At 46.4% G+C, this 57671-nt stretch carries 44 protein-coding genes and 3 pseudogenes; 28 read left to right on the forward strand and 19 right to left on the reverse strand.

Annotated elements, in window-relative coordinates; translation table 11 throughout:
- Positions 1-225 precede the first annotated feature (225 nt).
- From glgP to QUA97_RS09730, 3 genes are all read right to left on the reverse strand, one after another.
- On the reverse strand, positions 226-2784 hold the full coding sequence (glgP, locus tag QUA97_RS09720; RefSeq protein ID WP_194069310.1) for an alpha-glucan family phosphorylase: 2559 nt from the start codon (positions 2782-2784) through the stop codon (positions 226-228).
- 75 nt (positions 2785-2859) lie between these two features.
- Complete coding sequence (locus tag QUA97_RS09725; RefSeq protein ID WP_333116626.1) at positions 2860-3102, reverse strand: hypothetical protein; 243 nt, start codon at positions 3100-3102, stop codon at positions 2860-2862.
- Between the two features lie 189 nt (positions 3103-3291).
- Positions 3292-6636: an EAL domain-containing protein gene (locus tag QUA97_RS09730; RefSeq protein WP_228050183.1), complete on the reverse strand. Its 3345-nt coding sequence runs from the start codon at positions 6634-6636 to the stop codon at positions 3292-3294.
- A 507-nt stretch (positions 6637-7143) separates the two neighbouring features.
- Here QUA97_RS09730 and QUA97_RS09735 point away from each other — a divergent pair.
- From QUA97_RS09735 to QUA97_RS09745, 3 genes are all read left to right on the forward strand, one after another.
- Positions 7144-7722, forward strand: a complete 579-nt coding sequence (locus tag QUA97_RS09735; protein WP_194069281.1) for a hypothetical protein — start codon at positions 7144-7146, stop codon at positions 7720-7722.
- Positions 7723-8120: 398 nt separating this feature from the next.
- Positions 8121-9158 carry a M28 family peptidase gene (locus QUA97_RS09740; RefSeq protein WP_333194506.1) on the forward strand — a complete coding sequence of 346 codons (1038 nt, stop codon included), beginning with the start codon at positions 8121-8123 and terminating at the stop codon, positions 9156-9158.
- A gap of 247 nt (positions 9159-9405) precedes the next feature.
- Positions 9406-11145: an ABC-ATPase domain-containing protein gene (locus QUA97_RS09745; RefSeq protein WP_333194507.1), complete on the forward strand. Its 1740-nt coding sequence runs from the start codon at positions 9406-9408 to the stop codon at positions 11143-11145.
- A gap of 169 nt (positions 11146-11314) precedes the next feature.
- On the opposite strand, the pseudogene QUA97_RS09750 reads toward QUA97_RS09745, so the two are convergent.
- A pseudogene (locus QUA97_RS09750) lies at positions 11315-11497 on the reverse strand (IS1 family transposase); the annotation flags it as partial.
- Between the two features lie 82 nt (positions 11498-11579).
- On the opposite strand from QUA97_RS09750, the pseudogene QUA97_RS09755 reads away from it, so the two are divergent.
- Positions 11580-12506, forward strand: a pseudogene (locus QUA97_RS09755) (IS630 family transposase).
- Between the two features lie 486 nt (positions 12507-12992).
- Here the strand turns inward: QUA97_RS09755 and QUA97_RS09760 are convergent.
- The 3 genes from QUA97_RS09760 to QUA97_RS09770 form a co-directional block, all read right to left on the reverse strand.
- Positions 12993-13295: a hypothetical protein gene (locus tag QUA97_RS09760; RefSeq protein WP_228050184.1), complete on the reverse strand. Its 303-nt coding sequence runs from the start codon at positions 13293-13295 to the stop codon at positions 12993-12995.
- A 518-nt stretch (positions 13296-13813) separates the two neighbouring features.
- Positions 13814-14179, reverse strand: a complete 366-nt coding sequence (locus QUA97_RS09765) for a hypothetical protein (RefSeq protein ID WP_194069292.1) — start codon at positions 14177-14179, stop codon at positions 13814-13816.
- Between the two features lie 249 nt (positions 14180-14428).
- Entirely contained in the window at positions 14429-21115 is a 6687-nt protein-coding gene (locus tag QUA97_RS09770; protein ID WP_333194508.1) for a translocation/assembly module TamB domain-containing protein, read from the reverse strand.
- 457 nt (positions 21116-21572) lie between these two features.
- On the opposite strand from QUA97_RS09770, the gene QUA97_RS09775 reads away from it, so the two are divergent.
- Positions 21573-21959: a DUF3110 domain-containing protein gene (locus tag QUA97_RS09775; RefSeq protein WP_194012547.1), complete on the forward strand. Its 387-nt coding sequence runs from the start codon at positions 21573-21575 to the stop codon at positions 21957-21959.
- Positions 21960-22427: 468 nt separating this feature from the next.
- Positions 22428-23342: an N-acetylmuramic acid 6-phosphate etherase gene (gene murQ, locus QUA97_RS09780; RefSeq protein ID WP_333194534.1), complete on the forward strand. Its 915-nt coding sequence runs from the start codon at positions 22428-22430 to the stop codon at positions 23340-23342.
- Positions 23343-23737: 395 nt separating this feature from the next.
- Here murQ and QUA97_RS09785 read toward each other — a convergent pair whose 3' ends face one another.
- Positions 23738-24187: an EVE domain-containing protein gene (locus tag QUA97_RS09785; RefSeq protein ID WP_333194509.1), complete on the reverse strand. Its 450-nt coding sequence runs from the start codon at positions 24185-24187 to the stop codon at positions 23738-23740.
- A gap of 193 nt (positions 24188-24380) precedes the next feature.
- Between QUA97_RS09785 and QUA97_RS09790 the strand changes: the two genes are divergently transcribed.
- The 3 genes and pseudogenes from QUA97_RS09790 to QUA97_RS09800 all read left to right on the forward strand — a co-directional run bounded on the left by QUA97_RS09790 (position 24381) and on the right by QUA97_RS09800 (position 28190).
- Positions 24381-24668, forward strand: coding sequence for a hypothetical protein (locus QUA97_RS09790; RefSeq protein ID WP_333194510.1), 288 nt, complete (start codon positions 24381-24383; stop codon positions 24666-24668).
- Positions 24669-24817: 149 nt separating this feature from the next.
- Positions 24818-25897: pseudogene (locus tag QUA97_RS09795) on the forward strand (ISAs1 family transposase).
- A gap of 490 nt (positions 25898-26387) precedes the next feature.
- Entirely contained in the window at positions 26388-28190 is a 1803-nt protein-coding gene (locus QUA97_RS09800; protein ID WP_333194511.1) for an Rqc2 family fibronectin-binding protein, read from the forward strand.
- A 560-nt stretch (positions 28191-28750) separates the two neighbouring features.
- Here QUA97_RS09800 and QUA97_RS09805 read toward each other — a convergent pair.
- Positions 28751-30814: an iron uptake porin gene (locus QUA97_RS09805; RefSeq protein ID WP_194069319.1), complete on the reverse strand. Its 2064-nt coding sequence runs from the start codon at positions 30812-30814 to the stop codon at positions 28751-28753.
- A gap of 416 nt (positions 30815-31230) precedes the next feature.
- Between QUA97_RS09805 and QUA97_RS09810 the strand changes: the two genes are divergently transcribed.
- Entirely contained in the window at positions 31231-32394 is a 1164-nt protein-coding gene (locus QUA97_RS09810; RefSeq protein WP_194069308.1) for a glycosyltransferase, read from the forward strand.
- 82 nt (positions 32395-32476) lie between these two features.
- On the opposite strand, the gene QUA97_RS09815 is transcribed toward QUA97_RS09810, so the two are convergent.
- Positions 32477-32737, reverse strand: a complete 261-nt coding sequence (locus QUA97_RS09815) for a hypothetical protein (protein WP_194067647.1) — start codon at positions 32735-32737, stop codon at positions 32477-32479.
- 69 nt (positions 32738-32806) lie between these two features.
- Between QUA97_RS09815 and QUA97_RS09820 the strand changes: the two genes are divergently transcribed.
- The 6 genes from QUA97_RS09820 (at position 32807) to QUA97_RS09845 (ending at position 38121) form a co-directional block, all read left to right on the forward strand.
- Positions 32807-33538 (forward strand): sugar transferase, encoded by a 732-nt coding sequence (locus QUA97_RS09820; protein WP_194009115.1) that lies wholly within the window; start codon positions 32807-32809, stop codon positions 33536-33538.
- 227 nt (positions 33539-33765) lie between these two features.
- Positions 33766-34797, forward strand: coding sequence for a GDP-mannose 4,6-dehydratase (gene gmd, locus QUA97_RS09825; RefSeq protein ID WP_194067648.1), 1032 nt, complete (start codon positions 33766-33768; stop codon positions 34795-34797).
- Between the two features lie 233 nt (positions 34798-35030).
- On the forward strand, positions 35031-35975 hold the full coding sequence (locus QUA97_RS09830) for a GDP-L-fucose synthase family protein (protein ID WP_194067649.1): 945 nt from the start codon (positions 35031-35033) through the stop codon (positions 35973-35975).
- Between the two features lie 214 nt (positions 35976-36189).
- The gene (locus tag QUA97_RS09835) at positions 36190-36684 is read left to right on the forward strand and encodes a DUF4365 domain-containing protein (RefSeq protein ID WP_194067650.1); all 495 of its coding nucleotides are present in this window, start codon (positions 36190-36192) and stop codon (positions 36682-36684) included.
- On the forward strand, positions 36681-37223 hold the full coding sequence (locus QUA97_RS09840; protein WP_194067651.1) for a hypothetical protein: 543 nt from the start codon (positions 36681-36683) through the stop codon (positions 37221-37223). The genes QUA97_RS09835 and QUA97_RS09840 overlap by 4 nt, the downstream gene beginning before the upstream one ends.
- A 73-nt stretch (positions 37224-37296) precedes the next feature.
- Positions 37297-38121, forward strand: coding sequence for a peptidoglycan-binding protein (locus tag QUA97_RS09845; protein ID WP_333194512.1), 825 nt, complete (start codon positions 37297-37299; stop codon positions 38119-38121).
- Positions 38122-38375: 254 nt separating this feature from the next.
- On the opposite strand, the gene QUA97_RS09850 is transcribed toward QUA97_RS09845, so the two are convergent.
- A complete protein-coding gene (locus tag QUA97_RS09850; protein WP_194067653.1) occupies positions 38376-39236 on the reverse strand; it encodes an acyl-CoA desaturase in 861 nt (286 codons plus the stop codon).
- Positions 39237-39423: 187 nt separating this feature from the next.
- Here QUA97_RS09850 and QUA97_RS09855 point away from each other — a divergent pair, with 187 nt between their 5' ends.
- The 3 genes from QUA97_RS09855 (at position 39424) to QUA97_RS09865 (ending at position 42683) form a co-directional block, all read left to right on the forward strand.
- Entirely contained in the window at positions 39424-40773 is a 1350-nt protein-coding gene (locus tag QUA97_RS09855) for a TetR family transcriptional regulator (protein WP_194067654.1), read from the forward strand.
- Between the two features lie 313 nt (positions 40774-41086).
- Positions 41087-41683, forward strand: coding sequence for a 5-formyltetrahydrofolate cyclo-ligase (locus QUA97_RS09860; protein WP_194067655.1), 597 nt, complete (start codon positions 41087-41089; stop codon positions 41681-41683).
- A 223-nt stretch (positions 41684-41906) separates the two neighbouring features.
- On the forward strand, positions 41907-42683 hold the full coding sequence (locus QUA97_RS09865) for a fumarylacetoacetate hydrolase family protein (protein WP_333116663.1): 777 nt from the start codon (positions 41907-41909) through the stop codon (positions 42681-42683).
- Positions 42684-42894: 211 nt separating this feature from the next.
- Here QUA97_RS09865 and QUA97_RS09870 read toward each other — a convergent pair whose 3' ends face one another.
- Positions 42895-43368, reverse strand: a complete 474-nt coding sequence (locus QUA97_RS09870; RefSeq protein ID WP_194067657.1) for a Tic20 family protein — start codon at positions 43366-43368, stop codon at positions 42895-42897.
- Positions 43369-43598: 230 nt separating this feature from the next.
- A complete protein-coding gene (locus QUA97_RS09875) occupies positions 43599-43796 on the reverse strand; it encodes a hypothetical protein (RefSeq protein ID WP_106149203.1) in 198 nt (65 codons plus the stop codon).
- A gap of 167 nt (positions 43797-43963) precedes the next feature.
- Between QUA97_RS09875 and glyA the strand changes: the two genes are divergently transcribed.
- The gene (gene glyA / locus QUA97_RS09880) at positions 43964-45247 is read left to right on the forward strand and encodes a serine hydroxymethyltransferase (RefSeq protein ID WP_333194513.1); all 1284 of its coding nucleotides are present in this window, start codon (positions 43964-43966) and stop codon (positions 45245-45247) included.
- Here the strand turns inward: glyA and QUA97_RS09885 are convergent.
- Positions 45244-45528, reverse strand: coding sequence for a hypothetical protein (locus tag QUA97_RS09885; protein WP_333194514.1), 285 nt, complete (start codon positions 45526-45528; stop codon positions 45244-45246). The two genes, glyA and QUA97_RS09885, sit on opposite strands and share 4 nt — an antisense overlap.
- Before the next feature lie 450 nt (positions 45529-45978).
- On the opposite strand from QUA97_RS09885, the gene QUA97_RS09890 reads away from it, so the two are divergent.
- The 5 genes from QUA97_RS09890 (at position 45979) to QUA97_RS09910 (ending at position 51165) form a co-directional block, all read left to right on the forward strand.
- Positions 45979-47034 carry a glycosyltransferase family 4 protein gene (locus tag QUA97_RS09890; protein WP_333087431.1) on the forward strand — a complete coding sequence of 352 codons (1056 nt, stop codon included), beginning with the start codon at positions 45979-45981 and terminating at the stop codon, positions 47032-47034.
- Between the two features lie 159 nt (positions 47035-47193).
- Complete coding sequence (locus QUA97_RS09895) at positions 47194-48450, forward strand: competence/damage-inducible protein A (RefSeq protein ID WP_194067660.1); 1257 nt, start codon at positions 47194-47196, stop codon at positions 48448-48450.
- Positions 48451-48751: 301 nt separating this feature from the next.
- A complete protein-coding gene (locus QUA97_RS09900) occupies positions 48752-48889 on the forward strand; it encodes a hypothetical protein (protein WP_194009100.1) in 138 nt (45 codons plus the stop codon).
- Between the two features lie 81 nt (positions 48890-48970).
- Positions 48971-49411, forward strand: coding sequence for a type II 3-dehydroquinate dehydratase (gene aroQ / locus QUA97_RS09905; RefSeq protein WP_228049995.1), 441 nt, complete (start codon positions 48971-48973; stop codon positions 49409-49411).
- Positions 49412-50019: 608 nt separating this feature from the next.
- Positions 50020-51165: an ADP-ribosylglycohydrolase family protein gene (locus QUA97_RS09910; RefSeq protein ID WP_333194515.1), complete on the forward strand. Its 1146-nt coding sequence runs from the start codon at positions 50020-50022 to the stop codon at positions 51163-51165.
- 197 nt (positions 51166-51362) lie between these two features.
- Here QUA97_RS09910 and QUA97_RS09915 read toward each other — a convergent pair whose 3' ends face one another.
- Positions 51363-51542 carry a hypothetical protein gene (locus QUA97_RS09915; RefSeq protein ID WP_194067662.1) on the reverse strand — a complete coding sequence of 60 codons (180 nt, stop codon included), beginning with the start codon at positions 51540-51542 and terminating at the stop codon, positions 51363-51365.
- 62 nt (positions 51543-51604) lie between these two features.
- Between QUA97_RS09915 and QUA97_RS09920 the strand changes: the two genes are divergently transcribed.
- Positions 51605-54157, forward strand: a complete 2553-nt coding sequence (locus QUA97_RS09920) for an HD family phosphohydrolase (RefSeq protein ID WP_194067663.1) — start codon at positions 51605-51607, stop codon at positions 54155-54157.
- A gap of 54 nt (positions 54158-54211) precedes the next feature.
- Here QUA97_RS09920 and QUA97_RS09925 read toward each other — a convergent pair whose 3' ends face one another.
- The 3 genes from QUA97_RS09925 to QUA97_RS09935 form a co-directional block, all read right to left on the reverse strand.
- Positions 54212-54475: a hypothetical protein gene (locus QUA97_RS09925; protein WP_194067664.1), complete on the reverse strand. Its 264-nt coding sequence runs from the start codon at positions 54473-54475 to the stop codon at positions 54212-54214.
- A gap of 129 nt (positions 54476-54604) precedes the next feature.
- Complete coding sequence (locus QUA97_RS09930) at positions 54605-54766, reverse strand: hypothetical protein (protein ID WP_333194516.1); 162 nt, start codon at positions 54764-54766, stop codon at positions 54605-54607.
- A gap of 276 nt (positions 54767-55042) precedes the next feature.
- Entirely contained in the window at positions 55043-55909 is an 867-nt protein-coding gene (locus tag QUA97_RS09935; RefSeq protein WP_194067666.1) for a carbohydrate ABC transporter permease, read from the reverse strand.
- Positions 55910-55975: 66 nt separating this feature from the next.
- Between QUA97_RS09935 and rpsF the strand changes: the two genes are divergently transcribed.
- Complete coding sequence (rpsF, locus tag QUA97_RS09940; protein WP_194067667.1) at positions 55976-56311, forward strand: 30S ribosomal protein S6; 336 nt, start codon at positions 55976-55978, stop codon at positions 56309-56311.
- A gap of 195 nt (positions 56312-56506) precedes the next feature.
- On the opposite strand, the gene QUA97_RS09945 is transcribed toward rpsF, so the two are convergent.
- Positions 56507-57253 carry a creatininase family protein gene (locus QUA97_RS09945; protein WP_194067668.1) on the reverse strand — a complete coding sequence of 249 codons (747 nt, stop codon included), beginning with the start codon at positions 57251-57253 and terminating at the stop codon, positions 56507-56509.
- Positions 57254-57515: 262 nt separating this feature from the next.
- On the opposite strand from QUA97_RS09945, the gene QUA97_RS09950 reads away from it, so the two are divergent.
- On the forward strand, positions 57516-57665 hold the full coding sequence (locus QUA97_RS09950; protein WP_194009093.1) for a hypothetical protein: 150 nt from the start codon (positions 57516-57518) through the stop codon (positions 57663-57665).
- Positions 57666-57671: the final 6 nt, after the last annotated feature.

Here is a 57671-nt window from a genome sequence, read left to right on the forward strand (position 1 = left end):
GGGAGAGGGGGAGAGGGGGAGAGGGGGAGATTGGGAGAGGGGGAGATTGGGAGAGGGGGAGAATTAGGAAAATCTTCCTTTATTCTCCCGACTCCCAACTACTGACTACTGACTACTGACTACTGACCACTGACTCCCAACTACTGACTATTGACTACTGACTACTGACTACTGACTACTGACTACTGACTACTGACTACTGACTACTGACTACTGACTTCCTTCTTAATGTGCCCAGAGAATCACACCAGCTTCATAGGGGCTGCTGAGATTGTCGTGCTTCGGCAAAACGCGCAAGGACAAACCTTGTAAACCGCTAGAAGTATAAGTAATGTCAGCCGTATAAAGGCTAGCATTGTGAGAATCTTCTCCCAAATACTCCATTACCACCGGCACGCCGCCGACAATATCGCCGTTAGCATCAACCGAACCTTGATAAAGTTCCACTTGCACATCCGCAGGCGTCAATCCCATCAGGTTGATGCGAGATTTAACCGCGATCGACTGATTGACCTTAACTTCCTTATCCTGGGAAATATCAACAGCCTCAATCTTAATGTCGTTCCACTTCGCGAGAACGTGCTTCTTCCAGTGAGACAATTCCTTCGCCGGAGCACAATTATCCGAAGTCATGGTGTGGAAGCGATCGCTCACGGGGAAATAAGCCCGCCGCGCGTAATCCTTCACCATCCGAGCTGTATTGAAGAAAGGACAGTTCAAGCGAATTGAATCCTTCATTTTCTCCGTCCAACCGCGAGGAATTCCATCAGCATCTCGGTTGTAAAACAGCGGTACAACTTCCTTTTCCATCAAGTCGTACAAAGCATTGGCCTCAACCTCATCCTGATACTCAGTATCTTCGTAAAACTCCCCATGTCCGATCGGCCAACCGGTGCGAACATAATCCGCCTCATCCCACCAACCGTCAAGAATGCTCAGATTCGGCAAACCATTCATCGCAGCTTTCATCCCGGAAGTACCCGAAGCCTCGCGGGGGCGGCGGGGCGTATTCAGCCACACATCGCAGCCAGATACCATCATCCGAGCGACGTTAATGTCGTAATTCGGCAGAAACACCATCGAATTGATAGTTTCGTGTTCGCGGATGAAGTGAACGATATCCCGAATCAATTCCTTACCCGGAATATCCATCGGGTGAGCCTTCCCAGCAATCACAAACTGCACGGGGCGGTTTTGATCCCGCATGATCCGCATAATTCGATCGACATCGCGCAAAAACAGCGTCGCCCGCTTGTAAGTAGCAAAACGGCGCGCAAACCCGATCGTCAGCACCTTCGGATTGAGAGCCTCGCGCGCGTATTCGATTTCGGTTTGAGCCGCACCGCGCTCGCGCAAGGTCTTTTGCAGCCACTCCCGCGCGAATACCACCAACTCCGATCGACAGCGTTCGTGATTCCGCCACAATTCCTCGTCAGGAATCGACGAAATTCTGTCCCACAGGCGATCGTCCTTGCGAGTCATTTCCCACTCCGGGCCAAGGTATCGATCGTACAATTCCTGAGTAGACTTCGCCACACAACTGCGAGCGTGTACCCCATTCGTAATCGAAGTAATCGGCACTTCTTCTTGAGGTAAACCCGGCCATAACCCCTGGAACATCGGGCGCGACACCACACCGTGCAAAGCCGCCACCCCGTTGACAAAACTCGACATCTTTATTGCCAAAATTGCCATATTCAGAGGTGCGGACAAATCGCCAACATTCTCTCGGCCCAACGCCAGAAACTCATCTTGCGACAAGCCAAACATCTTGGCATATTGACCCAGATAGTGCATCACCATATCCGGCTCGAACAAGTCAAACCCAGCAGGCACCGGCGTGTGAGTCGTAAACATACTGCTCGAAATCACCACCTGTTCTGCTTCCACGAAACTCAGGTGATATTCCTCCATCAGCATCCGAATCCGTTCCAAAGCCATGAAAGCCGCGTGGCCTTCGTTCATGTGATAAGCCGTGACTGTCAAGCCCAGGGCCTTGAGCATTTTCACGCCACCGATGCCCAGCATGATTTCTTGGTGCATCCGCAGAGTTTTGTCTCCGCCGTACAGTTGGTCGGAAATATCTTGGTCGTAGCGGCTGTTAGGTTCAATATTTGTATCCATCAAGTACAAAGGAACAGTTCCCACTTGTACTCGCCAAATCCGCGCGTACACCTTGCGGCCTGGATAGTCTACCTCAATCCGCAATTCCGAACCGTCGGGATTGCGTTCTAGGTGGAGCGGCATATTGTAGAAATCGTTCAGCGGATAGCGTTCTTGCTGCCAGCCGTCGGCGTTGAGATACTGCGAAAAATAGCCTTCTTGGTAGAGCAAGCCCACGCCGGCTAAGGGCAAGCCCAAATCGCTAGCTGATTTGAGGTGGTCGCCTGCGAGCACGCCCAAACCGCCGGAATAGATTGGTAGGGCTTTTACTAAGCCGAATTCCATCGAAAAGTAAGCGTAGCATTCCTGGCGCTCTGTACCGCGCTCTTTGCGATACCAGGCGCGGTTTTTGAGATAATCGTCCAACTGCTGGGCGGCTCGTTTCATTTGGGCAATGAAGCCGTCGTCTTCCGCCATTTCTTGCAGTCGCTCTTGGGATATGGTTCCCAGCATCAGTACCGGGTTTTGGTTGCTGGAGTCCCACAGGTCTCGATCGAGGCGGCGGAATAAGTCTTTGGTGTCAACGTTCCAATCCCAGTGCAAGTTGTAGGCAAGTTTGCGTAGGGGTTCGAGAATTGTCGGTAACGAGGGCGAAACGTTAAATGTGCGAATTGGCTGCATAGACTAGGCTTTTATGTTGGAGTAGCGATATTTTCCTCTGTCTTTAGCCGCAAGTCCGTGATTCTGCACACTATTTTAAGTTTTTAAGTGGCGCGGGCGATCGATCGCACTCTTCCGGGCGCAGTTGCAACCGCGTCGATACCAACAAAACCCACCTCCGTGGGTTGAAGAAGACCCGCCGTCTTTTTCAACCGTCTCAACCGCTATTGACCAATGCTCTGATTTGCGATCGAGGACGATCGTCACAAAAGAGGATCGCGCGCGCGTGCGGAATGCGAGTCCGCTCCATAAAAGCGGACTCGCATTCCGCACTAGCAAGCAATTTTAGATAGGTAAATTGACCAGACACTATACGACTACTGACTACTGACCACTGACTACTGACTACTGACTACTGACTACTGACCACTGACTACTGACTACTGACCACTGACTACTGACCACTGACTACTGACCACTGACCACTGACTACTGACTACTGACTACTGACCACTGACTACTGGCAAATTATGCAATTTTGACTTTCCGCAACAGAGAATTTACCAAAAGTTTACTAGCATCGCCGGCCGAGAGCGCCTTGCTAAAATAGTGACCCTGAATTTCTTGACAGTGGAGCGATCGCAAACAATCCAACTGCTCTTTAGTTTCTACTCCCTCTGCTACCACGCTCAAATTCAAATCTCGACCCAGCGTCGCTACAGCATTGGCGATCGCCCGTTCGGACGGATCTGTCGTCAGCCCGTTGATAAAAGATTTGTCGATTTTTAAGATATTCAACGGAAACTTTGTGAGATAACTTAGAGAACAATAACCCGTGCCAAAATCGTCCAGCACAATCTGCACTCCCATATTCTGCAACTCCCTCAGAACTTTTGTCGTATAATCCACATCTTGCATCGCTGTACTTTCGGTAATTTCTAACTCTAAATACTTCGGTTCTAAACCAGTTTTTTTCAAGCAGTTCGTCACCATTTCCACTAAATTAAATTGCTGAAACTGCCTGGCCGAAAAGTTGACTGCTACCCGCAAATCAGGTTGCAAAGCATCCTGCCAAGCTTTATTCTGAGTGCAGGCAGTTTGCAGCACCCATTCCCCAATAGCTACAATTAATCCGTTGTCTTCTGCCATCGGAATAAATGTAGCGGGCGAAACTAAACCTAATTCTGGATGGTGCCAGCGCAGCAGGGCTTCCATACCCTGAATTTTCCAAGTAGTGATATTGACTTTTGGCTGGTAGAAAACCTCAAATTCTCCCTGTGCTAATGCTTCGTGGAGCCTGTTTTCCAGAGTCAGCAATTGGCTGCCTTGCGGATTGATTGTTGAAGTATATAACTGATAGTTATTTCTTCCCATGTCTTTAGCGCGGTACAAGGCCGCATCGGCATTTTTGACTAAAGTTTCGGCATCTTCGCCGTCGTTGGGATAAACGGCAATACCGATGCTGCTGCTGACGTGAAACGGCTGTTCTTCTAGTTTAAAAGGGGGCTTTAAATAGTCAATAATTCTTTGAGCTGTTTTAACTGCATCTTCTAAGCAATTGAGATCGGGAAGCAGTACGGTAAATTCGTCGCCTCCCCACCGGGCTACCGTATCAGTCGATCGCAAAGTGTCGCTGATCCGTCCGGCAAAACTTTCTAAAAGGCGATCGCCCGCAGCGTGACCTAGTGTATCATTAATTTTTTTGAACCTATCCAAATCTAAAAACATCACAGCCAGCATTTTTTTATTTTTTTTAGCTTGTCTTAATGCTGCCGTCAGTCGCTCGTTAAAAAGTATCCGATTCGGTAAACCCGTGAGTTGATCGTAAACCGCTTGATAGCGAATAATTTCTTCAGCTTGCTTGCGCTGAGTGATGTCCATCATCGTACCGATCGCCCTTACTGCTTTGCCACTTTCATTGCGGATGATGTACCCGCGATCTAACACAAAAACATATCCCCCATCTGCACGATGAAAGCTATATTCCTCCGACCAAAATTCAGCATCAGATTTCATTGTTTCGTTGAAGCTTGACATCACTCTTTCCCGTTCTTCGGGATGAATGTTTTGCCACCACAAGTCAAAGTCTATCGTCTGAGTATCGTTGAGTTTGTATCCAAATACTTTTTCAAACTCTTCGCTCAACCAATACTCATTTTTTGACAAATTGAAATCCCATACTGCATCATTTGTGGCCCTAGTCAGCAGGTGAAAGCGTTCTTCACTTTTGCGGAGTTTTTCTTCAGATTGCAAGCGTTCCGTGACATCTCGAAAGCTGAATACTCGACCAGTAATTTTGCCTCCGGTGTGCTGGGGTAACGAGTAACGCTCGAAGATTCTGCCATCTTTAAACTCAATAATATCGTAAGTTTCAGCCGCCGGACGATCTGACCATTCTTTAGCGCGGTTGACAAAGATTTCCGGGTATTTTAACTGGTTGATTCCAAACTCCAAAATTTGGTTGTGATCTCTCGAATTTAGTAGAACATCTGGCACCTGCCACATTTTGGCAAACTTGCGGTTAAAGCTGACAACTTTTCCCTCGCCGTCAACCGCCAGAATACCGTCAGCAGTAGATTCAATGGTTGCTTGAAGCAACGAAAGAGATGTTTCTAATTCTAACTCTGCTAATTTGCGATCGCTGATATCAAAGACTGTGACTAATATTGACGGTTTTCTCTCAAATTTAATAATATTTACAGTTGCTTCTATCCAGCGTGATTCTCCGGTTTTTGTGATAAATTTTACTTCATATTTTGAGCCTGCCGTTTCTCGCGGATGGCGGGATTTACCCCATTTTTTAACTATTTCATGAAAATCTGGATCGATCAAGTCATATAAATCCAACGCTAGCAATTCTTCCCGACTATATCCAGTGAAAGCTTCTGTCTGAGAATTGACATAACGCAACTGTCTGCGCTGATAGATCAATGCAGCAGCATTAACAGTTTCTATCAGTTGCCGAAACTTTTTTTCACTGCGCCGCAAATCTCTTTCAGCCTGCTTGCGATAGGTAATATCTTGTGCTACATATAACTTGCCGCTAACCTTACCTTTGCCATTCCGAATAATTGAAATAGAAAGCAGCACAATTATTTTTTTTCCATGTTTGGAAATATAAATTTTTTCGACATTGCGAACAGAATCTTCGGTCGTTAAATTTTCTAATTCTAACCCCGTTGGCGGCGCTTCATTTTTATGAAAAAGTCCGGCTATTGGTGCGCCTAACAACTCTTTTTTTGAGTATCCTAAAAGTTGACAAGTAGCTTGATTTAACGATAGGATACGACCGCCAGGGGTAGTCGCAATTATCGAGACGCTCATTTCCTCGCAAATATCGAAGGCGTATTCGGCAGTTTGCTGCAAATCTTGGGTCATTTTAGCAATAGTATCTCGGATATCCTGTTCTTTTGGTAGATGCAACAATTGATATGCTGCTGTTAGCTTGTTCTTGTCTGTTTCAGGCTTCGATTTAATTAACCCGATCGCCTGAGATAACATACCTACCCCATTCATCCTGATTAATAAAAAAATTGACCCCAAAATAAAAGCCAGATAATAATCAATAATTTTAAAACTTAAAATAGGCTCTTTTTGAGGATTTTCCTGAGACTGTATAAAATTGTCGCTTGGTTGAGCGATCGGTGCTATTGGGGATGATTGAGCCCCAAATAAGTCAGCCATTGCAGAATTAGCGCCAGATGCCGATCGCAAATAGCTAATTTTGTCAGGCGCTACCACACTTGCTTCTACAGTACGATTTCCACCTCCATCCCCTACACTTAGCGGCAATATTTTTGCATTAATGCAACATTCCACACCAAACACAGCAGCAGTTAAGTATCCTAACATTAATTTACCAGTAATTTTCATGGGTTCCAATTGCTAACTTTAAAAAAATGCTTGACCGCCGTAAAAAATGTGAACAACTTGAACGTAACTGTAGATGCGACCCAAAAATATATCCGACCTTAATTTATTGTAATTGTGTCAAATAAATTTACGCAAGCAGTAATTTATTTGCATAACTAATTATAATTTGAATCATAATTAAAAAGCTGTCATCGGCCATTGTGCTACAAATTATCCGCCATTATGCCTAGACACTGACTGGAGCGCGCTAAAATTAGATAATTGTGGTGAGGAAGCGACAGAGATTTGTTATAAAAATAAACAACAGGACTGACGCACGGATGCCTATAAACCGGATTTCGGCGGCGCGGTAACTGAGCGGAGTCGAAGCTCAACCAGCAATTTTTTCACGAAAATATTTTAGTTGCAGCCCCCAGCCCCGATCTAAAACCAAGCGATCGGACTTCCTGTGCGTCCAGAAATCAACAATTAGCTTAAAATCGATGCAGAAATCCACTAATTGAACCAATGAGTCAGACAATCCCAGAACTCCAAACAGAAGTCCGCCGGCTGCAAGCAGAAATTGCCACCCTGCAAGAGTCGCGGGACAAACTTTCTTCCCAGCGCTCAGAGTGCCGAGTGACAGTCAGCTTTCCCAAAAATAATACTCCTGAAGCCATTGCCGAGTTCCATCAGCAAAATGCTGTCTTTGGGGAGCAATGGTTGCAGCAAATTCAGGAGATTGACCGAGAAACTCAAATTATTGAAAAGCAACTGCAACAAAAACAGGCGGTACTCGATTACAAACAAGGCGAACTAGACAAATTGCTAGCCGGACAGCACTGGCAAGAAGTAGAAAACAACGTTCACACCGGAGAAAAGCGCTTGCAAGCACAAGCTCGCAGAATTAATCAAGCAGCAGCGCAACTAGAGGCAGAAATTCAAGCTTTAAAAGCACTGTACGACCAACTAAATCCCAGTTATTCCGAGTGGTTTCAACAACCAACTGAAATTGTAGAATTTTCCGCAAAAACTATTCCCTACGCTTGGTCTAGCAGTCATAGCTTGATATTGGGAAACAAGGAGATTGAATTGGATAAAAAATAGTTAAATATGGTAATATTTTAACGTAAATTAGTATCGTTGAATATCGCCATTGTCGAATTACTCAATAAGTGTGAAACTTCCGATGTCGATATTTAAATGGTTGGGAACATCTCAGTTTTTACTCGTTACCAGGCTCTGCCTGGTAATGCAGGTTCGGAGGCTCTGCCTCCCTAATCGTTTGCTCGTTACTCGTTACCAGTTCGAGCGAAAGTAACGCAGATCCAGAGGCTCTGCCGACCTTTTTGGGTGCGGAGGTATAGCCTGGAAGTTAATTCAGCAACGCCGGATTGCTATACAGTTCGCGCGTGCGAAACAATATTATCGTTGTCAATCTACCAGACATGATATTAATGTAAAATATAAAATAAAACAGCCTAAAATTTTAAATAAACTTACTGATGAAACAATTGATTTGGATAGCCCTATTTATTTTGGTTGCGCTGGCGGCTGTGGGTTGGGGTTCTGGTTCGTGGCAGCGGTTATCGGCAGTACCGGAAGTGTCGGTAGTGCGAGCAACCGACACTTTCCAAAACCCCTCTCCACCGCCGCTGACTGTTGAAAAAAATGCTGTACTCGCGCCCCAAATTGACAGATCTCGGTTATGGAAACACGTCGAAAATCTAGTAGGAGAACGCGATAGAGAAGAATCTCGCTCTTTTAGTAGAGACTACATTTCCCAACAATTGCAAACATCAGGATTTTTGCCAGAGTTGCAGCCGTTCGATGGCGGAATTAACGTCTTTGCTGAGAGAAAAGGTACTGACTCAAATGCAGGTAAAATTTTAGTTGCGGCACACTACGATACTGTACCGAAATCGCCAGGGGCTGACGACAATGCGACGGGAGTTGCAGTAGTTTTAGAAGTAGCAAGATTGCTTGGTTCTCGTCCCACTCCTCGGACATTACAAGTAGCATTTTTTGACAGGGAAGAACTCGGACTTTTAGGCAGTTTATCATTCACCGGTAGCGCGGCGCGGTTAAAAAATTTGCAGGCAGTGGTAGTTTTAGATATGGTTGGTTATGCCTGTCGCACGTCTGGGTGTCAGCAATATCCCGAAGGGTTGACGGCGCAACCTTTTCTAGAAGCATCGGGGGTAACTTCTCCCGACAAAGGCGAGTTTATTGCTGTAGTTGGGGATGCGGAACATCCGCTGCTGTTGAAAACTTTTGCTGAGTCGGGAAACGCCGATTTGCCGCCAGTGGTGGCGCTGCCGGTTCCTCTGAAAGGGTTGCTGACTCCTGATGTTTTGAGAAGCGACCACGCTCCTTTCTGGTATAAAGGAATTGGTGCTGTGTTGGTGACGGATACTGCAAATTTGCGATCGCCCCACTACCACCAGCCTACTGATACACTAGCAACTATCGATCGACCTTTTTTCACCGGTTCTGCTCAAATTGTGGTTAATGCCACAGCTAAATTATTAGAAATTCAATAATTGGTAATTGGTAATTGGCAATTGGTAATTGGTAATTAGGTTATTTCCTTCTTCCTTCTTCCTTCTTACTTCTTACTTCTTCCTAATTGAGTGATGAATGATAACCTTCGCGAGCTTGGACAGCACTGATGACTAATAACCAATAACCAATAACCAATAACCAATAACCAATAACCAATAACCAATAACCAATAACCAATAACCAATAACTAATAACTAATAACCAATAACCAATAACTTTTTCTTAATGACTAACAAAGAAAGCTTAAAACGGCATTTACTGCAACTAGACAATCGAAGCTACAAAGCTTACAAAGAGATTCAAGGTAGCTATAACTTTGATGAATTTACATTGATTATTGATTACGTACAGGGAGATCCCTTTGCCTCTCCCAGTAAATTTAGAGTCATAGTTCCGCCAGAAATTGCTCGAATTCCCCACGAACTTTTTAAATCCCGCAGTCGAGAAATAGCCCTGCGAGATTACCTAACTCGCCAGTTTGACAAAGCCACATACAGCAATAGCAGCAAGCGCGGCACTGGCAAAAGCGGTTTGATTGCAGTGACTCGCTTCGGACAAGAAGTTTTAGAACGAACTGCCGCATTTATTATTTCCTCAACAGCATCAGATATCGCAGATTTAGGAGGAGTTGAACTGCGATTTGTTGTGGGACTTCCCGCAGGCGGACGCAGTATTTTAGGGCAACAAGCTGCTGAAATGCTGTGCGAAGATATCCCGCGAATTGTCAGCCAATCTCTGAAATATTCTAGCTTAAATGCAGCGGAATGTCGCCGTCACGTTGAAACCGTAGAAGATGCTGACTGGCTGCGGCAGCAGTTAGCTGAAAAACAATTAGTTGGGTTTGTTGCTGATGGTTCTATTTTGCCCCGCCGCAGCGGTGTTGACAATCGCCCTTTGTTAAATGATGCTGTGGCTTTTGTGTCGCCGCCTTCGTTAAAAGTTGAGTTTAATTGTCCGAATCGCGGTGAGATTTCCGGTATGGGTATTCCGGCTGGCATTACTTTGATTGTTGGCGGCGGCTATCACGGCAAATCAACTTTACTCAGGGCGATTGAGTTGGGAGTTTACAACCAAATTCCGGGAGATGGTAGGGAATTTGTTGTGGCAAATTCGGCGGCGGTTAAAATTAGGGCGGAAGATGGCAGAAGTGTTGCCGGAGTGGATATTTCTCCTTTTATTGCTGGCTTGCCGCAAGGTAGAGATACGGCACAATTTTATACGGAAAATGCGAGCGGCAGTACCTCGCAAGCTGCTAATATTATTGAGGCTTTGGAAGTGGGGAGAATGCCTGTTTTATTGGTGGATGAGGATAGGGCGGCGACTAATTTTATGATTCGCGATCGCAGAATGCAAGAACTCGTCGCTAAGGATAAGGAACCGATTACGCCGTTTATCGATAAAGTTAAACAGTTGTATACAGATTGTGGTGTATCGACTATTTTAGTCATGGGGGGAAGCGGCGATTATTTTGATGTGGCGGATACTGTGATTTCAATGGATAATTTTCAAGCATATAACGTGACGGAAAAAGCTAAAGAAATTGCTAAGAAATACTCTATTAGTCGCGCTGCTGAAGGGGGGGGAAGTTTTGGTGAGATTACTCAAAGAGTGCCGATTCCAGCTAGTTTAGACCCTAGTCGGGGACGGCGAGATGTGCGGGTGAAGGTGCGGAATGTTGATGAATTGGCTTTTGGAACTGAGGATGTTGATTTGGGTGCGATCGAGCAAATTGTGGACAGCGGACAGTTAAGGGCGATCGCTGCGACTATGGTTTATGCTAAGCAGCAATACATGGACGGGAAACGCACTTTGTCGGAAATCATTGATTTGGTGATGGCAGATATTGATGGGCGCGGGATGGATATTTTATCTTCTTTTCCTGAAGGGGATTTTGCGATGTTTCGACGCTTTGAATTAGCGGCGGCAATTAATCGGCTTCGCAGTTTGTCTGTTGTTGCTAAGTAGACTTGCTTAATATAAGTATTGTTGTCCTACTTTTGATATGCTTACAAAGGTGATTGCAAAAAATGCTACTTAAATATGATAGGTAATATAGGACAAGCCACTGCGGTAGTGCCCTGAAGGAAAGGATCGAGATGATCGAACAAAACCGACTTCAAAGAAAAGTAGATATCTAGAGTGGTAAACTAGCATTATAATGATGCACAAAACGCCAAATAGAAGCAATATAATTTTCCAATTTCTTAGAGAAGAATAAGCTTTTTCTCACCAAGCTAGATACTCGTTGTCGAATGGTGCAATTGAAGCGCTCGATATAGCTCGTGGAACCACTATCTTTGTCTACACTATGATGACGTTTAAGTAGGTCGGCGCAAAAAAACTGAACTATGTTCAAATAAGTAAAGAAAGAGAATACATCTACCTACTTAACTCAATATATGGCCGCTAGATTAAGGGTATTCCTGACTCAACAACAAGACAACACTCTATTAGAACTGAGAATTGCGGAGGTTCCACAAAAAGTCAAAGATAGAGCAGAAGTAATTAGATTAAATGCACATGGCTGGTACGTTGAAAAAATAGCTGCTCATTTTAAGTGGACTCCACAAATAGTGAGAGAAGTTTTACATAAATGGTCGCATCTAGGCAGGGAAGGGCTTTGGGAATCGCCTGGTCGAGGGGCAAAACCCAAGTGGAAAGAGTCAGATATAGAGTTTTGAAAAGAATGCCTCAAAAACGAACCACGTACATATAACAGTCTTCAGTTAGTCCCGAAATTAGAAAAAGAACGTTCTGTTCAACTAAGTACCGACCGATTAAGACGGATACTAAAAAAAGGTTGATTTGGAAACGTTAGAGAAAAAGTCAGAACGGAAAACAAGACCCCATAGTACAAGAAACTAAGCAATCCGACTTAGATATGTTGTAATTAGAGGCAGGGACGGGAGGAATTGACTTAAAGTATTTAGATGAATCAGGGTACGAGTGCGTGGAGTGAACCTGGTTATACTTATTACCCAATCGGTGAGCAAAAACGGTTGGAACAAACTTTCGCGGCGTGGTCGCAGACTAAGTATTGTCGGACTTATTCAACCCTTAATCAGTTTTGTTTACGGTAAGCGTAATTGGGGGTGTTGATCGAAAGCTTATATCAAAATGATGGAACGAGAAGCCCAGGAAGCTGCGGAGATTGGACGACTGAGAGTAATCGTACAAGACAACGGCCTTGGGCACCGATGCAAAGAAGTCCAAGAGTTATGGCCGCCTTGGGAAAATCAAGCCCTATATATCTTTTTTTGCCCAAGTACTGTTCAGAAATGAACCCCATTGAATTGGAGTGCAACACATTAAAAAATATGAATTAGCTGCGACATTTGTTTGATAATGAGTTAGAGCTTGCCTAGGCCGTAATTCATGGAGTAGAAGTTAGACGACAAAGGGGAAACTACACTACACCAAGTCTTAAGTTTAACTCCAATTAGGTAACTTAATGTTTTATTATATAGATAGGTTTTTTCCAGACTACCTACTTACATTCTAAAATTTTCTCATCGATTGTGACACTGTTATCGCGCCCAAAAGTATTTAATTCCTCATTTTTTTTGATATTTGAGGTATATTTTACTTCATAAAAGACAGGCATAGTGGCCCAACAGCGGTTACAAAACCAACAAATTTTATTGTTTTCAATGTGCTGCATTAATGGATAACAACAACAAGGACATTCGTGCATTATCGTTTACCTCTATAACAAATTACGGAAAAAAAATTTTAGGAGCTGCTCTATTTCCCAGATAAAGATGAGTCGCACAGCGCAGCACAATTTCAGAATATAGAATCTTCTGGATGTCCTAACTTGGCGCAGGCTTTGCAGTGAATTTGTAAGCCGCGATTTCTCCTTCCAGGCTGAAATCACTACCTATCAAGTAGCGATCCCAATCGTACATTCCCTGAAAAATTAATCCATATATCGGATTGGGATAAACAGCAGAATCGTAACTGTCAGCGGATACCCAAAGCTGCCCTCGTTGAATATCGGCAAACATCTCTTGGGCGTTTTCATAACGCGCATAATTTGAAAATTGCAGATTTAAAGGCAATTGATGGAACTCATCCATCAGCCAATCACAGAGTTGGACGATGGTTTTCAGCAATCTCGGCTGGTTTGGCTTTCAGGTAGAGTTGCGCGAGGGTTTCTACTTGTTTAGATGCGGTTATCTTTGCTTTTTTGATAGCCCTATCATTACCCTCATAACCTGAGAATTACTTTTAGTCTGACAGTTTTTATTAGCAATTTCTATGAGCTAGCTCATAGTTATCAGAAAAAAAGATAAATTGGACAATCAAAAGCCAAGGCTGCTAGGGGTGATTTAACGGGAACATCTGGTGTTTTATTATAGTGCTGTCGCGAACTCGCTACTACAAATAAGTAAGGTTCGTAGCGCGGAATTAAGTCTGCAACTAAGGTTTTAAGTGGACTAAAGTCCGCACTACAAACGGTTTTTGTGAGGGTAATCGATCGCGATATTAGACGTTATGCAATATAGACTGTACGCGATAGTTCTAGCGACTGGGCATTACCTATTGGTGTCAAAGAATACTTGGGGGGCTGACTGGAAAGCCTGCAAAAAGCAGGCTTCTTAGGAGAGGACTATCATATGTATGGCAGCTATCAGCCTGTGGTTATACCGATTGTTTCCGGCGATATAACTAGCTTTCCAGTTATATCCATAGTTGCACATTTCAACACTTGATTAAAAGCTAATCCCCGAATTTTTAGCTCCCACCGAATGCCTTTTGCTTTCATTCTCTTGGCTTTTCGCATATCGACATCGGCAGCTTTTTGATGCAGCAGCAAATATTTCATCGCTGCTGTAGCTTCAACTTTTGTGGCAAATGCAATGTAGGTAATATATCCGCCGTCCCAGTGGTTGGCGTTGCGGATGCTGCTGATAGTCGCGACTCTCGGACTAAACTGGTTCCAGTAAAAGTCACTGTAGCCGATCGACTGTGTTTTTACTTGGAGTTTGTTTGCCATTTGACTTAACTCCTATAATCTTTGGTGCGGGATTGGCAGGATTAATTTGCTGCTGTTACTATTATAGCAAATTATTCACAAATGGGAATGGGGAATGGGGAATTGGTCATTGGTCATTGGTCATTGGTCATTGGTCATTGGTCATTGCTAGCAAATAACTGATGACTAATCACTAATCGCTAATCACCAATAACTAATCGCTAATAACTAATCACTAATAACCAATAACCAATAGCTAATAACCAATAACTAAAACCTCAATTCGTATTCACCAGTAACGCGATTGTCTCCTTGAAAATTAGTTGAACCTCTGAGCAAAATTTTGTCGCTCAATCGATAGCGCAAATTAAATTCGGTCGGCTGATTTGCTGACAAAACTCGAATGATTGATGCCGAAAGATTGCGCGTGATATCGGCTCCAACTTCTAAACCTATGCCGAGGGAACCGGCACCGGAAGCGCCCCCAGAACTGGAACTGGCTGTTTCTCCTTGGTTGCCTCGAATTCTAGTTGGAAATAACCGAAATTCCGTCAATCCTGTGGCGTTGGTAATCACCGATTGCAGGTTGTTTAATAAACCCGCACCGGCTAGATTTGCGATCGCCAGTGTACTGTCTCCCTGTCCCAATGTCTGCACGAAACTGCCGCCTAACAGCGCTACAATCTCTGTTTCCGATCGACTTGGAGAACTCCTCAACTCCAGATTTTCGGCTAACTGAGAAGCCCTTCCCTGCACTAACGCTTGAATTCGGACACTCCGCACGCTGCCGAAACTTGTCGGTTCGTCGGCTATTTCAGAGGCGACAGAAGTTCCCGGAGTGCGGAAGCGCGTTACTTCCTGTACCGAAGTTGCTAACCTCACATCCAGCGTCGGATCGAGTCCTTGTCCCGCTATAAAGGTAGCAGTTTGCGGGTATCCCTTATCAAGCTTAAACTGCGTTGTAAACAAATTCACCGCCCCCGAAGTCAACCGAATCGTACCCTCCGGGCGAATATCGTCTAAAGTTCCATTCACCGTCAAACCCCCAGTCGCCTGGAAACTCAATATCGGCGGACTCGTTACCCGCACTCCCCGGCCCAACTTCAGTTGCAAATCCCTGAACACCACATCAAAGGAAGGGGAAGAAGAAGCCGAAGCCGTGGAAGGAGAATCGGAAGGCGAAGGAGGGGCCGCAGGAGAAGACGGGGAATCGGAAGGGGAAGCTTGTGTCGCAGGAGAAGAGGGGGAATCGGAAGGCGAAGAAACTAACTGAGTTGCACCGCCGCCCGCACTTGGGAGAAATACTTCGCCGTCGTAGAGTTCAATGTTACCGCTCAAGCGCGGCCGAAAAGCCGTGCCCCTGGCTTGGACTTGACCGACTGCGCCACCGCGATACAACCCTCTGAGATTCAAGGCCAGCTTGTCGAGATTGACAGCCAAAGGATTCTCTGCATCGACATCGCCCTTGGTAAAGGGCACGGACAGGGGAATCACGCCCTGCGCCACAACTTCTCCCTGACTCAACTGTCCCCGAACTCCTTCTACCCGAATTCGATCGCCCTCAAAGCGCACCGTCCCAGTCAGCCCTGTTAGCGGTTCTGGGAAAGCCCTCGCCCGGACGGTAGCATTTTCAAAATTTGCAATTCCTTCCGCTACAGGCTCTTGCAGCGTCCCTCCGACACGAATTTGCACCTGTCCCTTGCCGCTGACCCAAGCAACTTGGGGAGTCAAGACATTAATAATTGCCAATCCTTCATTTTTCAAATTCGCCCTCAAATCAATTTGATTGCTGTCAGGTTTTACAGCAGCAAAGGGCAACTCAAAAGGCAAACTTCCCTGAACCTCAATCGGTTCGACTTGAGTCACCAAAGCGCTGCCACCAAAATTGAGGCGGGCGTTGCTGTAACTAAAACTGCCGTCGGCTTGTTTAATCGGTTCTCCGTTGAGCGTACCGTCAACCAAACTCAATTCTCCGGTGGCCTGCGGATTTTCCAAACTGCCGGCCAAGTTCGCCCGCAAATTCAAATTTCCGGTGACATCGACAAAGGGCAATTCTACCAGTTCGGCTAACTTTTCCACCGGCACATTTTCGATTCGCAACTGCCCGGATTGAGCTTTTTGACTTAGTTGTCCCGAAAAGCCGATCGTACTTTTGCCCGATCGAATTTCCAGAGGTAAAATAGTTAAAACCCCGTCCTGAAAACCACCCTCAATGCTGAACTTTTCAGCGACATATTGGCCCCACTGCCAATTATCGCCCTCAACATTAAATTTAGCTTGCACACCGGTTCGCAAAGAACCCGCGACAGCAATTTCCCCGCCAAAAGTCCCCTGCAATTGAGATAGCGGCGGCAATTTTTGCGATTGGGCCATCACCTCCTGCCGCTGCTGCAAAAGCACTTCAATTTCTGCCAAACGGCGCAACTGTTCGATTAACGGGGCTTCCGGTTCTCCGACTGCGACAGTTTGCACGTCGGCGGCGTTAGCGTAAACGGGAGGTTTGAGGCCTCTGGCTAAATCGCCTAAATTGAAATATTGTAAAGCGACTAAAATCTGCTGCAAGTTGCCCTGCTTGATGTTAACTTTCCCGGCAAATTCCGGGTTTGCGCCGGTTTTCACATTGCCGGAAATTAAGTATTCACCCGTACCTTGGCGGAAGATGCCGTTTGTCAGAGTGGCGCTGCCTCCTTCATAGCTAAATTCGGCTTGAAAACTATCACCTTTAATGTAGCCGATCGCCGGTTGGGCGATCGCAATTTGTCCATTTGCTTGCAAAGTCTGCGGATTTAACGGCATCTTCCAGCCCGGTACATTCACCTGTCCAGAAACCGTACCAGTTATCGGCCCCAAACCGGCATCTTTACCCGGCGACAGATTCAAAGCAGCGAGGGGAAAATCACTTAAATTCACTCGCAAAGTTTCTCCCTCAGTTTCGCCGCGGGCTACAGATTCCCCGCGTTTAACTAAGAAAGAAGTCGGCAGAAAAGATGAATTTAAAGCTAATTCAATTTTGTCGCTTGCGCCGGCCAAACGCAAGTTTACACTTTTATCGGAATTCGCACTCACAATCCCCGCCAGTACAGGATCGAATTCAACTTGATTTACTGCCAAATTCCGCACTTCCACATCGCCAACCAAGCTGAGGGCGGAGAGATTTCCGGTGAGGCGGCCCGTGAAATCGACATTGCCGCGAACAGGCTGATTTGTTTCTGAAGAATTGTTGACATTCCCTGCTTTCAAAAATGCCAACTGTTCTGTTGGTAAGGCTGCGAGGTTAAAATTGGAGAGTTTGATATCCAAATCCAAATTTTCAATTGAGGGCAATCCTTTACCTTCGAGTTCGACATTCACAAAACCGCTGGCGGTTAAACCGGGAGTTGCAGCTTTTTCTATTTCTACCCGCTTTCCGTCCCAGTTAAATACTGCGTCAAAAGGTTGTTTCAAAAACGGCAATTCGGAGATGCGGAAACTGCCGCCGGCGCGAACATTTTGTAGGGGCGGTGCCCCCGAAGCAGCGGCTATCGGGCCGGATAAATTGACATTGCCGTTAAATATGCCTCGCAATAGCGGGAGATTTTGGGCTTGGGAGACTAAACCGCTGGCTTGCAAGCTTTGGCGCTGGGCTTCAAAGGCTTGCTGGAAGCGACTTAAGGCAATTTGGTCGCCTTCGATTGAGGCGCGCCAATTCCCGGAGGCGGCGCTACCTGTGGCGTTGACAACTCCGCCGCCGTTGGCGAGTCGAATTTGTCCGTCGCCCTTGGCGGTGATGCCGTTGGCAGTTAAATTATCTACACTGCCTAAAATTCGGACTTTACCGTCGAGGGTGCCGGCAATTTCTGGCGGTAAATTGGCTGTCAGCAAACCTGTTTGTTTGAGGGTTTGTTCTAAGTTGCTGACTGTAACTCCGTTGGTTTCTAGCAATGCTTCTAAGTTGCCGTTTTCCAATGTGGCTGCAGTATCGATCGCCCCTAGTCGATCGACCAAAATTCGTCCTTCTGCTTTAGCACTAATTCCCTTGGCTGTCAAGTTATTCAAACTGCCCGCTGCTTCCAGTTGGCCGTTAACTCTGCCGTCAAATCCTTTGGGCAAAGTTGCCGTCAGGGTAAATAGTTGGGTATCGCGGATTGTTTGTTCTAAGCGGCTGAGAATAACTCGATCGGCATCAGCAAAAACTTGCAACCGTCCACCATCTAATTTACCTTTAAAGGCAACAGTACCGTCGGCAATATTGAGTTTGCCGCTGCTGTTGGCTGAAATATCGGCGGCGGTTGAATTGTTCAGATTTCCCGACGCTTGAATTTGATTGGATATTTGTCCGTCAAGGGATTTGAGGTTTTGGATTTTAGATTTTAGATTGTTGTACTGTTGATTTTCGGGATTGAATGCTGAAGCTACATCTAACAGCGGCAATCCTAAATCTACCAGGCGGCTGATGGAAGTGCGATCGGTTTCTGCGATTCCTTGCCAAATTCCCTCTGCCAATTCTCCTTTAAAATTGACATTGCTGCTGGCAAGATTGAGTTGGCCTCTGCCGCTGGCATTGATGCTGCTAGCGGTCAAATTGTCAAGACTTCCCGCTGCGGTAAACTGACTAGATAGCAGTCCATCAATCGATTTGAGATTTTGGATTTTGGATCTTAGATTGCTATATTGTTGATTTTCGGGATTGAAGGCGGAAGCGACATCTAACAGCGGCAATCCTAAATCTACCAAGCGACTGATGGAAGTGCGATCGGTTTCTGCGGTTGCTTGCCAATTTCCCTCTGTCAATTCTCCTTGCAAATTAACATTGCTGTCAGCAAAATTGAGTTTGCCGTCGGTCTTAATATTGATGCCGCTAGCGGTCAAATTGTCAACATTTCCCGTAGCTAAAACTTCACCTGTTAGCTGTCCGCCCAAGGATTTAAGATTTTGGATTTTGGATTTGATATTGTCGAGATTTGCTGAGGATTTTAGGTTGAAAAACGGTAAACCAATATCAATTAATTGATTGACAGCAACTCGTTCTGTATTGCCATAAGCTTGCCACCTGCCGGATTCTAGTTTGCCACGAACATTAACAATACTGTCAGCAATATCTAGTGTTCCTTTGGCGTTAGCAGCGATCGCATTCAAACTCAAATCGTCCAGAGTTCCCGCAGCCTCGGCGGTTCCGCTGAAAAAACCTGTTAATTGCGGAGGTAAATTAAGTTCTGGCAAGACTTGCTGCAAACTATTAATAGCTATGCGATCGCCCTCGATCAACGCTTCCCACTGACGATTTTTTAAGGCTGCATCCACCTTTACATTAGTGTCGCCAATTTTGACAACGGTATTTTGCAAATCCACCGCATTGCCTGCGGCGATAATTTCACCACTTGCGGGAAAACTTCCTTGCAGCGCTTGCCATTGAACTCTAGCTTGGATGTTTTCAAAAGGCCCAAAAAGTTGAGCTTTGGCGGAGATATTGCCGATTTTAACAGTAGCAGGAATCTGGACAGCGTAAATTTGGGCGAGATTGTCTGCGGGTACATTTTCTGCTTGCAAATCAAACACCAAACCCGATCGCGAATTCCCGCTTCCTAAAGCTATATCGACTTCACCTTTACCGCTAATTTTACCACCGGCAGCCGGCACTACCAAGATATCGCCCACAGCCAAACCTACAGAGGAAAATGGGGGAAGAGAAGATTGGGTTTTGGGAGTTGGGGTTTGAGCCATTCTCCTCGGTTCCAGCTTAAAATTAGTGCTAATATTGTTTAATTGCAGGCGATCGACCACAGCGGGTTTTGTGGAGGCGATCGTACCAGTCAGCAGTGGGTTTGCAACGGTTCCAGTCAGTTTGGTATCTGCCTTGATTTCTCCGGCTACTGCGATCGGCAATACCACTTTCTGCCCTAACTCTGCTTCTACCGTACTGACAACATTTGCCACGGCTACCGGCTGCAGGTTTGTTATGAGATTGAAGCTAGCTTGATCTAGGTTAAAATTTGCTCCTGTTGCGACTGTTCCGGCTATTTTAACTGGAATTAGACCATAATTAGCAGTCAAACTATCCACAATCACATTAGTTCCCTGAAACCGCAATTGACCGCTGCTATTTTGGATTGTTTGTTTCAGGGGCTTGATATTTGCTTGCAATCCGGCAAAACTAGCCGTTCCCGTAAGTGCTGATAATTTATTCTCTCGCAATTGCACGGTTAAGTTGCTATTTGCCAGACCTCTTTGTAAAGAGATTCCCGGAAGTTTTAGCAAGCGGGCGAGGTCGGACAAAGGCAAATTTTGACCTTGCAACTGCAGGTTAGTTTGCGCCATAGGCAACAGAGAATCGCCCTTGACTGCAAAATTATCATTATTAGTAAATTGACCGTTGAGTTCGTAGAGGATGCGGTGATTTTGCTCGCGAAATAAAGCGTTGCCGTTGTTAAGACTTACAGAAATAGGAGCCGATTTTGGCTGTCCGATGGGGGGATTTGGTACCAAAAGTGCGCTGACATTTTCAACTCGCACGGCATCTATTTCTGTTTTAAATAAACCTGGTTTTTTGGGCTCGGATGTAGGAATATTAATCCAGGTACCTTGCTTGTCCTGTTCGATATAAACGCTGGGTTTAATTAAGGTAATATCTAATTTTAGAGTGCGGTTGAACAGCAGCGGCAAAATTGAAAATTTTACTTCTACTGCTTCTGTAGAGGCGTAATCTGGATCGGTAGGAGTTGCGGGTACGCTCGATCGGCCAAACCGCAAACCAGTCGGAGAAAATCGCTCCAATGTTCCGATTTGCACGGGCCTCTTGAGTGTCTGACTGACCTCAGATTCCACCAAAGGAGCTAAGTTTTTCCGCACCCACTCCTGTGCGGCCACCGCCCCAACCAGGCCGAGAATGCCCAATCCCGTACCGCTAAGCAGCAGCACGCGCCACCAGCGGCGGCTGAGACGGGGTGCGAGTTGGTTTTTGTCATCGTCGGAGTTAGTCATGCTTGTCTCTCAGAGCTTGTGAGAATTCACCAATAAGGAAATCAACCAATGTTCGATGCGGTAGAATTTCTTTGATTTTGCCTTTTGCCTTTTGCCTTCTGCCTTTGGTAGACTCAGAACAGAGGCCGGAAGTGCCGATCGGGCCCAACTCTCGGCAGAAGGCACGCCCACACTCTAGGGTAGACTGCAAAAACCTTTACCGAACTTAATCAAAACACGCAACACCACCCAAAACCAAGTCCTCCAACTCCCCCAAATTCTCTAGATTCTCCCCCCAGTGCAGGATCGGCCCTCAATCAAAAATCTCAAATCTCCAACCGAGTTGTCTAAATCCCTCAAATCCTCTCGATCGCGCCGCGTGCAGGATCGACCCTCAATCAAAAATCTCAAATCTCAAATCGATCGCCCGATCGCTTCTAAGATAAAAAAACGGTGGTTAAGAAGGTCTTTAAAACTTATGCGAGTGTTCGTCTTACTCTTCAATGCCCGCACCGAGAATGAGGGAATTCATACCATTCAACTCGGCGATCGCAACAAAGTTCTGATGTTTGAGTCAGAAGACGACGCCACCCGCTTTGGCGTGATGTTGGAAGCTCAGGATTTCCCCGAACCGACTGTCGAGGCGATCGACGATCGAGAAATTAAGGAGTTCTGCGACAGTGTTGATTATGATTGGGAACTGGTACCGGCGGGCGCGCTAGCGATTCCGCCAGAAGACAATGTAACACAGACTCAGTGGCAAGCGCAGGGGCAACCAGAGCCGGAGCCGGAGGCGGACTCGGACTCTGAGGTTTCCCAAAACGAACTGGATTCTATTCGCCGCCGACTAGAAGGACTTTTGTAAGAGTCAGTAGTCAGTAGTCAGTAGTCAGTAGTCAGTTGTCAGTAGTCAGTAGTCAGTTGTCAGTAGTCAGTTGTCAGTAGTCAGTTGTCAGTTGTCAGTTGTCAGTTGTCAGTTGTCAGTAGGGGCGGTGCCCCGTGCCCGCCCTCTTAGTAGTCAATAGTCAATAGTCATGGCTACTGAACTATTGAGTCATGAGTCAACTTGAATTGCATTCATTCGCCTCAAGATTTAAAAGGTATCTGGGTTTGTCTGCATTTATCTGCGGTTTTCCTCTAAATCAATGACCAATGACCAATGACTAATGACCAATGACTACCCTTCGACTTTGCTTCGGCTAAAATGACCAATGACCAATGATCAATGACTAATGACCAATGACTAATGACTAATGACCAATGACCAATGACCAATGACCAATGACCAATGACTAATGACCAATGACCAATGACCATTAACAACAGACAAAAAATGAAGAATGTGGAAGAACGGGGGCATCTGCTGACGGAACAGGTGAATGCCAACAGCGAGAATTTAGACCAACTCAGTTCGATCGAATTAGTGGATTTGTTCAACCGGGAAGACGCCCAAACCTTAAGCGCGATCGCCAGCGCCCGCGAAGAGTTGGCCCGGGCGATCGACATCGCCGCCGAATCTCTGCATCAAGGAGGCCGCCTGTTTTACGTCGGTGCGGGGACTTCCGGGCGTTTGGGGGTACTCGATGCCGCTGAGTGTCCCCCCACCTTCTGCACCCCGCCAGAACTCGTACAAGGCATAATTGCCGGGGGTGCGGGGGCTTTGGTGCGGAGTTCGGAGGATTTGGAGGATCGGCCCGAAGATGGGGCAGAGTCGATCGCCCACCGTCACATTAACAATCTCGATGTGGTAGTCGGGATTACGGCTGGAGGCACAACACCCTTTGTAGCCGGTGCCCTACAGGCGGCGCGACAGCGGGGGGCGAAGACTGTATTTATGGCCTGCGTACCCGCAGAACAGGTGAATTTTGAGGCGGATGTTGATATTCGGTTGTTGGTGGGCCCGGAAGTGCTGGCGGGTTCGACGCGCCTGAAAGCGGGTACAGTCACAAAAATGGCTTTGAATATTATTTCGACTGGCGTAATGGTAAAGTTGGGGAAGGTTTACGGCAATCGGATGGTTGATGTGGCAGTGACCAATCAGAAATTGCGCGATCGGGCGGTACGGATGTTGCAGGATTTAACTGATTTGAGCCGGGATGAAGCGGGTTTGTTGCTAGAAAAAAGTGGCAAGTCGGTAAAATTAGCTTTGATGATGCACTGGACTAATTTGGAGATGCAGGAGTGCGATCGAATTTTGGGCGAGTTTCAAGGTAATTTGCGATCGGCCCTAGCATCAATCCAACCGTAGATTTTAGATATTTCCTCCAATTCTTCAATCTTAAATCATTACTTGCTCAGGTTCGACAACAGGAATTAATCCTAAGCAAGAATCATGAATGCAAAAATATTAGTAGGGCGTGTCGCCATTTCTAGCGACGCAAAGCGCGCTACAACATTTGAGTAAACAAACTCAACTAATAATATTTCCCTAATACCGTTCGTAGTGCGGACGACCATCCGTTCTTAAACAGAGAACTCCACGACGCACTACAAACCATTATTCTTAGGGTAATCCACCGGACAGAATATTACCCATTGCTCCTAATAGCTCGTTACCAGCAAAAGCCTGGTAATGCAGAGCCTCTTTTTTGTGCTACTAAATAGCCAAAAACTCAATACCAATACCGACTTTCCTCAACTATCCTACTTCATCTTCAAAATCTTCTGAGTAGCACTTTCAGACACCGGCATCACCGATAAGCGATTGCCCTTCCTCACCACCAAAACCTCCTCAGCACTAAAATTTGCTTTCAATTCATCCAAAGATATTAACTTAGCAAATTCCTCCACAAACTCAACTCTCACAGTTTGCCAGCGAGGCGCGTCAAGCCGAGATTTAGCATCATAATATTCGCTATCAACATCAAATTGAGTCGGGTCAGCAATATTAGTTTCCACGACACGCATCAAGCCGACAATACCGGGTAGTTTAGTATTAGAATGATAAAAAAATATTAAATCTCCAAGACTCATTTGCCGCAGAAAATTACGCGCTTGATAGTTGCGAACGCCATCCCAAAGCGAAATCTTATCTGACTTCAAATCCGCAATACTATAAACATCAGGTTCCGACTTCATCAACCAATAATCCATAGATAATTAAAAATTGCTATTTTGTTACTAATATTTAGGCCTTGCTGATATCGTGTCCGGTCAATTGACATATCTAAGATTGGTTCGTAGTGCGGACTTTAGTCCAATCGCACTGCTCAAGTGAGCAAAAAAAATCTGTAAGGCAAGATATACATAGATAATTGTTTTACAAACCAAAATATCTCTCTCCATTATGCCAAATCGTGCGTGCATTCTCAAACAACAATTTTTGCCGAGCGTTGCCTCACTGTGGGAGAAACTGCTGCCAGATTCCTTAGTCCAGGAAATTCTAGCGAAGGAGAAGATAACCTACTACCAAAGCGTCTACACACCGATAGTCACCTTGTGGGCGATGATATCCCAGGTACTCCCACCTGATAAAAGTTTGAGTCAAGCCGTGAAGCGGATGAGTACGTGGCCCAGGGCGGCCGGAGTCAAGCCTGCTTCTTCTGACACCGGGGCATACAGTAAAGCAGGGTGAACGCATCTAAATTTAATATTAACAGAATATGGTATATTGGAGAATAATTATTGAGTACCTACAAAACATTTAATCAGAGTTTGCCCTGTATGAAACTCAAACCTAAAATCACCATTTTCGACCATTTTTCCGGCTGAGAAGACCCAAGAATTTAGCGGACAAAACATCATCAATTAATGGATATTATCACGACTCAATTTGTGCAGTAATTTGCGGTGCTGATACATGGGTGGATATCGCAAGTTACGGGCGAGCCAAACACGAATGGTTAAAGAAAATTTTAGAATTGCCGAATGGTATATCGAGCCATGACACAATTGCGCGAGTATTTTATCGCCTCAAACCTGAGCAATTTCAGAATTTTTTTTTGAGTTGGATTCAATCTATTAGCTGCTTCAATCCAGGAGAAGTAATCGCCATTGATGGCAAAACTCTTCGCCATTCTTACTCTTGGGGAGGAGACAAAAAAGCGATTCATATGGTCAGTGCTTGGGCGACCAGTCAAAGATTAGTTTTAGGACAAGTTAAAGTTGATAAAAAGTTCAATTAAATCACAGCAACTCCGGCTTTAATCAAAGTATTAGAATTAAAGGTCAGCATTGTCACGATTGATAATCTGGGCTGTAAAAAGTCAGTTGTGAAGTCAATTATCGAACAAGGAGGAGATTACGCGATCGCATTAAAAAATAACTAACCATCCTTATATGTCAGAGTATAAGCGTTGTTTAAACAAGCAATTAGACAAGGATTTTCTGGCTTGATACATACAGCTTATTCAACTAAAAAAGAGAGTAATCATGGCCGCTCAGAAATCCGATATTACAACCATGTTAAGTGACATCAAAGAGCAGATTTACCCGACAATCAATGGCAGAAGCTTCATAGTATAGGTCTGATAGAATCTCGTAAGAATAGTCAAGTAAAAAACAACTATTTAAACTCGTTATTATATTAGTAGATTACCAAATAATGCTCAAGAATTTGGTGAATTAGTCCGCAGTCATTGGTCAACGAAAGTTCTTTACATTGGGTATTAAATAGAGATTTTCGTGAAGATGATTGTCGGATCATAAAAGATAATGCTCCACAAACTTTTGCGATGATCGGACAGATTTCGCTTAATCTTTTGATAACAAAGAAACCTCAAAGACTGGAACAAAGAATGGCCGACTTCGAGCTGGTGGGATGATGACTATTTGACTAAAATTCTCGCTGTTGCAGTGAACTAAATTCTCACGAATAACTCATTAATAAATATTATAGGAATTGTAAACAGTGGTTGTAATGTTTTTATTTCCTCAGAATTCGCATTAAGTACAAACCACTATTAATCAGTTCCTCTTTGATCTAAAAAGTCATTACAAAGCGTGTCTGTAGCTTCTAAAAATGGTGAATTTATCTCAAAATATACTCACCACTGATGAACAGTGTTCAATCAGAGGCGTTCCCCCTGCTTAGTTGATCGATCGCGCAACAGCATACCTTTAGTTCGATCGCAAACGAGCCGTTGGTTATATAGCGGTTCTCACAAAAGTGAGGTATGCCCTATGCCCGGATAGTACCTATCCCGGATAGTACCTCATACCAGAGCACAGAAAGGCTATAGCATAGATATGCTTTCCCTTCCAGCTCGTTTCAAAACTTTGATTCCATCGGTAAAATACGACCAATATCTGTCAGTATAGAAATACATATTCGATCGATCGCAAAGAGGCCACCGTGCAACCCGTAGACTTTACAACTTTAACCGCAGCTTGCAGCGAACTGCGAGCCCAATGGCTGCCAGCGCGCCTAGAACAAGTCTACCAGCGCGATCGATTTACCGTGTCCCTGGCCCTCCGCACCATGAAAGGGCGCGCCTGGATAGACATTTCCTCCCATCCAACAGCAGCCCGCATCTGTGTCGGCGCCCCCCCGCCCCGCATTCCCGACACCTTCACCTTCAGCGAACAACTGCGCCACCAACTGTGCGGCTTAGCCTTAGTTTCCATCGCCCCCGTGTCCCCTTGGGAAAGAGTCATCGACTTGCAATTCGCCAAACGTCCCGGCGAAGGAGCACTTTGGCATCTCTACGCCGAAATCATGGGCAAATACAGCAACATCATCCTCACCGCCAGTGACAATCTCGTTGTCACCTGCGCCCACCAAGTCGGCCTAAAACAGTCCAGCGTCCGCCCAGTCCAAACCGGGCAACCCTACGAATTGCCCCCTTCTTTGACCGATGCAGTGCCAAGCGCGATCGAACCTCTCGATCGCTGGCAAGAACGAATTAGCCTGGTTCCGGGGCAATTAAAGACCAATCTGTTGAAGAATTACCGAGGGTTGAGTAAAAACTTAGTAGTGTCCATGATTCGATCGGCAAATCTAGACCCCGAACAATCCACCGACAGCCTCAATCCCCACCAATGGCAGCAACTATTTCAGCGCTGGCTGTACTGGTTGCAATGCCTAGAAAACTCCAAATTCCAACCGAGTTTTACCCCCGAAGGCTACAGCGTCATCGACTGGCCAAAGCCCGACGAAAAACAGCCAGAATCTGAATCTGAAAAGGAATCTAATTCCCCCAATCTGTTACATCCGCTACATCCGCTACAAAATCCGCTGCCGAACTCTTCCGTCCAAGAATTACTTAACAGCTACTACACCGGCGAAATCAACCAACAACTATTCGCCCAACTGCGGCATCAACTTACCCAAAAACTCAACAACATCCTCGCCAAACTGCGCCTCAAAGCCAACACATTTAAAGAACGCTTGCAGCAATCGGCCGGCGCAGATATCCACAAATCCCAAGCCGACTTGCTAATGGCAAACTTGCAGCATTGGGAACCCGGAATGAAATCAATTTCCCTCCCAGACTTTGAAACTGAAAAACCAGTAATCATTCCGCTAAACGTGGAAAAAAACGCCGTTCAAAACGCTCAAGCAATCTACAAAAAACACCAAAAACTTAAAAGAGCTCGTATAGCAGTAGAACCTTTGTTAGCCGCCGTACAAGAAGAAATCGACTATTTAGAACAAGTCGAAGCCGCGCTTTCGGTACTCGAAACCTACCGCAACACCCAAGATTTGCAAACCCTCGCCGAAATCCGCGAAGAACTAATCCAGCAAAAATATCTAGTTGTACCAGATTACCGTGGCAGTGACAAAAATGCTGCGATCGAATTTCACCGCTACCAAACCCCCAGCGGCTTTGAATTATTAATCGGGCGCAACAACCGCCAAAACGACCAACTCACTTTTCGTACCGCCACCGACTACGACTTGTGGTTCCACACCCTAGAGATTCCCGGAAGTCACGCCTTGCTGCGTCTGACACCCGGTAATGTCGCCCAAGAAACCGATTTGCAATTTGCGGCCGACATGACTGCATACTACAGTCGCGCCCGCCACAGCGAACAAGTTCCCGTGGTTTATACAGAACCGAAATATGTATATAAGCCGAAAGGTGCAAAACCTGGTATGGTTGTCTACAAACAAGAGCGGATTGTCTGGGGCAGACCGCAGCAAGCCCCCGCATGATTATGATGTACGCGGTGACAACTAAAAGACAATAAGTTCGATCGATCCGACTTCAGTTTTCCAACAATCCGAGGACTAAATTCCTCACTACAAACCTCAAAAATCTCTATTCAATGTAAAGTTGTATTACAAAAAAATAAATTTTGTTGCAAAAGTACCGCTTAAGAGAGATGATATCTGTCTTAGAACCCGCTGCAAAGAAACGTGCAACTCGGGTTTCCTCGCCGTGAGAAAAACACTGTGGGAAAAACAACGGATTTAACTATTTGTGCAGACCAGCTTTAGCTAAAGCTGGTCATTTCTGTTGAAACAAAACACAAGATTGCCCAAATTGCCTTTCTATCTGGAAATTATCTGCTATAGCGTGCGTTATCTGCCTGAAATGAACGGTTGACTTATTAAATTATCAGCGTCAATCAGTGTTTGTACGCTGGAAATCTGCGGTTAACAGAGCGAATATTGATGCAATGCAAGTTTAAAGATTTACACCACCATCAATCTAATTAGAGCTTATTTCAGCGCCAAAAAAGGTGCGGGGGCGCACCTTATACATACAACTCCTAGAAAGTAAACGTCGTTCTGATTACTCCAATCACCAAATCAGAATTATCATTATTGTGATCCGGAGCAGTCAGCCAAATCACACCAGGAGTGACCGAAATATTGTCGCTCAACTTAAACTGATAGAAACCTTCAATGTGCAGCGAAGTATCCTTATCTTCCGGTAAACTCCGATTAGTAGAACTCGTCACGCGAGGCTCCATACCTACCAAAATCCCCGCCACATTTCCTTCTTTCAACAAATCAGGAAAAGCCAAAGTAGCCGCCCAGTTCCAGATTTTTTGATCTCCCCGCTGCACAGAACCGGTAGGAGTAGCCAAGTTTGATAAAATGCGCTGGTTGGTGTAACCCGCCCAACCGCCAAGAGCAATTCGGCGACCAAGTTTCAACGAAGCCTGCGCGCCGTAGGAATTGCTAGAAACAGGTAGATTGCTATCGCTGTCGAGCCCGAAAGAACCGAGACGCGCCGGGAAATTAGAAGCATTGCTCCCCGTACCGGTCACGAAATTGTAGGAATTAACGTAAGTTAAACCTATAGCAAAGCTGTCGCTCGGTTTGAAAGTCAACTGAGCCAAACCGCCGTAGGAACCGTTGAACAAACCGTTACCCCGCGTCGGGTTGGCGGCGTTGCCGGCCAAATATCCTAAACTCAGTTCGAGTTTTTCCCCAAACTGATGCCGCAGAGCGATGCCAGAACCGCCAGTCAAATAGTAAATCGGGTTGCGAGTACCGAAGTTGGAAAGAGCGCCACTACCGCCATCTCCGTCAAAGTAAGGGTTGACTGTGTTGGTAAAATCATCAGCAGCGCCGGCGTTGGCTTCTAGAATTACAGTAGTGTTTTTGCCTAGAGGGAATTGGTAAAGCAGCGCATCTAAACCAACAGTATTGCTAGCCTCGCCGAAAGGCCCGGCATTAAACCGCAATTCCCCTTCAGCGGTTTTGGTATTGTTAGTAGAAAACGAACCTAAATTCAAAACTTGCAGTCGAGTTCTCAGCAAGTCTTCACCTGAGAAACTCGTATCAAAATTGAGACGAACCCTGCTGCCAAAAGCTGTGGTTCTATCAGCTTCGCGGCCCTCAGCATCATCTCCGGCGGCGATACCGGTCACAGCAAATATCACTTCGCCATTGAGTTTAGTGGTAGTCGAAAACTGATTTGCTTCTAATTCAGAAGTGCGCGCTTCCAAAGCATCGACGCGACCGCGCAAAGTTGCCAATTCCGCAGCAAATTCTTCTTGCAACCTTTGGATAGAAGCTAAATCTTCTTTGGTTGCTAAATTTCCCGTACCACCTCTAATCAGTTCGGTAACTTTATCCAAACAGGCGTTTAAACCGGCTGCGAATTCGTAGCGAGTCATTGCCCGGTTGCCGCGGAAGGTGCCGTCAGGATAGCCAGCTATGCAGCCGTAGCGCTCTACTAGGGATTGCAAAGCTTGGAACGCCCAATCTGTGGGGCGCACGTCGGACAGTTGCGAAACTGAGGTTACTTGGCCGGCTGCATCTTCGCTGTCTTCTGCGCTGTATTGGTTGATTTGTTCTAAAAGATTTGATTGCGCTTGAGGTTGGGCGCCCGGAGGGGTTGATTGGGAAATCTCTTCGGGTTGTGCGGCAGGTTTTTCGGCGCTTAAATTGGTCGGTGCGGCGGGTGGCGTGGCGCTTGTGTTGGCGGGCGCGACTGCGGGGATTTCCTCTGCGACAGGTTGTTGGGCGCTTAAGTCTGCTGCTGCAACTGCGGGTTGGGTTTCGCTTGTGTCTGCTGCTGCAACTGGGTTTTCCGGTGCTTTTGTCTGTTCGGTAACTGGGTTTTCCGGTGCTGCTAGGTTTTCTTTGTCAATAGTTTCAACAGTTAAGTTAGTGGCTAGTGACGTTGGTTCGGCTGTCACGGCTGCTGTTTCAGGCTGTGCTTGCTCGGTGGCAGCACCTGCTAATTCCAATTGATTGGCTTGAGCTACCGAGGCTATTTCTACAGGTTGCTCTGCTGCTAGGGCTGTCGAAGATACTACTAAACTTGCTGCTAATACAGCAGGACTGACTAAAAGTCCTTTCCACAAAAATTTGGACATTTTTTCCTCACACCACGTTAGTTCGATCGCCCGTTCCGAAGAGTTAGCCGATCGCAAATCCTTTACACTATTGCCCCTAATAGTATTTTTTGTCAACAATCTGGCGAATCGTTGCCGCACTAGGCAATTTGGCCAGCCCCAAATTTGACAAAAACCTCGTTTATTCCCAAAATTCTTGGTTTGAACTATCCCAAAAAATGGGTACAAACACTCGACGCTGGTGAGACTCCTGTTCGAGCTCCCAGATTAATCCGTGGAGTAAATCTCAAACTTGTTCGCTCGCGAAGTCGAAGAATCTCAAATCGAGTCGCCTACGTAGAAACGCGGTTAATGGCTCGATACTGCGTCAGTAATCTCTCGGTAAGACTAATATTGACAGAACTGGCGCTAATAAATCGTTCGATCGACTACATAAAGTGAAAAAACTCAAATACGCCCTAGTTCATGAATGGTTGACACCCTTGGCTACCGGCGGTTCGGAACTCGTAGTGCAGGAAATCCTCAAATACGTAAATGCTGATGTCTATGCCCTCATCGACTTTGAATCAGCCAATCCCGAAAGCTATCTTTTTCAAAGACAGATTGGTACAACATTCTTGCAGGGCTTTCCTGCAGCCCGCAGCGGCGTGCAAAAATATTTGCCATTTCTGCCCGTCGCGATCGAACAACTAGATCTGCGAGCCTACGACATCATCCTCTCATCATCCCACGCCGTCGCCAAAGGCATCCTCACCAGCCCCCAACAACTGCACGTATGCTACTGCCACACACCCATGCGCTACGCTTGGGACTTAACTTTTGACTACTTACGTAATAGCAAAGCCGGACGGGGCATCTTGGGCGTGATGACGCGATATTTGTTGCACCGACTGCGGCAGTGGGATGTAATTTCCGCCAACCGCGTCGATTATTTCATCGCCAACTCCCAACACACGGCGCGCCGAATTTGGCGGTGCTACCGGCGGCGCGCGGAGGTAATTTATCCGCCGGTAAATATCGATCGATTTGCCTTGCTGGAGCAAAAACAAGATTTTTACGTGACAGTTTGCCGGTTGGTAAGTTACAAAAACGTAAGTGCGATCGTCCAAGCATTCAATCAACTCGGGCGCAATCTAATTGTCATCGGCACCGGCCCAGAATTAGAAATGCTCCGGCAAATCGCCAAACCCAATGTACAATTGCTCGGCCACCAGCCCGCCTCCGCAGTCGAAAAATACATGGCCGAGGCAAAAGCCTTTGTCTATGCAGCCTGTGAAGATTTTGGCATAGCTTTAGTAGAAGCTCAAGCTTGCGGGACACCAGTAATTGCCTATGCAGCAGGCGGCGCTTTGGAGACAGTGCTCGACATTCGCCAACACCCAGAGAGGGGGACAGGTTTATTTTTTCCCTCCCAAACCGCAGCAGGATTAGTCGAAGCTGTCAAGGAATTTGAGCAGTTGCAAGGCAAATTTTCCCCGGAAATGGGACGGTTGCGCGCCTCCGGGTTTGCCCCCGAAGTCTTTGAGCAGCGCTATCTAGGTTTTGTGGAACAGTGCTATCAGGAATTTCAATCCCGCGATTTTACCAAGTCTGAGAGTTGAGAGTGGAAGAGGGGAAGAGGGGGAGAGGGGGAGAGGGGGAGAGGGGCAAAATCTTCGTTCTTCTGAATGGCTTCAGAAACGTTCAAAGCCTTTCTGTATAAGTACCTTGTCCATTCTTCCTTCTTCCTTCTTCCGACTTCCCTCGGACTTCTTCCCGCGATTTTACCAAGTCTGGGAGTTGAGAGGGGGAGAGAGGGAGAGTGGGAAAATATTCCGTAATTACTTCCGAAGCCCTCAAAACCGCTCTACATAAGTACCTTGTCCATTCTTCCTTCTTCCTTCTTCCGACTTCCCTCGGACTTCTTCCTTCTTCTGAATGCAGAAAATTGAGTATTGGAAACATAATTCAGAGAACAAAGCGTCTTGAGGCTTTATGATCGAGACTGTGTGTGGTGTGAAGTGAAGGAGTAAGATGACTGCCGACAGCCAACTAATCTCCGGTAAGGTAATTCGAGCGATCGCGAGACGCGGTTTTGGGCCTGTCCTCGACGGAGACAGACGCATAACTCGTTCTCTACAGAGTCTCGACGGAGAATTTTTCAAGCGGCTATTTGATATCCTGTTTTCCTCATCGGTTCTGCTCCTGTTTGCTCCGGTTTATCTGCTTTTGGCTCTTTCGATCGCCTTAAGCTCGTCCGGGCCTATTTTTTACGTACAGGAACGAGTAGGCAAAAACCGTAAAATGTTTTATTGCCTTAAATTCAGAACGATGGTGGAAAATGCGGACGATATATTGCTGGAAATCATGGAAAAATCTCCGCATTTGCGTCAAGAGTTTGAGGACAATTTCAAACTCAAACAAGACCCTCGAATTACCTGGATTGGAAGATTTTTACGAATGACCAGTTTGGACGAATTTCCCCAGTTTTGGAATGTTTTAAAAGGAGATATGAGCGTCGTCGGGCCGAGACCTCTAGTTGAAGAAGAACTGCCGAAATACGGCCGTCACATCAACAAAATTCTTACCATCAGACCTGGAATTACAGGCTTGTGGCAAGTGTCCGGTCGCAACGACATTCCCTATCCCCAGCGAGTCCAAATCGACCTCTATTACGCCAAGGACAAAAACCTTTGGATGGATATGTGGATTCTTTTCAAAACAATTGGAGTTGTAATTTTTCCCAAAAATAACGGCGCATATTAATTATTGTCTGCAGTCAGCAATCGGTAGTTAGTTTTGTTTGTTACTGGCCGCTGATGCTGACTACTGACAGCAAGTGGCAAACTCTTTGTCAAAACATTCACATTTTGTTGATGACGATCGCACAATTGTGAGTTAATCTAGAGCTTGAAAATGCGATCGCCAGGGAACAACATCCTCTGGCCGGAACGTCCCAAATTAATTAACACAGCCTGTAAAAGGAAAATCAGATGACGCAACGCAAGCGAGCGCTAATAACAGGTATTACAGGTCAAGACGGCTCCTACTTGACCGAATTACTTTTAGATCAAGGATATGAAGTTCACGGCATTATCCGGCGGAGTTCTAGTTTCAATACCGATCGCATAGATCACATTTATGTCGATCCTCACAGCGCGGACGCACAGTTATTTCTGCACTACGGCGACTTAACCGACGGCACTACTCTGCGCCGGATATTAGAAGAAGTTCAGCCGGTAGAAATTTATAACTTAGGCGCTCAATCCCACGTCAGAGTCAGTTTTGACTCGCCGGAATATACGGTTGACACAGTAGGAATGGGAGTATTGCGCCTGCTAGAAGCAATTCGTGACTACCAGCGCCGCACGGGCATAGAAGTGCGGTTTTATCAAGCAGGTTCTTCGGAAATGTTTGGTTTGGTGCAGGAAGTTCCGCAGAAGGAAACAACTCCTTTTTATCCCAGAAGTCCCTACGCCTGCGCTAAAGTTTACGCTCACTGGCAAACAGTAAATTATCGCGAATCTTACGGACTTTTTGCCTGCAACGGCATCTTGTTCAACCACGAATCTCCCCGTCGCGGCGAAACTTTTGTAACTCGCAAAATTACTCGCGCCGTTGCCAGAATTGTCGCCGGCAAGCAGAAAAAGATTTACTTGGGCAATCTCGATTCCAAGCGGGACTGGGGCTATGCTAAAGACTACGTGCGGGCGATGTGGCTGATGCTGCAACAAGACAAACCGGACGATTATGTCATTGCTACCAACGAGACCCATTCGATTAAAGAATTTCTCGATTTAGCCTTTAATTACGTCAATTTAGAGTGGCAAAAATATGTCGAGTTTGACGAACGCTACTTGCGTCCGGCAGAAGTCGAACTGTTGATTGGCGATTCAACTAAGGCGCGCCAGCAGTTAAATTGGGAACCTTCTGTAACTTTTGAAGAGTTAGTGCATTTGATGGTAGATGCTGACATCACAGCTTTAGAAAAGCAGGAACGAGGTTCTGGTAACGGATTTGATTGAGGCGCGAAACTCAGCAGTCACCGCGACTGCTTGACAGCTATTTTCGTTCAACAAAATTGGTAGTTGGGCGATCGCTCGTCCTAGTTGAGTTAATGTAGATCCACTAGGGCGAGTTTGGTTATATTTTTACTGAGCAGGAAAAACAAGCGGGATCGCTCCAAGTTGTGTAGCGGTAGCATTTTTAGACAGAAAATTGTCGATCGACCTTTATTCAAAATCCCCAGGATCAAATTATGACAAGCTTGGATTTAAGCAACAAGCGTATTCTAGTCACCGGTGGCGCGGGTTTCCTAGGCCGTCAGGTAATCGACCAGTTAGTCAAAACAGGCGCGGATGCTGATAAAATTTCGGTAACGCGATCGCGCGACTGCGACCTCCGCGTCATGGAAAACTGCAAGCGCGCCGCCGACCAACAAGACATCATCATACACTTAGCAGCCCACGTTGGCGGCATCGGTTTAAACCAACTCAAACCGGCAGAACTATTTTATGACAATTTAATGATGGGCGCGCAACTAATCCACGCAGCCTACGAAACAGGAGTCGAAAAATTCGTCTGCGTCGGTACCATTTGCGCCTATCCCAACTTAACCCCAGTTCCCTTCAAAGAAGACGACCTCTGGAACGGATATCCCGAAGTAACCAACGCACCTTACGGAATAGCAAAAAAAGCCTTATTAGTGCAACTGCAATCCTACCGCCAGCAGTACGGATTCAACGGTATCTACTTGCTACCAGTAAATCTGTACGGCCCGGAAGATAACTTTGACCCAAAAAGTTCCCACGTCATCCCCGCATTAATTCGCAAAGTCTACGAAGCCCAAGAAAGGGGAGACAAAACATTACCTGTTTGGGGCGACGGCAGCCCCAGCCGCGAGTTTTTGTATTCCACAGATGCCGCGCGCGGGATTGTGATGGCGGCTCAATCTTACAATGAATCTGACCCGGTTAATTTGGGAACAAATAGCGAAGTTAAAATTCGCGAATTAGTAGAAACGATTTGCGAATTGATGGGATTTGAGGGAGAAATTGTTTGGGAAACAGACAAACCGAACGGTCAGCCGCGCCGCTGTTTGGATACCGAAAGGGCTAAGGAAAGGTTTGGTTTTGTGGCTGAAATGGGCTTTAAGGAAGGGTTGAAAAATACCATTGATTGGTATCGCAAACACGCAGTTTGAGTGTATAAAACCCCGGTTTTTTGAAGAAACCGGGGCTTTTTTAAATGATATTCAGGGGTTGAAACCGCTACTATACAAACGATGTTTGCCTCCGCAGACTAAGAATAAGAATTTATACCAATCGATCGCCTTTTGGGGAGAGTTCTCCTACAATAATTACCTGTAGAACACTTTTATTGTAAAATATATTATTTTCGCAGATGTTTATTTGGCAATGGAACTGAACCAGCAGAAAGAACTTTTTAGCAAAGCTTATGTGCGTGCGGTTGCAGCCGTGGCAGGTTTCTCGATCGATCTGTTAGAATTAGACTTCGACAGCATCGACCTACAAATCACGGCTGGCAGCGGTGAGGGAAGCGTTTATTTTCCAGAGTTGAAGTTACAATTAAAATGTACTTCAAGGGACGTGATGGATGGCGACTACATCCGATATCCGCTCAAACTCAAAAACTACAACGATTTGAGAAGGAATACCCTAGTACCTAGAATCTTAGTTGTAGTTTTAGTACCAGAAAATCTAGAAGACTGGTTGCAGCAGTCAGAATCTGAACTGTGCATGAGAAGTTGTGCCTACTGGATGTCATTGCGGGGACAGCCAGAAACACAAAATATAGCAAATGTGACTGTTTCTTTACCCCGCACCAATCAGTTTACAATAGAAGCTCTTAAGTCAATGATACAGCGCATTAGCGAGGGAAGTTTGCCATGAAAGTAACTGTAAGAGATAGTCACATTCTGAAAACAATTGAGCCAAATGTGTTAGAGAAATACTTACAGATAAATGGCTGGCATAAAGCTCGTCAATTTTATGACGGATTCATTTGGAGTAAGAAAAATTCAGTGAGTCAGGAGGGGGAAGTATTGGTTTCCCCTCACCAAGATTTTGATGATTTTGCCGAGGTGATGTGTCGGAACTTAAAAGCAATAGAAGTGGTGGAAAATCGTTCTCAGCTAGATATTCTCAGCGATTTAATCACGGTTTTACCTAATGTTGCAATCTCGGGATGGATTAATAAAGTGCACGGGGCAGAATCTCCGGCCAAAATTACATTAATGGGATTTGTCGTGGGGAAGCTGAGAAAAATTAATCTGGAATTGAGCGGATCTGATTATCAGTTGGCCCTCAAGGCTTATGAAGCGCGATCGCCAGTTACCTGTTTTGGTGATTTAATTAAAGAAAATGACTGTTTCGTGCTACAAAATCCGCGAGATTTTGCTCTGCTGACTGAGGCAGAATTAATCAAATAGTTTGGGAAATCCTGGTTGTGGTACAATATCAAGCAAAAATTATTGTGCCGATCGCATTACAGGAAAACAGGTTGTGCAAACTCTAAAATTAGGTGCATCGAGTTCCGATGTTGTGAAACTGCAAAAACGCTTGCTGGAGTTAGGTTTGAATCCAGGAAGTGCAGATGGTCAATTTGGGCCGAAAACTGAAGCATCCCTTAAACAGTTTCAAAGCAATCAAGGGTTTTTAGCTGACGGAATTGCGGGCCCCAAAACGCTAGCTGCGTTGTTCCCCGGAGAACCTTTGCGGTTGTCACTTTTATCAGACAGGGCGATCGGGCTAATTTTAGAATTCGAGGTTGGCGGCGGGCGGGAATATTACGAAAAGCTGTTGCAGCGTCCAACTTGGCCGGAAGCAGCATCGGGAATTACGATCGGCATCGGCTACGATCTAGGTTACAACAGTGTAGAAGTTTTTAACCAAGATTGGCATAAATTAGGAGATGCAGATCAAAAACGTTTGAGTAACTGCTGCGGCTTGAAAGGAGAAACTGCAAAAAGCCGTTTAGCTAGCGTGCGAGACATTCTTATTTCTTGGGAATTAGCGTGGGAAGTTTTTAATATTGTAACTATCCCAAAATTTTACAATTTTACTAAAGAAGCATTTCCCGGTTTTGAAGAATTGCCTGCAGATGTTCAAGGCGGATTGGTAAGTTTGGTGTTCAATCGCGGCACGAGTATGGAGGGAAACCGCCGCCGGGAAATGCGTGCCATCCGGGATTTAGTGCAGAAAAAAGATGTGAAGGGCATTGCTGAACAAATCCGGGAAATGAAACGGATTTGGGTGGGTACTTCAATTGCCAGGGGAATGAATAGGCGGCGGGATGCGGAAGCGGCTTTAATTGAGGAAAGTGCTTAATCACAAATGAATAATGACTAATTTCATAACCATTGTAGGATGGGCAAATATCTATTTTTAATAAAATTGGTTCGTAGTGAGGTTTTTCGTGCGATCGAAAAAGAAGGACTGAAATCCTTTTTACGAACCAATCTGTTTGAGTGTTCGGATTTTCTTCCGAGCGAAAAAGAAGGACGGGAGCATCTCAGTTTGGCAAAAATGAGATGCTCCCAGAAGGATTAAAGTCCTCACTACGAACTTTGTAAGTCTAATAATTAAAGCTTTGAACTTGCAGCAGTATGCGGTGGTAGTACAACTTTCTTGGCTAAACCTAGCACTTGTAAAATTTTAATCGCCCACCAAGTCATGTCAATTTCCCACCATTTATATCCAGCTTTTGCTACATTTGGATAAGCGTGATGGTTGTTGTGCCAGCCTTCTCCGTAGGTGAGAATTGCTGCCCACCAAAGATTGCGAGAATTGTCGTGAGATTTGAAAGTGCGGTAGCCTGTCATGTGACTCGCAGAGTTGATTAACCAAGTGCTGTGCCACAGCAAAACTGCCCTGAGAAATACGCCGTAAATCACAAATGACCAACCGCCAATTAGGTACAGCAAGATTCCTACAGGAATTTGCAGTATCAGAAAGTTGCGATCTAACCAGCGGTAAAATGGATCTTTAGCTAAATCTGGAGCGTATTTTTTGTAAGTTTCGTAATTAAAAAACTCTTGGTGCGGGTAAAATATCCACATCATGTGACTCCACCAAAAACCGCGCCGCGCGGAGTAAGGATCTTTATTGTTATCTTCTGTGTAGAGATGATGCTGGCGGTGTCCAGAAACCCAAAAAATCGGGCCGCCTTGTAAGGCTAAAGCACCTATTGTGGCGATCGCATATTCTAACCAAGAAGGCACTTGGAAGCTACGATGAGTTAACATTCGGTGATATCCCAAGCAAATCCCAATGCTGCCAAATAGCCAGTGCAGCAATATCGCTACACCTAAAGCAGACCAAGAAAAAAACCAGGGGGCTAATAATGCTAAGCCGTGTATTATCCCAAAAAATGCCGCAGTCGTCCAGTTAAATGCGATCGGCTGTTTGCCCTCAAGGGCCGTTTCGACGGAATTATAAGTCATGAAATTTTTATTTTAGATAACGGCGATCTGCTAACGAAACAACGATCGACCTTCCCCTATACACTGGTTAAAACTGATGCTCGCGAAAGCATACCGTTACAGGCGGAACAGAAAATGCAAGTTTTACTTACATATTCAGCTTAACAGGCGTTTCCTTTTTATGCAAGTCTAACTTGCAATTTATTGTATGGCCGCTCAACGGAATCCAACTCGGCAGCGTTTAATCGTTGCAGCGCTAGAGTTATTTGTCTCTCGGGGAGTTACCGAAACCACGACTAAGCAAATTGCAGAATTAGCTGAAGTTAATGAGGTAACGCTATTTCGGAATTTTGGTAGCAAGCACGGCTTGCTTTTGGCAGTCATTGAAGAGGCTGCCGTATTTACTAAGTTGGGTGAAAGTTTAGTCGATCGGACAAATCAGACTAGCAGCATTCATGAAACGCTCAAAGACTACGCTATTGCGTGTTTACAGGCGCTGGAACGGGTTCCAGAAGTCGTGCGATCGGTGGTGGGCGAAGCCGGAAAGTACCCCGCAGAAAACCGCGCGGCGTTGGGTAGAGGCTTTACCGAAGCCAACCGTTATGCAGCAGAATATTTTGCTGCTGCGATCGATCGCGAGAAGTTGCACACACATTTGAGCGCCGAACAGCTTGCGAGTTTACTCAACGGAATGTTGGTGGGATATGCGGTGATTGAGTTTACTAGCGAATTTCACGAACTTTGGCATGATCGGGAGGATTTTTTGGAAAATTTAGTCACGCTGTTTTTGCACGGGGCTGTATCGTCTTTTGATGAGGAGGAAGAAAAGGAGAATGCTAGTTTTTTGAGTGAGAATCGGAAGGTGGAAGCTGGGATTTTGCCTGCGTCTGGCGGATTTGGCGCCCAAATTCGGGACAGCCCCATCGCCCAGAATCAATTTGCAGTTAAATCGGAGTTGGCGATCAAAAAAACTGCTGGGGAAAATGTGTTAGATTTGCCAGCAAATTTAGTCGCTGCCATTTTGCAGCGAGCAAAAAAGCTGGGAATCCAACAATATGCTTTAGTATATGTTTTGTTTGGATCGGGATTGAGTAAAGATGAGATTGTTGGGTTGGAGCGATCGCACCACATCAGCGATTCTCGCCAACAACTGCTGCAAGTCACCCAAGGTTTGGGGCGGCAAGTTCCCGTAAATCAATGGATTTTGGGCAAGCGCTACGGTTCTTATACTAACAATCCGCTGACTCAGTGGTTGAAAAGCCGGAAAGATAGCGAGTCAGCTTTGTTTTTAAATCGAACTGGAAAACCCCTGTCGGAAAATGATTTAGTAGAACTGTGGGAAGAATTGACTGCGGGATTGGTGGGTGTTGAAGCAGAGGCGATCGCGATCGAACAAACTCAACAAACCTGGTGCGTGGAGATGTTAATGCGGGGTATGAATTTGGAAGATATGCAGATATTGACTGGGTGGGATGTTGCTAAGTTGCAGCCTTACCTGCGGAGATCCAGGGAAAAAACTGCTTTGGAACAAGCGATTCGTCTCGATCGCAAATCCTAGACAAATCATAGTATTCAAATGCCAAGGTCAAAGAAATGGGAATCAGTTTGAAATTTAACAGGCCTATAATGTACTGTGTTGAGACAATATATGCTATCAGATTCGGTTAATTTACCGTGATATCTGTAGGAAGCGGCAGTGCCGCTTCCCTACGCTGTGGCGAGACAAGATATATTCTGAAATTCGGTTAATTACCCATGATATTTGTAGGACACCGCACTGTCGTGTCCTATCTTTTTTAGCTGTTTCTCTACCCTTTTTAGCCGTCTTCCTAGGTTTTTTCGCATTCTTTTAAACTGATTTAATCTGAAATATGAACGCTCCTGAACCTTCATTAACTAAAACTGAATTAAGAAAATCGCTCCTCAACACCCGCAAATCCCTATCAGCACAAGAGTGGAGAGAAAAGAGCGAAATCCTCTGCAATCACCTGCAAAACTCGCCCCTATTCGCCCAAGCAAAAACAATCCTCGCCTACTTCAGTTTTCGCCAAGAACCAGATTTAAGTCCCTTGTTTGCAACTCCCCGCAAATGGGGATTTCCCCGCTGTGTCGGGAAAGAGCTATCCTGGCACATCTGGCAGCCCGGAGATGCTTTACATAGTGGAGCTTATGGCATACTCGAACCACTGCCTGATGCTCCTAAAATAGATTGTTCAGAAGTAGATTTAATCCTCGTACCCGCCGTTGGTTGCGATGTTCGCGGCTATCGCTTGGGTTACGGCGGCGGCTATTACGATCGAATGCTAACTTTACCAGAGTGGCGAGCGAAAATGGCGATCGCCACAATCTTTGAATTTGCCTTGCTAGCCCAGCTACCCGTTGACTCCTGGGACAAAGCGCTGCACGGAATTTGTACTGAAAGCGGGTTAAAAATGATACAGCAAAAATCCCAAAGGTCGATCGAGTAATAAATTTTTAATAATTAGCAGGATGTCGGCTCAAACGATCGCAGCAAAATTGGTTTGCAGCATCGGACTTCAATCTTCATAAAAATCTGAGGACTTCAGTCCCCACTACAAACTTATACAAACTTATAACAGTTATTTTACAAGACATGATATTATCCCTAGAGCCATCTTTAGTTCTCAGTATAGTTTAATCTAAAATCCAAAATCTAAAATCTAAAATACTATGGCCCAGCGCTACGTTCGAGTTAAAACAACACAAGGACACATCCATTACGGTTTGCTGCAACTGAGCCACAGCGTTCAAGTATTTGATGCACCTCCCTGGTTAAAAGGACAACCAACAGATTTGGAACTCCAACCAGATACTTACCAAATTCTCGCCCCTTGCTCTCCCTCAAAAATTGTAGCCGTCGGCAAAAATTATGTCGATCACGCCGCCGAAATGGGTACTCCAGTACCCGAAGAGCCCCTGCTATTTTTTAAGCCGCCCAGCGCTATCATCCCCGCAGGTGGAGCGATTCGCTATCCGCAGCAATCGGAAAGGGTAGACTACGAAGGAGAATTGGCCTTGGTAATTGGCGAACATTGTAGCAACTGCACTCCCGAACAAGCACACGGCAAGATTTGGGGCTATACAATTGCCAACGACGTCACAGCCCGAGATTTGCAAAAGCGTGACAACCAGTGGGCGAGGGCGAAAGGGTTCGATACATTTTGTCCCTTGGGGCCTTGGATTGTGCGCGAATTGAGTCCGGCTGCACAGTTGCAGACTTTTGTCAATGATAGCGATCGGCCGATACAGTCATCCCCGATCGATCGCATGGTATTTTCCCCAGACTTTCTAGTCTCCTACATCAGTCAAATAATGACTTTGATTCCCGGCGATGTGATACTAACAGGAACGCCACAAGGGGTAGGGCCGCTACAAATAGGCGATCGAGTCCGCATCGAAATTGAAGGTATTGGGAGTCTTGAAAATACAGTAGTCAGTAGTCAGTAGTCATTAGTCAACAGTCAGTAGTCAGTAGTCAGTAGTCAGTAGTCAGTAGTCAGTAGTCATTGTTGACTGTTAGCTGTTGACTGTTAACCGTTAACTAATAACTAATAACCGTTAACTAATAACTAATAACTACTGCTTTCCTGTCAACTCACAACTAAGAGAACCGGCACTTTTGCCAACTGCCAACTGCCAACTGCCAACTGCCAACTGACTAACGAACCTGCATATAAACAGCATCCGAAAGCGGAGGAATCTCTGCATAGCGTCCCAACGCCGACTGTACGACTGCATAGACAAATGCAGCCAAAGCACCCAAAAACACCATATTAAACAGAGTTTCCGCAATAAATGCGACTTGCAAGCCTCTAGAAAAAATCGGCAAAATCAAACCGCAGAGCATCAAAACAATGTCTAAAAGAATCGCCTGCATCGCATTAAAACGAATGAAGTGACTGATGTTTTCGTTTCTCACCACTGCTAAATACAGCGCAAAGAAAATAATCAAGCTAGCGAAGGGCAACCTATAAATCTGAAGCAACGGAGTTAGCGGGATCAAAAACAGTTGGAGGACAGGAAACTGTGCAAACAGATACCTGCCAAACCCCAGCCCGTCAATCAGTGGCAGCAAATAAGGCAAACAAGCAAAAATTCGGTCTGGAACAGTCGTAGATCCGCGCCAAGTCATAATGAACTCTCCTGAGTCGATCGATAAACTATCAATTCCCGTTAAACTCAGGATAACGCAGCAGGCTCAGTTCCGACTCGCCCGGAATTTTCCCACACTTAGAGCCGAGTAGATTCAGGGGTATTTAGATCGAGTCGGGTTCAATAGTCACCATCCCCGATGCCCTGCGCGGGCCGATGCTTTTAGGCCCTGCGCGGGCCGATGCTTTTAGGCCCTGCGCGGGCCGATGATTATTTAATATTGGCAATGACGAAGCCCATTAGACACTCGTATCGATCGGGCAAATTTTCCGTAGGTTTAGCAACTGGATGCCCGCAGCGAAGCTCTCCACCGCTCCAGCGCGGTTGGCCCGTGCGATCGGCGAGCACACAACCTTGGCAAACACACTGAGGGGCAAGCATCTGATTTTCCATTAGAATAACTAACATTTGATACCTCCGGCAGGTTTCATACCAGTAATTTCATTGTATGTCAGGAACTTGGGACAAACGGCTTAAGCTGAACACAATGTAATATTTGGATAAATCATGTGAAATCCGTAGTAGGGTAAAAGATCCCCAATTCGCAATCCTAAATTGTCAAGAGGTTGATTATTGTGACCGACACTAACTTAGACTTGCTTTCCAAAACCGACCCGCAGATTGCCGATTTAATCGGGCAAGAACTCCAGCGCCAGCGAGACCACCTAGAACTGATCGCCAGCGAAAACTTCACCTCCGCCGCAGTAATGGCAGCTCAAGGCTCCGTGCTGACCAATAAATACGCTGAAGGACTGCCAGCCAAGCGCTACTACGGCGGCTGCGAATTTATTGACGGCATCGAGCAAATTGCGATCGATCGCGCCAAACAGCTATTTGGAGCAGCCCACGCTAACGTCCAGCCCCACTCCGGCGCTCAAGCCAACTTTGCAGTGTTTTTGAGCTTGCTAGAGCCTGGGGACGGAATTATGGGCATGGATTTGTCCCACGGCGGACACCTGACCCACGGTTCCCCCGTCAACGTATCCGGCAAATGGTTCAAAGCTTTTCACTACGGAGTCAGCCCAGAAACAGAACAGCTTGACTACGACGAAATTTTGGCACTGGCGAAACAAAACCGACCGAAATTGCTGATTTGCGGCTATTCAGCATATTCGCGAATTATCGACTTTGAAAAGTTTAGAGCGATCGCCGACGAAATCGGAGCCTACCTGCTCGCCGACATCGCCCACATCGCTGGGTTAGTCGCCACAGGCCACCACCCAAGCCCCCTCGCCCACTGTCACGCAGTCACCACCACTACTCACAAAACCCTGCGCGGCCCGCGCGGCGGCTTGATTTTGACCAATGACCCCGAACTAGGCAAAAAGTTCGACAAAGCAGTGTTTCCCGGCACTCAAGGCGGCCCCTTAGAGCACGTAATTGCGGGCAAAGCAGTAGCTTTTGGCGAAGCATTAAAACCCGAATTTAAAACTTATTCCGGTCAAGTAATAGAAAATGCGCGGGCTTTAGCTGCACAGTTGCAGCAGCGGGGTTTAAAACTCGTTTCCGGCGGCACAGACAATCACTTAATGCTAGTAGATTTGCGATCGGTAAACATGACAGGCAAGCGAGCCGACCAATTAGTTAGCGGTGTGAATATTACTGCTAATAAAAATACCGTGCCTTTCGATCCGGCATCGCCTTTTGTCACCAGCGGTTTGAGACTCGGTTCGCCGGCGATGACAACCAGGGGCATGGGAACTACTGAATTTACCGAAATTGGTAATATTATTGCCGATCGACTGCTGAATCCTGAAGATGAAAGCGTCACAGCCGATTGCCTGCGGCGAGTAGCTGCACTTTGCGATCGCTTCCCGTTATATCCGCACTTGTTCTTAAAAGTGCCGGCATTAGCTTAATTTTCCTGATCGGCAATGGGAAATTTGTAGTTGGAAGTGTACGGGTAAAAGGGTAACAGAGCCGGGAAAGATTGAGAGTTGCCATTCGCGCCCCCTGTTTTAACGTGCATATATTTGCCGTAGGGGCGGGTTTCACCAGAGATATTTGTCGGTAGCCAAATATCTTTATAAACCCACCCTGAATTCCCGAATGATGAGGGAAATAACTCACAATTCGTCGATCGCAACTCACAACTCTCCGGCTCCCAACCCCCAGTCGCCCTACAAAAGACCTCTCCCATAATTCTTGTCGGGTAGGCATCCTGCCTGCCCTTTACAGGCTTTTATGGAGAGGTCTAAAGATGTTTCCTTGTGTTGACACTCCTCGGCCTTAAGGTACGAGGATTCTTAAGACATTACGGTCTTAATATCCCTATTGCTAGGGTTCCTTTCGCTGACTACATTTGCACTTTACGTGCGTAGTCATGTCTCCTCTGTGAATGTTTTGGGCGTAGACTTTCCCCCAGTCCGGAGGTAGGTTTTTAAATCTTGTCTGATCCGTGTAGTATACCACAGGCTTGCACATGGATATGTTTACCCAAATACATGAGGATTTCTTACTACACACTTTCGGAGAAAAAGCCGTCCTCAAAGGACGGGGTTTTCAACCCAATTTTCTGATAAGCCATCTGAAATGTAGTAGACTCTGCCTGACAGCCTAATTGCCCCGCACTATTTAAAATTGATTTCAGATGCCGCACCAGTATCTGTACCACGTAGTTGCTTTTCTGGTTTCTGCGATCGTCGTCCTCTACAGTACGCCAATAGTCAAAAAAATTGGTCTCAAAAGCGGGCGAGTCGATCGGCCAGGCGAGCGAAAAGTCCACAAGCGCCCGATGGTGCGCTTGGGAGGAGTGTCCATCTTTATGGGCACTCTGATTGCTCTGTTATTTGTCTGGCTCTCAGGAGGCTTCATCGATGCTAGCGGACAAATTCTCGATCGCAAAGACGAATATGAAATCTGGGGAGTCACCCTCGGCGGCCTCGGATTCTTCCTCATCGGTTTAGCAGACGATTTATTTTCGCTCTCAGCCATCAAACGCTTGCTCATGCAAATTGGCGTATCCAGCATCGCTTGGTACGCGGGCGTACAAATTGAGTTTCTCACAGTTCCATCCTTGGGACTGACAGATCTTGGCTGGCTGAGCTTGCCAATTACCGTAATTTGGCTCGTCGGTATGGCCAACGCCATCAACTGGATTGACGGTTTGGACGGTTTAGCAGCCGGAGTTTCAGGTATTGCAGCAGTTGTCATGCTGATAGTCAGTCTGTCAATGCACCAACCCGCAGCAGCCCTAATTGCAGCGGCGTTAGCAGGCGGCACTTTGGGATTTCTGCGCTACAACTTCAATCCGGCTCAAATCTTTATGGGAGATGGCGGCGCTTATTTTATCGGTTTCACTCTCGCGGGAGTGGGAGTAATTGGGTTAGTTAAAACTACGGCTATTACCTCTGTGTTGCTGCCATATTTAATTTTAGCTGTACCGATTTTAGATATGTCTGCGGTTATTCTCGATCGGCTCCGCAACGGCAAATCACCGTTTATTGCTGACAAGCGCCACCTCCACCACCGACTTCTCGAAGCCGGAGTATCCCATCGATTTGCGGTTTTATTTATTTACGCCCTAACATTGTGGGTGGGAAGTTTAGCCCTCGCTTTTTCGATACCCAGCGGCGTAATTTACGCACTGGGTGCAACAAGTTTGCTGGGATACGCTAGCTGGAAAGTTTGGAGACACGCTCGATAGTCTGTTAACAGTTAGTTGTTAGTTGTTAGTTGTTAGTTGTTAGTTGTTAGTTGTTAGTGATCGATAACCAATAATCAATAACCAATAACCAATAATCAATAACCACTAACCAATAACCAATAACCAATAACCAGTAAAAAATCTAAAATCTAAAATCGAATGGTTGCTGAAATTATTTGTGTTGGCACTGAATTGCTTTTAGGAGATATTCTTAATGGCAACGCTCAGTTTTTAGCCAAAGAATTAGCGAATCTAGGAATCCCTCACTACTATCAAACAGTTGTGGGGGACAATCCAGAACGCATCAAACAAGTGTTAGAAATCGCCGTTAACCGATCGCAACTTTTACTATTTACAGGAGGCCTCGGCCCGACACCAGACGACCTCACCGTCGAAACAATCGCCGATTTCTTTGGCGTTCCCTTAATCGAAAAACCGGAAATTATCGCCGATATCGAACAAAAATTTGCCCTGCGCGGACGCACTATGAGTAAGAGCAACCGCAAACAAGCTTTAATTCCAGAAACGGCGGACATTCTGCCGAACCGCAGCGGTTCGGCACCGGGCATTCTTTGGCAGCCGATTCCCAAGGTGACAGTGATGACATTTCCCGGCGTACCGGCGGAAATGCACTTGATGTGGCGAGAAACCGCCGTTCCTTACCTGAAAAATGGCGGTTGGTGCAGCGCAACTATTTTCAGCCGCACGTTGAAATTTTGGGGAATTGCTGAGTCGGCGCTGGCGGAAAAAGTAGAATCTTTTCTGAATTTAACTAATCCTACTGTCGCTCCCTACGCCAATCACGGTCAAGTCAAATTGCGGATTTCTGCCCGCGCTGACTCGGAAGTGGCTGCGAAAAAGTTAATTGAGCCGATCGAACAACAATTGCAGCAGATTACAGGCCTAGACTGTTACGGTGCCGATACCGATACCCTCCCTTCGACAGTAGGCAAATTGCTGCTGTTGGCCGGGGAAACTCTGAGTGTGGCTGAATCCTGCACGGGAGGAGGGTTAGGGGCGATGCTGACTGCTGTTCCCGGCAGTTCGAGCTATTTTTGGGGCGGGATTATTTCTTATGACAATCGGGTTAAGGAATCATTATTAGGTGTTAATCCCCAAGATTTAGCCGAATTCGGCGCAGTCAGCCAGCAAGTAGCGAAACAAATGGCGGCGGGAGTGCGCGCGAGGCTCAATACGAGTTGGGGATTGAGCATTACAGGCATCGCCGGGCCCGGAGGCGGTACAGACGCTAAACCTGTGGGACTGGTTTATATCGGTTTATCCGGCCCCGACGGCGTGACAGAAAGTTTTGAATACCGCTTTGGCGATGGCCGAGGCCGCGATTGGATTCGGCATCTCAGTAGCTGTACGGCGCTCGATCGGCTCCGGCGTCAATTATTATTGGTAAAAACATAGAAAAATCCTACGATTGGTCAATTGTCAACAGTCAACTGTAAGCTTAAGCTTTATTTAACACTCTCTACTCCGACATAATTTGGCAATCTTCCTTTTGCCTCTTGCTTATCTGTAAAGATTCGTTATGATAATAAGATAGGACTGATTGGCAAAGATACTGAACTCTCTCCTTTGCTCAAAAACAACCAGCAAGCGAGAAAGCAAGTTTGACCTTTGGTTTCAAAGCCGTGCTTGCTTATGTTTCAGAGATTTAGCCGTCGGTTTAGCAGTCTAGACTATAAAAAAAGGAGCTATCCGTTCAATGGAAAACATTGAAAAGGTGCTGGAACAAATTGAAAAATGGGTTCGCAAGTTGATAGAAGGACTGCTGAGTCCCGAAGCTCAACCGGAATTGGAACCGATTCCTATTCCAGTTAACCAACCTAGGCATCGTCGATAGTTGAGACGGGGTTTGAGATTTGATGTTGGCGATCGAATTCAAGTCAAAACTCAAAGTTTTGTGGCGCTGGAATTTAAAAAATTGTTAAAGATCCTGGTACTTCACGGCCCCAATTTGAATTTATTGGGTCAACGAGAACCTGGAGTTTATGGTTCTGCGACTTTAAATGATATCAACGAGTTGCTAGAACGAGAAGCGCAAGCCCTCCAGGTGAAAGTCTCAATTCAGCAGTCGAATCATGAAGGAGTCTTGGTGGATGCAATTCACTCGATGTTAGGGCAGCACCAAGGCTTGTTAATGAATCCTGGAGCTTATACTCATACGAGTGTGGCAATTAGAGACGCGATCGCTGCTGTGAATATTCCTGTGGTGGAAGTTCATCTGAGTAATATTTATCGGCGGGAAGCTTTTCGACACCACTCGTATATCGCACCAGTGGCGATCGGACAAATCAGCGGTTTTGGCTCAGACAGTTATCGGCTGGGGCTGCAGGCTCTGGTTAGTTACTTGGTTAAAAATTAAAAATTCACCGATTTTCGCGATCGGATGAGGGCAGGTTTTAGATGGAAGGCCAGCCCTTGTATGTTTATGTAAAATTGAAATTAGCCACAAGAATTGGGTCATGGCTAATGGCTAATGGGTAACATCCTGTTCCGCACCGCACCCCGGTTCGTAGTGCGGAATGCGAGTCGGCTCTTAGAATGCAGACGCTGACTGACGCACTACAAACCATTTTTGTGATGATAATCGATTCGTAAAAAAAACGGTTTATGATGGTGCGTCCAGAATTGTGGGTAATATCAAATCCGGTAGCATCGGAATGATTCAGATATATATTCTCGGACTCTGTGTACTCTGTGTTCTAGCGCCGGTTAAATCACCTGATGATGCTACCGGAAACGATATAATTGCTAAGGGATAAACTGTACTGCTGCATTTGATTTTAAAATTTTGGGCGCTGCAAAAAGCCCTCCCCACAAGAGTTAAAAAAACAAGATTTTTGAAATTAATTGCAGTACAAATAGAGGGCTAATAAGGAAAAAAAATAACCATTCCCAATTCCCCAATTCCCAATTCCCCAATTCCCAATTCCCCAATTCCCAATTACTAACAACTTGAGTTAAATTCAAATGCGCCATTCCCTGTTGAGCAAGTTTCAAGGAACCATACTGGGGGCAGTTTTAGGAGACTCTACAGGCCTGCAATATCAGAGGCAACTGGTGGGTATTTCCCCCAAAACAGAAGGCTGGCAGCCGATTTTACAACTGACGAAACACCAGCAATTGACCCTGAACGGGCAAACATTTTTGAATTCTCCCAACACTAAAATCCTCACTGGCACGCACTCATCCGAATGCGGGAGACTTGCAGTAGCGTGGACTCAAAGTTTAATTCGGTGTATGGGTTTAGATTTAAAAGATTGGGGCGACACTTGGGAAGGATTTGTCAAGTCGGAAATCTATCCTCCAGAAAGCACCGAGTTTCAAAGCGTGCTTAACCCTTGCGAAGCTGCTGTTGCTGCGATCCCGTGCGCGATGTTTTTTCACGAAAATAAAGCTAAGCTGCGAGAAAAAATCATGCTGGCGACAGATGTTTTTCCCAACGAAAATAAGTCAGAATTGCAAACAGCCGTTTTAGCTATCGGATATGCGATCGCCCGATCGCTCAAACAAAGACTCGATCCCTCGACAGCGATCGATCAAACAATTGCCTACCTGAACACAGATAATGCCTTAACAGAGCTACTGCTACAAGTGCAAATACTACTAGAACAGAAAGCCGATTTAGAAACAGCAACCACCCACCTGTGCAAAAGCGTCACAGCTTTGCCAGAAAAACAAGGCGATGGCGACAAAAGAGCGCAAACTAACTCAACTGTCAACCAGGGAAATTTGCTGCCCATCGCCCTAGCTTTCTACTGCTTCTTGAACACTGCAGAAGACTTGCGCTTGTCAGTGATGCGGGCAGCCCGCTGCGGGATAGCCGGACAACTCACCTGCGCTTTGACGGGAGCTTTGTCTGGAGCTTACAACGGCGCTGCTGCGATTCCTGTAGAATGGCGACAATTATCTTCGGCTGCGGTGGAATCGCGGCGGTTCGCCGAAGGCGGAGAACCCTCGCTCTGGGGAATCGGCAGCGATGCCAAAATTGTGGAGTTAGCAAATAATTTGTTTGCGGTGTGGGCGGGAGTTTACAACCCTTCAGCAGGCATGAATTCGGAAGCGCTAGCCCGCGCTGTGGCTGCACCTTATGTGATTAGACCTCGCAAAATATAAAGTTTTGAGCTTGAAAAAGGGAGGGTAAACTAGAAATTAGTAATGAGAAATGAGCAATTAACCAGTCAAAAGCGAAAGCGGAAGGAAAGCGGCAATTAAAAATTTAAAAATAAAATGTGACTATCTTGACTCCCAAAACCCGGTTTCTAGGAAAATGTTGGGTTGTAAAAGCAGGAATCTACGGATAAATCGGGTTTTTAGCCCTCGCGCCCGCGAACGGTTCGAGATAGATAAGGGCCCGAAAGAAGCAGCGGAAGCTTGAGGACACTGCTGGCTGGTTGGCTGCTTCTTAGCAAACCGAACTGCTGGCGACATTCAGGCAAAGTAGCTGGCGCGGTTAAATATTCAGGTACGGTAATTCGGATACACTCAATCAAGATGCACAGTCAGAATTTCTGACCAGGCTGCTGGATAACAGTGAACATATCTTCGACATATAATGAATACGATCTCCTCATTGATGCGGCAGATTGAGCAGCTAGGGGCTGCGCGCTCACTGCGCCAACAGATTGCTAAAGTGCAAAATGGCAGCAAAGCAGAGCCCGATCGCCCTGGCAAACATCTGTTAAGCCGTTTTTCGCTCGACAAACTGGATCTGCCCGAAACTTTTATTAAATTTAGAAGTAAAACCTCAAAATCAACTATCAAAAATCAAGCTCGTTCCCCGATGTTGGTGATCGTAGCGGTAGTTTCCCTCAGCAGCACTTTGGGCCACCGCTTCTACAACCAGCCGAAACTTGATGTGGGGACGAAAGCTCCTCAGACGATTCAGGCTCCTGCTAGTGCTAGTATCCCCGATCGCAAAACTACTGAAGAAGAGCGTTCATCGGCGCGGATCGGGGCTGTAGCGATATTAATGCTCGATCCAGCCGTGGAGCAACAAATCGAGCAAGAAATGCAGCTATTTTGGCAACAGGGAAGCGAACTGCGGCGGGAGGTAGGCTCGTTTCCGTTTGCCGCTACCTCGGCGCTCTCAAATTCGACTCAGCTTTATTTGAGGCGCTGTCCTGAGTGGGAGTGGCGATCGATTTTGGCGGCGGCTGGAGACTCTAGCGGCGCAACTTCCGAGAAGTTGAATTTGGATTCCCCCGCCAGTGATGCGCCGACAGATAGCCAGTCTAAGCAGGAGGCTCTGACTCAACTGCAAGCTTACAGTCGATCGGTCTCAGCAGCAGAGTTCAAAAGCCTGACAGACAGTATTTCCTCAGCTCGCAGCCACTATGTCAGTGCTGTGGATGCGCTGGAAAAACCTTCGGTTTCTGGACTCCGACAGATTTACGATACTTCGTTGTTCGATTTGTCGGATGCAGCTTGGCAGAAAACCCAAACGGGTATGAGTCGAGTGGCAAAAATAATGCTGGCTCAAGGTATCCCGCCGGGGTTGCCAAAAGAGATGTTGAAAGAAGCTGTGAAGCTGCAAATAGCAGATGAAGTGCCTTTAGAGTCGCAAGCTTTGGCAGTTGAAGGTTTAAGTGCGATTTTGCAGCCAAATCTGGTAAAAGATCCCGAAGCAACCAAACAGCTAGCTGAATTGGCGGCGCAAAAGGTGAAACCGGTGACGATCGCCGTCAAGCAGGGCGATATTATTGTTACAGAAGGAAAAGAAATATCGCAGCAAGATTTCGTGTTGCTGGACTATTTTGGTTTGAGCCGGCGGGGGGTGAATTGGCTGGGGCTGGCGGGGTTTGTGTGTTTAGTGTCGGGGGCAATTGCGATCGTGCTGCTGGTAGAAAGGCACTACCGCTTGCGGCGGAGAGATCATTTGCTGTTGCTGTTGCTGACTTTGAGCGCGCCCGTGCTGGTGAGTTTGGGGCTGCCTTGGACGAGTTTGCCCGCGATCGGCATTTTAGCCGGTGGCTTCTACGGTTCGGCCGTGGGAGTGACTGTGGTGGGGCTGCTGTCGGCGCTGCTGCCCGTTGGCTTAAATGTGGAGTTGATTCATTTGGTGGCTAGCGCGGCGGGGGGATTGCTGGGCGCTTTTATGGCCGGGCGGCTGCGATCGCGCGAGGAGTTGGCTCTCTTGGGCGTGGCTGTGGGCTTGACTCAGGGCTCGGTTTATCTGGTGGGGACTTTGATTGCCAGTGCGGCTGCAGGTGCGATTTGGTACCTCGTTCTCGGTACGGTGGGCGCCCAAAGTTTGGCCGGTTTGGCTTGGAGCGTTGTGGCGATCGGCATCAGCCCTTATTTAGAACACGTTTTCGACTTGATCACCCCGATCCGGCTGGCGGAACTTGCCAATCCCAACCGCCCGCTGTTAAAGAAGTTGGCTGCCGAGGCTCCGGGGACTTTTCAGCACACGCTGTTTGTGGCTAGTTTGGCGGAGGCTGCGGCTCGGGAACTCGGCTGCAATGTTGAGCTGGTCAGGACTGGAACATTATACCACGATATTGGAAAAATGCACGATCCGCTCGGATTTTGCGAAAATCAAATGGGCGGGGGAAACAAACACGATGAAATTAATGACCCTTGGAAAAGCGCTGAAATTATTAAAAAGCACGTTAGCGAAGGGTTGCTGATGGCGCGCAAGCACCGATTGCCGAAGGCGATTCAGGCGTTTATTCCCGAACACCAAGGTACGATGTTGATTGCTTATTTCTATCACCAAGCGAAGCAAAATGCTGCCCAAAAACCAGAAGATTTAAAGATTGCTTTGGCAGATGCGGATAATTCTAAGTTAGCCATCGCAATTCGGGAAGTGACGGAGAAGGATTTTCGCTATGTAGGCCCGATTCCTCAGTCGCGGGAAACTGGGATTTTGATGCTGGCGGATTCTTGCGAGGCTGCTTTGCGATCGCTCAAGGATGCCACTCACGAGGAAGCTTTGAATATGGTTAATAAGATTTTGCGCGCTCGTTGGCAGGACAATCAGTTGTTGGATTCTGGTTTGACGCGGGAAGATATGTCTTTAATTGGGGAGATTTTTGTGCGGGTTTGGGAACAGTTCAATCACAAGCGAATTGCTTATCCTAGTGCGGTTTTCACTCCGAGGTAAGGGGAAATTTTGAGTCACCAAAAAGCAGATCTAATTTCTGTGGAAAATTAGATTTTATGATGGCGATGTACCGCGCAGGGCACCGTGAACTTGTGGATTGCCGCTGACAATCACCACAGTTTGTTTGATTCCTGTGATTAGCCAATGTCTGTCTGTTTTTTGAATCAAGGAGTGAAAATAGTTTCCTGCTGTATCCAACCGATTCTGTCCCGATTCGCGAGTCTGGTCAAGTCGATAAATTTGATAGACAGACTTGCATTCGGCAGTATTATTGTTAAGAGTTACCTCGTGATTTGTGCTGACCTGTAGCGTTCGCAAACCCGCAAGACCTTCTACCCGCTGTTTTATGTATTCTTCTGCAGTTACTCGTCTGGGAGGTTCACCCCTGAATTCCGAGTAGTCGATATCTATTTCGTCGGCTAAATGCGATCCTCTTCGAGGGCTTCGCTAACGCACTTTTTGCCAGTCTTTGGTATCGAACGCATTGGCAAATGCTACGATCGTATCTGCGATCGCAGCGCGGTCAACAATCCAGCGGATTTCGGGCAGTTCGTACATAGAAAATAAATTTTTTCCGTTGTGTTGCAGAAGGAAGAAGTCATTAGTCATTAGTCATTAGTTATTAGTCATTAGTTATTTTAGTCGAAGAGCGAAGCCGAAGGCTAGTCATTAGTCATCAGGAAGAAGGAAGAATTTTAGACTGACGATGCCCAATGCCTCATCCCTCCGCTTCGCTCCGCCCTGCGCGGGCCAATACCCCATCCCTCCGCTTCGCGCTCGCCCAATCCCTCCGCTTCGCTCCGCCCAATGACCTGCGCGGGCCAATGCCCATGCCCCATCCCTCCGCTTCGCTCCGCCCAATGCCCGATGCCCGATGCCCTCAATCTATCCTTTGACTCCGGCGGCGGCTTCTGTCGGTACAATGTATTTTTGCAAGACCAAAAACAGTCCTAAAACTGGAACAATGGAAATAATTGAACCCGCCGCTACCAAACGCCAATCTAAGGAAAATGTCCCGGCTAAATTAGCAACTCCTAAAGGTAACGTGTAATATTCGGGTCTGTCTAAAACTAGCAGCGGCCACAGAAAATCGCTCCACGAACCGATAAATACAAAAATTCCTAAAGTGACTAAAGCTGGCTTAATTGCCGGAATCATGACGTGCCACCAAATGCCTAATTCAGTGCAGCCGTCGATGCGGGCGGCTTCTTCTAATTCTTTGGGAACTGCTAGGAATGCTTGCCGCAATAAAAATATGCCGAAGGCTGAGGCTAGTCCGGGAAATATTACGCCTAAATAGCTGTTTTTTAATCCGAGTTGTACTGTCAATATGTACAGCGGAATCATGACTATTTGGAAGGGTATCATGATGGTGGATACGATCGTAATTAAGATGGCTTCGCGGCCGCGAAAGTTGAGTCTGGCTAAGGGGTATGCGGCGAGGGCGCAAAACAGGACGTTGATGCTGACTGTGAGGCCGGCAATTAGGGTGCTGTTGAACAGGTAGCGGCCGAAGGGGTTGGTTTGCCAGACTTTGATGAAGTTTTCGAGGGTTGGCTGTTGTGGCCACAGTTGCGGGGGATATTGAAAGATGTTTTCGGTTGGGGATTTGAGGGAGGTACTCAGCAGCCACAGCAGGGGGAAGAGCATTAAAAGTGCGATCGCCCCCATGATACTGTACGTCCACAGTGTGCTCCACCGCGAGGGAGTTCTGTTTGGGGAATTTGATTTTTTAGTTTTGAGATTGTTCATTGTTGGGATATGATAATAAGTCCTTGCTTCGTGAGAAGCCTTGTTGTCCATAAGGGGATTATTGCCATGAAACCGTTTATTTACGAAACAATGTACATTCTGCGCCCTGATTTGGGTGAGGAAATGACTGACGCGGCGATCGCGAAATATCAAACTATTTTGCGCGATCAAGGTGCTGAAAATATCGAAACTCAGCACCGCGGCAAGCGCCGTTTGGCTTACGAAATCGGCAAGCACCGGGACGGAGTATACGTTCAAATGAACTATACAGCTCCGGGCGCTGCAATTTTTCCTATGGAACGCGCGATGCGTCTGAGCGAAGAAGTGATTCGCTATTTGACGATCAAGCAAGATGTCCCAGATGCACCGGAAGCGGAAGCGGAAGCGGAAGCCGCAGCATAAAACGAGTTTTTTGACTCGTTACCAAGAAAGAACCTGGTTATATCAATTCCGGCTGCGCCGGAATGATATAGAGGACACGGCAGTGCCGTTTCTTGCGCGCCAGATTAATTGTAGGGACTCGGCACTGCCGTGTCCCGATCTGAGGTAGTATTAATTCCGATGCAACCGGAATTGATATAACGAGCAGCAAAAACGCTAATCGGTGTTCAAAAATTCCAAATAATTATTAGTCAGTTCTTTGACTGCTAACTCGTAAAACTGCTGGCCGTGTTCTGGGGTTGCTAGGGCCGGATTTGAACCCATTCTGCCGTCGGGATATCGCCGTCGGAAGTTAGCAGCACTGTAAATTTTGTACCCGGATGCAGCTTGTTCCGAAAGCGGTGCTTGCTTGATTGCTTCTGGATAAAGGTACTGGGTTAAGGCGATTTCGCTGGGGGTGGCGTGGGAACCTTCTTGGTTTCCGTACAATTCTTTGGCGAGTTTGTAGACTGAACCGCACATGAACCAGTTGCCGATTTGACACTGGATGCGATCGGCATTTGGTAAATTCAAGTCCGACAAATGCGCGTAAGTCTCGGAAAATGCTGCTTTCATCGTGGCAATGTTGCCGCCGTGACCGTTGATGAAGAAATATTTCTCAAATCCCGCTTTTGCTAAAGATGTGATATGATCTCTGATTACGAGAATCAGGGTCTGCGGTCGGAGGCTGATGCTGCCGGGAAAGCTGGTGTGGTGCAAGGCCATCCCTACATTAATTGTCGGGCCGATTAAGGCATGGGCAGCTTCGCCGACACCAAGGGCGATCGCACCAGCAGCAATGGCGTCAGTTCCGATTAAGCCGGTGGGCCCGTGCTGTTCCGTGGAGCCAATCGGGATAATTATGCCGCGGGAACTTTCTAGATAAGCTTCTACCTCCGGCCAGGTACTCAAATGCAGCAACATTATAGGCAGTTTACAGATTTTTACTTACAAACTCGATCCTAGCCGGCAAGCGCAGAAAAAGAACTTTGGGGCAACTTATGATTGTATTCTTAAACACAGCTCTACAGTCCGATCGCAACTTTACAGTTATATTACTTAACTTTAATAATTTAACCAATTAATTACCAAAACTTTACCTTTTAATAACCTTTTAAGAGTAGTATAACAAGCATCTCCCTATAGATTGGGTGTTACCCGGTCAATTAACGGCGGGCAATGTTTTATGAAATTAACACCAACCCCTAAAAATGACCGGGCTTCTGATGCCTGGACGCAGGCAAACAGCGCAGCTATCGCAACTGCTCTACGGCTGTACTTTTTGCACGAGCAAGTAGAAATAGTCGAGCGCGTGTCTGTGGGATGGGCTGGCTAAGGATTA

The sequence above is a fragment of the Microcoleus sp. CZ3-B2 genome (genome assembly GCF_036705055.1).
Taxonomy (GTDB): domain Bacteria; phylum Cyanobacteriota; class Cyanobacteriia; order Cyanobacteriales; family Microcoleaceae; genus Microcoleus.

Coding starts and splice junctions, on each gene's coding strand:
- QUA97_RS09765 (WP_194069292.1), bottom strand. CDS start 14,179: ATGGCAAACAAACTCCAAGTAAAAACACAGTCGATCGGCTACAGTGAC.
- QUA97_RS09875 (WP_106149203.1), bottom strand. CDS start 43,796: ATGTTAGTTATTCTAATGGAAAATCAGATGCTTGCCCCTCAGTGTGTT.
- QUA97_RS09805 (WP_194069319.1), bottom strand. CDS start 30,814: ATGTCCAAATTTTTGTGGAAAGGACTTTTAGTCAGTCCTGCTGTATTA.
- QUA97_RS09785 (WP_333194509.1), bottom strand. CDS start 24,187: ATGGATTATTGGTTGATGAAGTCGGAACCTGATGTTTATAGTATTGCG.
- QUA97_RS09860 (WP_194067655.1), top strand. CDS start 41,087: ATGAACGCTCCTGAACCTTCATTAACTAAAACTGAATTAAGAAAATCG.
- QUA97_RS09840 (WP_194067651.1), top strand. CDS start 36,681: ATGAAAGTAACTGTAAGAGATAGTCACATTCTGAAAACAATTGAGCCA.
- QUA97_RS09945 (WP_194067668.1), bottom strand. CDS start 57,253: ATGTTGCTGCATTTGAGTACCTGGCCGGAGGTAGAAGCTTATCTAGAA.
- QUA97_RS09790 (WP_333194510.1), top strand. CDS start 24,381: ATGCCAAATCGTGCGTGCATTCTCAAACAACAATTTTTGCCGAGCGTT.
- QUA97_RS09930 (WP_333194516.1), bottom strand. CDS start 54,766: ATGACTAATGACTTCTTCCTTCTGCAACACAACGGAAAAAATTTATTT.
- QUA97_RS09870 (WP_194067657.1), bottom strand. CDS start 43,368: ATGACTTGGCGCGGATCTACGACTGTTCCAGACCGAATTTTTGCTTGT.
- QUA97_RS09770 (WP_333194508.1), bottom strand. CDS start 21,115: ATGACTAACTCCGACGATGACAAAAACCAACTCGCACCCCGTCTCAGC.
- QUA97_RS09830 (WP_194067649.1), top strand. CDS start 35,031: ATGACAAGCTTGGATTTAAGCAACAAGCGTATTCTAGTCACCGGTGGC.
- QUA97_RS09815 (WP_194067647.1), bottom strand. CDS start 32,737: ATGTTTCCAATACTCAATTTTCTGCATTCAGAAGAAGGAAGAAGTCCG.
- QUA97_RS09730 (WP_228050183.1), bottom strand. CDS start 6,636: ATGAAAATTACTGGTAAATTAATGTTAGGATACTTAACTGCTGCTGTG.
- rpsF (WP_194067667.1), top strand. CDS start 55,976: ATGAAACCGTTTATTTACGAAACAATGTACATTCTGCGCCCTGATTTG.
- QUA97_RS09910 (WP_333194515.1), top strand. CDS start 50,020: ATGCGCCATTCCCTGTTGAGCAAGTTTCAAGGAACCATACTGGGGGCA.
- murQ (WP_333194534.1), top strand. CDS start 22,428: ATGAAGAATGTGGAAGAACGGGGGCATCTGCTGACGGAACAGGTGAAT.
- QUA97_RS09850 (WP_194067653.1), bottom strand. CDS start 39,236: ATGACTTATAATTCCGTCGAAACGGCCCTTGAGGGCAAACAGCCGATC.
- QUA97_RS09895 (WP_194067660.1), top strand. CDS start 47,194: ATGGTTGCTGAAATTATTTGTGTTGGCACTGAATTGCTTTTAGGAGAT.
- QUA97_RS09775 (WP_194012547.1), top strand. CDS start 21,573: ATGCGAGTGTTCGTCTTACTCTTCAATGCCCGCACCGAGAATGAGGGA.
- QUA97_RS09935 (WP_194067666.1), bottom strand. CDS start 55,909: ATGAACAATCTCAAAACTAAAAAATCAAATTCCCCAAACAGAACTCCC.
- QUA97_RS09900 (WP_194009100.1), top strand. CDS start 48,752: ATGGAAAACATTGAAAAGGTGCTGGAACAAATTGAAAAATGGGTTCGC.
- glgP (WP_194069310.1), bottom strand. CDS start 2,784: ATGCAGCCAATTCGCACATTTAACGTTTCGCCCTCGTTACCGACAATT.
- QUA97_RS09950 (WP_194009093.1), top strand. CDS start 57,516: ATGAAATTAACACCAACCCCTAAAAATGACCGGGCTTCTGATGCCTGG.
- QUA97_RS09855 (WP_194067654.1), top strand. CDS start 39,424: ATGGCCGCTCAACGGAATCCAACTCGGCAGCGTTTAATCGTTGCAGCG.
- QUA97_RS09890 (WP_333087431.1), top strand. CDS start 45,979: ATGCCGCACCAGTATCTGTACCACGTAGTTGCTTTTCTGGTTTCTGCG.
- QUA97_RS09740 (WP_333194506.1), top strand. CDS start 8,121: ATGAAACAATTGATTTGGATAGCCCTATTTATTTTGGTTGCGCTGGCG.
- gmd (WP_194067648.1), top strand. CDS start 33,766: ATGACGCAACGCAAGCGAGCGCTAATAACAGGTATTACAGGTCAAGAC.
- QUA97_RS09865 (WP_333116663.1), top strand. CDS start 41,907: ATGGCCCAGCGCTACGTTCGAGTTAAAACAACACAAGGACACATCCAT.
- QUA97_RS09835 (WP_194067650.1), top strand. CDS start 36,190: ATGGAACTGAACCAGCAGAAAGAACTTTTTAGCAAAGCTTATGTGCGT.
- QUA97_RS09820 (WP_194009115.1), top strand. CDS start 32,807: ATGACTGCCGACAGCCAACTAATCTCCGGTAAGGTAATTCGAGCGATC.
- QUA97_RS09745 (WP_333194507.1), top strand. CDS start 9,406: ATGACTAACAAAGAAAGCTTAAAACGGCATTTACTGCAACTAGACAAT.
- QUA97_RS09735 (WP_194069281.1), top strand. CDS start 7,144: ATGAGTCAGACAATCCCAGAACTCCAAACAGAAGTCCGCCGGCTGCAA.
- QUA97_RS09885 (WP_333194514.1), bottom strand. CDS start 45,528: ATGGGAGAGGTCTTTTGTAGGGCGACTGGGGGTTGGGAGCCGGAGAGT.
- QUA97_RS09920 (WP_194067663.1), top strand. CDS start 51,605: ATGAATACGATCTCCTCATTGATGCGGCAGATTGAGCAGCTAGGGGCT.